This window comes from Phycisphaerales bacterium (assembly GCA_040221175.1).
Classification (GTDB): Bacteria; Planctomycetota; Phycisphaerae; order Phycisphaerales; family UBA1924; genus JAHCJI01.
In genome coordinates this window covers 288,357-346,027 of record JAVJVK010000013.1, presented here as the reverse complement: position 1 = coordinate 346,027, position 57,671 = coordinate 288,357, and the positions used below count along the sequence as shown (strand labels likewise).

33 protein-coding genes (2 of these 33 cut by a window edge) are annotated in these 57,671 nt (G+C 68.2%); 5 read left to right on the top strand and 28 right to left on the bottom strand.

From position 1 onward, the window contains the following. Window positions 1–3,262 carry the 5' end (the start) of a hypothetical protein gene (locus RIE32_11355; protein MEQ9096848.1) on the bottom strand. Its footprint begins 6,419 nt before the window's first position, so the window shows 3,262 of its 9,681 coding nt (coding positions 1–3,262); its start codon is at window positions 3,260–3,262; its stop codon lies beyond the left edge, outside the window. An 805-nt stretch (window positions 3,263–4,067) separates the two neighbouring features. On the opposite strand from RIE32_11355, the gene RIE32_11350 reads away from it, so the two are divergent. After that, window positions 4,068–4,922, top strand: coding sequence for a hypothetical protein (locus RIE32_11350; GenBank protein MEQ9096847.1), 855 nt, complete (start codon window positions 4,068–4,070; stop codon window positions 4,920–4,922). Between the two features lie 11 nt (window positions 4,923–4,933). Here the strand turns inward: RIE32_11350 and RIE32_11345 are convergent, their stop codons facing one another. The 5 genes from RIE32_11345 to RIE32_11325 are packed head-to-tail and all read right to left on the bottom strand — an operon-like array spanning window position 4,934 to window position 11,794. Beyond that, window positions 4,934–6,550 carry an NADH-quinone oxidoreductase subunit N gene (locus RIE32_11345; protein ID MEQ9096846.1) on the bottom strand — a complete coding sequence of 539 codons (1,617 nt, stop codon included), beginning with the start codon at window positions 6,548–6,550 and terminating at the stop codon, window positions 4,934–4,936. Window positions 6,551–6,556: 6 nt separating this feature from the next. Continuing rightward, window positions 6,557–8,206 (bottom strand): NADH-quinone oxidoreductase subunit M, encoded by a 1,650-nt coding sequence (locus RIE32_11340; GenBank protein ID MEQ9096845.1) that lies wholly within the window; start codon window positions 8,204–8,206, stop codon window positions 6,557–6,559. Between the two features lie 18 nt (window positions 8,207–8,224). Next, complete coding sequence (locus RIE32_11335) at window positions 8,225–10,507, bottom strand: NADH-quinone oxidoreductase subunit L (GenBank protein ID MEQ9096844.1); 2,283 nt, start codon at window positions 10,505–10,507, stop codon at window positions 8,225–8,227. Continuing rightward, window positions 10,504–10,851 carry an NADH-quinone oxidoreductase subunit NuoK gene (nuoK, locus tag RIE32_11330; GenBank protein MEQ9096843.1) on the bottom strand — a complete coding sequence of 116 codons (348 nt, stop codon included), beginning with the start codon at window positions 10,849–10,851 and terminating at the stop codon, window positions 10,504–10,506. Before nuoK ends, RIE32_11335 begins: the two co-directional genes overlap by 4 nt. Then, a complete protein-coding gene (locus RIE32_11325; protein MEQ9096842.1) occupies window positions 10,844–11,794 on the bottom strand; it encodes an NADH-quinone oxidoreductase subunit J in 951 nt (316 codons plus the stop codon). Before RIE32_11325 ends, nuoK begins: the two co-directional genes overlap by 8 nt. A gap of 193 nt (window positions 11,795–11,987) precedes the next feature. Between RIE32_11325 and pgsA the strand changes: the two genes are divergently transcribed. Then, a complete protein-coding gene (pgsA, locus tag RIE32_11320; protein MEQ9096841.1) occupies window positions 11,988–12,641 on the top strand; it encodes a CDP-diacylglycerol--glycerol-3-phosphate 3-phosphatidyltransferase in 654 nt (217 codons plus the stop codon). Further along, entirely contained in the window at window positions 12,638–13,144 is a 507-nt protein-coding gene (locus RIE32_11315) for a phosphatidylglycerophosphatase A (GenBank protein ID MEQ9096840.1), read from the top strand. Before pgsA ends, RIE32_11315 begins: the two co-directional genes overlap by 4 nt. 77 nt (window positions 13,145–13,221) lie before the next feature. Here RIE32_11315 and odhB read toward each other — a convergent pair whose 3' ends face one another. From odhB to RIE32_11225, 18 genes are all read right to left on the bottom strand, one after another. After that, window positions 13,222–14,661 (bottom strand): 2-oxoglutarate dehydrogenase complex dihydrolipoyllysine-residue succinyltransferase, encoded by a 1,440-nt coding sequence (odhB, locus tag RIE32_11310; GenBank protein MEQ9096839.1) that lies wholly within the window; start codon window positions 14,659–14,661, stop codon window positions 13,222–13,224. Window positions 14,662–14,704: 43 nt separating this feature from the next. Further along, complete coding sequence (locus tag RIE32_11305) at window positions 14,705–17,626, bottom strand: 2-oxoglutarate dehydrogenase E1 component (protein ID MEQ9096838.1); 2,922 nt, start codon at window positions 17,624–17,626, stop codon at window positions 14,705–14,707. Between the two features lie 249 nt (window positions 17,627–17,875). Next, on the bottom strand, window positions 17,876–19,282 hold the full coding sequence (locus RIE32_11300; GenBank protein ID MEQ9096837.1) for a GC-type dockerin domain-anchored protein: 1,407 nt from the start codon (window positions 19,280–19,282) through the stop codon (window positions 17,876–17,878). 586 nt (window positions 19,283–19,868) lie between these two features. Beyond that, window positions 19,869–20,633, bottom strand: coding sequence for a phosphate ABC transporter ATP-binding protein PstB (pstB, locus tag RIE32_11295; GenBank protein ID MEQ9096836.1), 765 nt, complete (start codon window positions 20,631–20,633; stop codon window positions 19,869–19,871). A 188-nt stretch (window positions 20,634–20,821) separates the two neighbouring features. Beyond that, the gene (locus RIE32_11290; protein ID MEQ9096835.1) at window positions 20,822–23,053 is read right to left on the bottom strand and encodes an ABC transporter permease subunit; all 2,232 of its coding nucleotides are present in this window, start codon (window positions 23,051–23,053) and stop codon (window positions 20,822–20,824) included. Continuing rightward, a complete protein-coding gene (locus tag RIE32_11285; GenBank protein MEQ9096834.1) occupies window positions 23,050–25,653 on the bottom strand; it encodes an ABC transporter permease subunit in 2,604 nt (867 codons plus the stop codon). Before RIE32_11285 ends, RIE32_11290 begins: the two co-directional genes overlap by 4 nt. 120 nt (window positions 25,654–25,773) lie before the next feature. Next, complete coding sequence (locus tag RIE32_11280) at window positions 25,774–26,751, bottom strand: PstS family phosphate ABC transporter substrate-binding protein (protein MEQ9096833.1); 978 nt, start codon at window positions 26,749–26,751, stop codon at window positions 25,774–25,776. A 146-nt stretch (window positions 26,752–26,897) separates the two neighbouring features. After that, on the bottom strand, window positions 26,898–27,371 hold the full coding sequence (locus RIE32_11275; GenBank protein MEQ9096832.1) for a hypothetical protein: 474 nt from the start codon (window positions 27,369–27,371) through the stop codon (window positions 26,898–26,900). A 56-nt stretch (window positions 27,372–27,427) separates the two neighbouring features. After that, window positions 27,428–41,221, bottom strand: a complete 13,794-nt coding sequence (locus tag RIE32_11270; protein ID MEQ9096831.1) for a secretin N-terminal domain-containing protein — start codon at window positions 41,219–41,221, stop codon at window positions 27,428–27,430. A 77-nt stretch (window positions 41,222–41,298) separates the two neighbouring features. Next, window positions 41,299–42,306 carry a hypothetical protein gene (locus tag RIE32_11265; GenBank protein ID MEQ9096830.1) on the bottom strand — a complete coding sequence of 336 codons (1,008 nt, stop codon included), beginning with the start codon at window positions 42,304–42,306 and terminating at the stop codon, window positions 41,299–41,301. Next, window positions 42,303–43,841, bottom strand: a complete 1,539-nt coding sequence (locus tag RIE32_11260; GenBank protein MEQ9096829.1) for a hypothetical protein — start codon at window positions 43,839–43,841, stop codon at window positions 42,303–42,305. Before RIE32_11260 ends, RIE32_11265 begins: the two co-directional genes overlap by 4 nt. Next, the gene (locus tag RIE32_11255; protein MEQ9096828.1) at window positions 43,838–45,178 is read right to left on the bottom strand and encodes a type II secretion system protein GspK; all 1,341 of its coding nucleotides are present in this window, start codon (window positions 45,176–45,178) and stop codon (window positions 43,838–43,840) included. Before RIE32_11255 ends, RIE32_11260 begins: the two co-directional genes overlap by 4 nt. After that, complete coding sequence (locus RIE32_11250; GenBank protein ID MEQ9096827.1) at window positions 45,175–45,861, bottom strand: type II secretion system protein; 687 nt, start codon at window positions 45,859–45,861, stop codon at window positions 45,175–45,177. Before RIE32_11250 ends, RIE32_11255 begins: the two co-directional genes overlap by 4 nt. Then, window positions 45,858–46,346, bottom strand: a complete 489-nt coding sequence (locus RIE32_11245) for a hypothetical protein (GenBank protein MEQ9096826.1) — start codon at window positions 46,344–46,346, stop codon at window positions 45,858–45,860. Before RIE32_11245 ends, RIE32_11250 begins: the two co-directional genes overlap by 4 nt. Further along, entirely contained in the window at window positions 46,347–47,426 is a 1,080-nt protein-coding gene (locus RIE32_11240; GenBank protein MEQ9096825.1) for a prepilin-type N-terminal cleavage/methylation domain-containing protein, read from the bottom strand. 72 nt (window positions 47,427–47,498) lie between these two features. Next, window positions 47,499–48,026, bottom strand: coding sequence for a type II secretion system major pseudopilin GspG (gene gspG / locus RIE32_11235; protein ID MEQ9096824.1), 528 nt, complete (start codon window positions 48,024–48,026; stop codon window positions 47,499–47,501). Window positions 48,027–48,188: 162 nt separating this feature from the next. After that, a complete protein-coding gene (locus tag RIE32_11230) occupies window positions 48,189–49,379 on the bottom strand; it encodes a type II secretion system F family protein (GenBank protein MEQ9096823.1) in 1,191 nt (396 codons plus the stop codon). Window positions 49,380–49,507: 128 nt separating this feature from the next. Beyond that, entirely contained in the window at window positions 49,508–50,209 is a 702-nt protein-coding gene (locus tag RIE32_11225) for a hypothetical protein (GenBank protein ID MEQ9096822.1), read from the bottom strand. 323 nt (window positions 50,210–50,532) lie between these two features. Between RIE32_11225 and RIE32_11220 the strand changes: the two genes are divergently transcribed. Beyond that, on the top strand, window positions 50,533–51,240 hold the full coding sequence (locus tag RIE32_11220; protein MEQ9096821.1) for a hypothetical protein: 708 nt from the start codon (window positions 50,533–50,535) through the stop codon (window positions 51,238–51,240). A gap of 4 nt (window positions 51,241–51,244) precedes the next feature. Here RIE32_11220 and RIE32_11215 read toward each other — a convergent pair whose 3' ends face one another. Continuing rightward, on the bottom strand, window positions 51,245–53,137 hold the full coding sequence (locus tag RIE32_11215; protein MEQ9096820.1) for a GC-type dockerin domain-anchored protein: 1,893 nt from the start codon (window positions 53,135–53,137) through the stop codon (window positions 51,245–51,247). 92 nt (window positions 53,138–53,229) lie between these two features. After that, window positions 53,230–53,850 (bottom strand): glutathione peroxidase, encoded by a 621-nt coding sequence (locus RIE32_11210; protein MEQ9096819.1) that lies wholly within the window; start codon window positions 53,848–53,850, stop codon window positions 53,230–53,232. Window positions 53,851–53,922: 72 nt separating this feature from the next. Between RIE32_11210 and RIE32_11205 the strand changes: the two genes are divergently transcribed. Further along, on the top strand, window positions 53,923–54,789 hold the full coding sequence (locus RIE32_11205; protein ID MEQ9096818.1) for a 6-carboxytetrahydropterin synthase: 867 nt from the start codon (window positions 53,923–53,925) through the stop codon (window positions 54,787–54,789). Here RIE32_11205 and RIE32_11200 read toward each other — a convergent pair. Both RIE32_11200 and carB read right to left on the bottom strand, forming a co-directional pair. After that, window positions 54,774–55,844, bottom strand: coding sequence for an AraC family transcriptional regulator (locus RIE32_11200; protein MEQ9096817.1), 1,071 nt, complete (start codon window positions 55,842–55,844; stop codon window positions 54,774–54,776). The two genes, RIE32_11205 and RIE32_11200, sit on opposite strands and share 16 nt — an antisense overlap. Window positions 55,845–56,237: 393 nt before the next feature. After that, window positions 56,238–57,671, bottom strand: the end of a protein-coding gene (gene carB, locus RIE32_11195; GenBank protein ID MEQ9096816.1) for a carbamoyl-phosphate synthase large subunit. The gene runs 2,118 nt beyond the window's last position; the window shows 1,434 of its 3,552 coding nt (coding positions 2,119–3,552); the start codon falls outside the window, past its right edge; the stop codon is at window positions 56,238–56,240.

Here is a 57,671-nt window from a genome sequence, read left to right as displayed (position 1 = left end):
CCTGGAGCGTGTTGATGTTCAGCGTGCGGCCGCCGGTCAGGTCAGCCTCGATGCGTGCCAGGGCCACGCCCTGCGAGCGATCGACGCCGATGAAGCGCAGGGCCCCCACCACCGTACCGATGGCGCCGGTGCCATTGACCTCGACGGTGAAGCGGCCACCCGCGTCGTCGACCAGTTCCACCGACTCGCCGATGATCAGGTCGATCTGCGAGTCGACGCCCAGGATGTTGGTGATGTTCGGCGTGTCGAAGAATCGCAGGTCGCTGCCCGCGCCCAGGTTGAAGTTGATGCCCTGGCCGCTGGTGCGGACCAGCGAGTCGATGCCCTCGTACGGACCGATGGGGCCCGCGGCGTCCTGAGAGACGACGAAGCCGCCCACGGTCGACCCGGGCGTGGTGATGACGTTGATCGAGTCGCTGGCGATGTGCGAGCCAAACCGGAGGAAGCCGATATCGCCCGCGCCGCCGGCTGTGCCCGTGCGGAACGTAATGCTTCCAAGGGCGCTGGACTCGGGGAGCCCATCGACGTCCTGGTTGAAGCCGCCGGCACCCGAGACGTCGACGTAGCCGATCGTCCCGCCAACGTTGAAGGTGATGGGCGAGCGAGCGAACAGGTCGCCCTCGACCGAGCCGTTGCCGATGATGGGCGACTGGCCGGTGACGACGTAGCCCAGGTCGCCGCCGATCTGGAAGATCAGGGGCGACAGTTGCGTCTCAATGTCCGAGCCGGCATAGATCTCGAAGAGGTTGCCGCTGATCGTGAAGCTGCCGCCAGCCAGATCTGCTCGGCGATCGTCCGGCTGCGGGAAGGGCGAGCCGTCGTCGGTGAAGTTGATGTTGGCGTCGGCCGAGGTCTCGCCGTTGGCCCCCGCCACCAGATGCGTGCCCGCACGCACCGAACCGGTCGATCCGGACAGCACGTTGAGCGAAACCGTGGTGCTGGAGGGGTCGATCCCCGGGGCCACACCGCCCGCGGGGAAGCCCATGCCCGAAGCCGTGCGATACGCGCCCAGGGTAACGGGCGCCATGCCGCTGACGTTCAGGGCGTAGAAGGAGCCGTTGGTCACCGAGCCATCGGACGACACGGCCACCACGATGTAATACACGCCCGCGTACTCGGGGTCATACTCGAAGAAGTATCGACCGGTATTGATGAACTGCTCGCCGGCATCGGCGGCAGCCACCTGGCGGCCGCGGGCATCGACCAGACGCAGCTCGAAGCTCGGGTCGTCGGGCACGCCTTCCACGATGAGCGGACGGCTGCCATCGAGGGCGACGGCGAATACGTCGACGTTGTCCTCGCCGGTGCTGATCGGATCGCCGAAGCCCAGGTCACCGATGATCTGCACTTGGCTGCCCGCGTTGCCGATGAACTCGGCGCTGCCGATGGCGTCGTTGCGGAACGGCTCGGTGCCGAAGAACGCGTTGGCGCGCGTCGGTGCGAACAGCGGCAGGCTGTCGGTGTTGGCAAGGGCGGAAGTCTGGAATGTACCGCCGACGAGCATCGAACGCAGCACGTCGAGCGGTTCGGCATCGAGGTTGATGCGTTGCGGGCTCTCGATCTCGAAGTACCGCGTCACGTCCCGAGGCGTCCGCAGGGTGGCCGAGCTCAGCTCACCCACCACCGTGACGTCCAGCAGCGAGTTACCGCCAATGTGCACCTGGCCCAGCGTGCGCTCGACGATGAGCTGGCCGCCGGTCTTGGTGGTGGTGTTCGTCTCGTCGGCGGTCCAGTAGCCCGCGTCGCCGCCGACGACCAGGCGTCCGAGGTCGCCCTTGACCGTGACCGAGCCATACAGCGAGCCAAAGCTGAGCTGGTCGACGGCGCCGTTGAAGACCGACGATCCGAAGATCAGGCCGTGGATGTTCACCGAACCGACGTTCTGCGTGCCCAGGGCGAAGATGCCCTGGTCGGGGTTGATGAACGACACCGGAAGCGACGCACCCGCCGGGTCATACGCGGTCAGGGGCCGCACGATGGGCGAGCCGATGATGACTGAGCCGCCCGCGGGGGCCAGGCCGTCGACGGCGCCGTCCTCGCCGGGCGTCTGGCGGAACCCGAAGCCCGCATCCTCGAAGTCGTCGCCGCCGAACAGCGGGTCGGCCGCGACCGTGAAGTTGAAGCCGCCCTGCGAGAAGTCCGACTCGGGCGTGGGGTCACCGGCTTCGATGATGCCACCGAACATGGTCAGCGTGGTGGCGGCGTCGGCGTTGGTGAACACGATCCGACCGATGCCGTCGTTGAAGTCCGGGATGCCGTCGTCGTTGATGTCGACGATGGGCAGCGTGCCCTCTTCGGGCGTACCGAGCGCGATGGTCTGCACGAGCGGGCGGCCGTACAAGTCAAAGAACTCTGCCGTGGTGCCAGCCGTGCCCGCCAGGGTGACGGTGGCGCCGAAGATGCGCTGCTCGATAACGCCGGCGAAGTTGCCGGGTGGCAACAGGGTCGAGATGTTGTCAAACTGGAAGCGATCGCTCGGTCCGCCGATCGACTCGAATCGAATGGTGTCGAAGGCCGGACGCGGCTCGCCCGACATCAGCGGCGGCGCCTGGAACACGAAGGTGCCGATGCCATCGGCCGGACCGCCACCACCGGTGCGGAAGTTCACCAGTTCGTCGCGACCCTCGAAGGATGCGACCACTTCGCCGCGCAGCAGCAGCGTGACGCGGGTGTTCTCCAGGTCGAGGCCCTGCGTGGAGCCCGGCGAGGCGAAGAAGTCGATCGAGAAGGACCGCATCGCCCGCCGAAGGTCGGTCTGGCCCAGCGCGTTGAGGAAGGAGAAGCTGAACTGCTCGCCCGTTTGCAGCAGTGCCTCCACCCGGCGCTCGTCGCTCTCCGGATCGGCGCCGGGAGGGGCGACCAGACGGAAGTCCGACGTGGGCGAGATGTTGTGACGCACGAAGAGCAGCGACTCCTCGAACGTCCGCTGCGAGGTGACGGGCGAGTTGATCTCGCCGGCCTCGTCGAAGTTCTCCTCGACGAGTTCGTCTTCCTCGATGTCGATCTCTTCGCCGAACTGGAGATAGGGGACCGTGTAGCCAAAGTAGGCCTGCGCAAAGCCCACGCCCGTGGCGGGGTCCACGCTCGAAGGATCGATCGTCAGTGCAAACAGGAGCTGGCGTGGCTCGAGCGGCTCAACGTCCGGTCGACTGGCGCGACCCGCAAGGCCCGCCAGGCGCGCTGCCGCGCCGTGCGCGGCCTCCTGCACCTGCGAGCGACGACGGACGTACGGGCGGGTCTTTGCACGGCGGTTGGGCTTCATGACCGCTCCTCGCTAGCTGTTGCGACACCGCGACACGCGGTGATTTCGTCGGGGCTTCCTGGCCGGCCTGGGTGGGCTGGTGGCCGGCGTTGTTCGAACGCTCCGGGGTGGAACGCCCGAGTGCCGCGCACGCCCGGAGGCGATGCGGCGGGCCGCTCCCAGGGCCGGGAGGGCCGGACAAGGCCTGGCACCGTGCCGGGAGCCTTGCCAATTCGGATGCGGTGGGGTCCATCCCAGACTCGGCCGCGTCGCATCCTACCGCGAGCCGGAGCCGACAAGCATATCAGACGACTCCGGGCGAGACTAGGCAGCCTCCGAGCCATCCGGCCACCAGCCCGGCACTCTGCCTCCGCCCACGCTGCTTCGATTCGATGCCCGGCATCACTGGCCTCCGGACACCCGACGACTCTCGCACGACGGTGTCCATGCACAATCCGAACAAGTTGATCGCCCGCCATCCGGTCAGGCGACGACCCGTGGGTCCGACGCCCGGACGCTACCGAAGGGCCTGGGGCCGACAAGCGGGGGTCGGTGGCCCGGTTCGGCGGGTCGGCTCGTGCCAACCCAGGCGAATCCGTCATCTTTCTACGTCGCGCCGCCCCGTCCGGTTGCACCCGACCGATATCCGCGGCCAGACTGCGGACAATCCGACGAGTCGCGCCAGCCGACAGGGTCCCACGAGCCGGCCGGCAATCTCTCGGTGACAAATCGTTCACCCACCGATCTACCCCTGCAGAGGACGCGTATCCTGAGGGGACCCGCACACCTCCCTTATGGGACGTGCAAGGGAGAGGGAGGCACCCCGTTGCTCTCCGGAGTTCGACATGCCGACGGCTTGGCCGAACGCCTGATCCAGGCGAGCGGTTCTGGTGATGCCACGCTGCTGGCGGGCATCGCGGTCGTCGTGGGCATCATGCTCTGGGCCGCTGGCGCGAGGGCCGTGAGCCTCGCCTTCGCGGCTGCCGGCGGGACGGCTGGCCTCTTCGCGGGCTTCACGCTGGCGGGCAACGTCAACGTGCCGGACGTAGCGGGCCTGCCCGGGTCGTTGATCGCCGGCGCCGGCGGCGCCGCCGTGGGCGTCGTGATCGCGCTGGTCGCCATGCGGCTGGTGGTCTCTGCCGCCGCGGGGGTCACCGCGGCCGCGGCCGCGGCCTGCATCGCCGTTCTTGCCACGCCCCACTTGCCAGCACAACTCGGTACGCCGCAGGCAGGCGCCACGCAGCCGGTTCCGGTGGTTCAGCCCGTCGGACTGATGCAGTTCGAAGCGCAGTCAGAAGGAGCTTCGATCGACCAGTCCTCACCGATGACAACCGCCGACGCCTCGGACGTCAGCGCTCGGGCCGTCGTCGATCATGCAGAGGCTGCGTGGGACCGGGTACCCGCTGGGTACCAGGGCCAGGCGGCCATCGCCGTGCTCGCGGCGGGCTTGTTGGGGGCCGTGCTCGGGGCAGTGTGGCCTGCCAGGGTGGCCAGCGCAACCACCGCGTTCATGGGCGCTGCGATCTGGCCGCTCGGTGCCATTCAAGTGCAAGCCGCGATGGGCACGCCGCTTCCGATCGAAGAAACGCCCACGCAAGCCTGGTTGGTCGCCTGGCTCGTCCTGGGCGTCGTGGGCCTGGGCATCCAGCGACTCGTCGTCCGTAAGGTCGCCGAGAGCTGAATCCCGCCAATTCAGACGCTGGGCGACGCGATCGCCGGCTGGTCCTGCACGGTGATCGGGCCGTCGATGTCGTCGGCCGTCACCGGCTCGGCGTAGAACGAGGCATTCGTGGCTCCGCCGGCGAGCTGGCCTGCGAGGATCGCCAGGCCAATGACCCCCACCGCCGAGATCGCACCGGTGGCGAAACGCAAGCCATACGCCGGGTGATGGTTCGGACGGTCGACGGCGTCGGCCGCACCCTTGGCATCATCGATCATGGCGGCCTTGACCAGGCGCAGGTAGTAGAAGGCGGCGATAGCCGAGTTCACGCCAAGCACGACGACCAGCGCGATCTCGCCCGCGGCGATGCCGGCGGTAAAGAGCGGTAGCTTGGCCATGAAGCCCAGCAGGGGCGGGAAGCCCAGGAGGCTGAGCGACACGATCGCCAGCACGACGCCCAACGCCGGCTCGCGACGCCAGAGGCCGCGCAGGTCGTCAAAGTCCTCGACTTCCATGGGCTCGCCCCGGTCGGCCGCTCGCTTCTCGAGGCATGCGATGACGGCGAAGGCGCCGGTGTTGGTGACGCCGTAGGCCGCCAGATAGAACAGCACCGCCGACACTCCGCTGGCGGCAAACGTACCGTCGCCCGGCCCGGCGAGCACGCCCACCAGCATGTAGCCCGAGTGCGCGATCGACGAGTAGGCCAGCATCCGCTTGACGGAATTCTGGAGCAGGGCCAGCACGTTGCCCACGGTCATAGTGACGGCGGCCATGACCCACAGCATGATGCGCAGGGCCTCCGGCAACGCATCTCCGCCCGGGCCCGACGTCCAGCCGGCAACCGAGCACACGAGCAGGATGGCCACGAAGCCGGCCGTCTTGGGCACGAACGCCAGGAAGGCCGTCACGGGCGAAGCGGCGCCCTGGTACACGTCGGCCGTGTAGAAGTGCATGGGCACGGCGGCGATCTTGAACGCCAGGCCGGCGATCGAGAGCAGCAGGCCGATCAGGGTGATGTTGTTGATGCCCTCGCTGGCGATGATCTGCGCCATGGGCCCCAGCTTCAGGGTGCCCGTTCCGCCGTAGAGCATCACGAAGCCGTAGAGGAACGTCGCCGCCCCCAGCGCCCCGAGATAGAAGTACTTGACGCCCGCCTCCTGCGCCCGGCCGCGCGAGCTGCTCATGGCCACCATGACGTACGTCGGGAGGCTGGTAAGCTCCAGCGCCAGAAACAGCCAGATGAGGTCGCCGGCCGAGGCGCACAGCATGAGCCCGGTCAGCGAGAACAGCACCAGCGAGAAGTACTCGGCGCGATTGGTCCGCAGGGGGCTGAACGCGCGGCCCGAGGCCACCAGGGCCTCTTCGCGGCGATCGATCAGCCCGCTTTGCAGCAGGATGAGCATGAGGCCAACGACCGCAACCGTGACCTTGACGAATCCGGGCAGGAACGGAAGCACCGTGTCGCTCTGCGGCGCGTCACCTGCCATGCCAAGGGCCGCGAGCACGCCCGCGACGGCGAGCCCGGCCATCGAGGCCGGCAAGCACAGCGAGCGCCACTGCTTGCTGGGCGACAGTCCGAGGATCATGACCACGCACGTGGTCACGAACAACGCAATCTCGGGCCAGATGAGGGCGATCTTCTCGGCCATGGCGGGTCAGTGCCCCCCTTCTTGCGTATCGGCGGGCGACCCGGCGGGCTCCAGGATCAGGGCGGCGTCTTCCTCGCCGGTCTTGCCAAGCTCGACCGCGCGATCGTGCAGCAGGTCCTGGTACGGCGCCAGCGTCCGCTCGACCGAGGGCTCGATCGCCTCGATCACCGGCGTGGGATACACGCCCAGACCCAGGCAGCCGACGGCCAGCACCGTGAGCAGGCTGATCTCGCGTGCGTTGAGGTCCTTGGGCAGTTCCGAGTGGTCGTCGTCGTGGCCCGCCGGCTGCCTGGGCGTACCCCAGACCACGCGACCGGTCATGTAGAGCAGGTACATCGCCGCGACGATCACGCCGAAGCCCGCCGCGAAGGCAAACCACGGCCCCAGCGAACCGCCGGCGGCGCCGGCCCGGCCCTCGAGAACCCACGCCGGCGAGCTCTGGAACGTGCCGATGATGCACATGAACTCGCTGACGAAGCCGTTGAGCCCGGGCAGGCCCACCGACGCCATCACGAAGAACACCATGAACGACGACCAGATGGGCATCGTGCTGGCCAGGCCACCCAGTTCGTCCATCGAGCGAGTATGGAACCGCTCGTAGACCATGCCGATGCACAGGAACAGCGCCCCGGTCGACAGACCGTGGTTGATCATGTAGAGCACCGAGCCGGTGAGCCCGACATTGTTGAGCGCCACGAGCCCCAGCACGCAGAAGCCAAGGTGGCTCACCGACGAGTAGGCCACCAGCTTCTTGACGTCCTTCTGCACCCAGCAGATCAGGCCGGCATAAATGATGCCGATGATGCTCAGCACCGCGATAAGCGGGGCGTATGCGATGACCGCCTCGGGCACGAAGCCCAGTGCGAAACGGTAGATGCCGTAGGTGCCCAGCTTCAGCAGCACGCCGGCCAGGATGACCGACCCGGCGGTGGGCGCCTCGGTGTGCGCCAGCGGCAGCCAGGTGTGCACCGGGAACAGCGGCACCTTCACCGCGAAGCCGAGCATGAGCGCCAGCAGCACCAGGGCCTGCGCCCCCACCGGCATCTGCATCGCCGTCGTCGCGAGGGTGGGGATGTCGAAGGTCCACACGCCCTCGAGACTGCGGTGGTGGAACACCACGTACACCAAGCCCGCCAGCGCGATGATCGAGCCGGTGAAGGTGTACAGGAAGAACTTGGTGGCCGCCCGCTTGCGGTTACTCGAGCCGTAAAGGTTGATCAGCACGTACAGCGGCAGCAGCGTGAACTCGAAGCACACGTAGAAGACGAGCAGGTCGGTGGCGGCGAACACCCCCACCATCGCGGCTTGCAGGCCGGTCAGCCAGCCGTAGAAGACCTTGGGATTGTCCTTGATGGCCGAGAAGCTGCCGAAGACGCAGATTGGCCCCAGCAGCACGGTCAGGGCAATGAGCAGAAGCGACACGCTGTCGACGCCCACGCCGATGCGCAGGCCCATGTCGGCGATCCAGTCGTAGCTGCCCGCGAACTGCAGGTCGCCGCCGCGCGTCCAGTCGAACTTCCACAGGGCCACCAGCATCGGGCCGATGGGCACGAGCGAGCCGATCGCCGCGATCGGGCGGGCCTGCTTCGATGGCGCCAGCGCGATGAGCACCGCAAAGAGCAGGGGCATCAGGATGAGCAGGTAGAGCAGGCTCACGTCAGACCATCCCCTTCATCAAAGCAACGCGACCAGGACGACCAACGCCAACAACACGGCCGAGCCGGCCACCATGCCCGTGGCATACCCATGCATTACGCCGTCCTGGGACGGCCGCAGCAGCGAGCCGAGCCAGCGAGGCAGGGCCCCCAGCAGATCCACCAGGCCGTCGATCACGAGCTTGTCGAACGCGTGGAACACGTGGCTGAAAACAAGCAGCGGTTTCACGATGATCGTGTCGTAGAGCTCGTCGACCATGAACTTCCGCTCGGCGAACCGGGGCAACGGACCGAAGCCACGGGCCACCGAGTCCATCCGAGGGCTGGTCGTGTCGGTGCGGTTACCGAGAAACAGGCCGCCCAGCCCCTTCGGCCCATGGAAGAACGCCGCCAGCGCGATGCCCAGCACGCCGATGACGCCCGAGACGAAGTACATCGCCTTGTGCGGGTTGATGACCAGGCCCAGGTTGTCGCCGTGGTAGCCGTCCTCGCCCTCGGGCGCGGCGCCAATCGCCACGGGCACCACCTCGGCGCCCAGCATCGCGTGCGGCTCGCCTTGGTCGTCGTGGTGCGCCTCGGGGGCTGCAAAGGCCGCCGAAGACTCGTGCACCATCGAGCCCGCCCAGCCATGATCCTCGGCATTGACGAAGTACAGCGGGATGGCCGCGATGCTGCCGATGGCCAGCAGCGCGATGGCCGCGTTCATGGCAAACCGCGGCGCGTGGGGATGGAAGCCGTGGTCGTCGTGACCATGGTCGTGCGCCTCTTCCGCTGCGTGCTCTTCCTCGGCGTCGCCGTGATGATCGTCGCCGGCTTCGTACTTCACGGGCCCGACGAACACGCGGAAGAACACGCGGAAGGTGTAGTACGCCGTCATGAAGGCCGTCAGCAGCATCAGCAGGCCAACCGCCCAGGGCGCGAAGATCAGTTCGCCCGAGGTCACGAACGCCTCGGCCAGGATCATGTCCTTGCTGAAGTAGCCCGCCGTGCCCGCCAAGCCTGCCAGGTTCAAGCAGCCGATGAGCATGGCGATGGCGGTGATCTTGAAGCCGGGGATCGAGCCCACGCCGCTGAGCTTGCGCATGTCGAGTTGACCCGCGAAGCCGTGCATGACGGCGCCGCAGCACAGGAAGAGCGTGGCCTTGAAGAACGCATGGGTCAGCACGTGGAAGACCGCGCCGGTCGTCGTCATGACGCCCAGGCCGGCGAACATGTAGCCGAGTTGGCTGATCGTGCTGTAGCCCATGATTCGCTTGATGTCGTACTGGGCGAACGCGATCGCCGCGGCCCAGAATGCCGTGATGGCGCCCGACCAGGCGATGACGCTCAGCGCGATATGGGCATCGTCGGCCGCGTACAGCGGGTACATGCGGGCCACCAGGTACACGCCCGCCGTGACCATCGTCGCCGCGTGGATCAGGGCCGAGACCGGGGTCGGGCCCTCCATGGCGTCGGGCAACCAGGTGTACAGGAAGATCTGGGCACTCTTGCCAAACGCGCCGGCGGTGAACAGCAGCGGAATGACCACGACCACCCAGCTGTGGGCGATTGCATCGCCATTGGCGTCCACGCCCTGGCTGATCATCTCGAACAGCGGGCGGAACTCGAGCGTGCCAAAGACGACGAACGTCGCGCCGATGGCCATCAGCAACCCGAGGTCGCCGATGCGGTTCATGATGAAGGCTTTCTTGGCCGCCGCCACCGCCTCGGGCTTCTTGTAGAAGTACCCGATGAGCAGGTAACTGCACAGACCCACGCCTTCCCAGCCCAGGAACAGCAGCAGCAGGTTGTCGGCCATCACCAGGCTCGACATGCTGAATACGAACAAGTTGAACGCGAAGAAGAACCGGCAGTAGCCCAGGCCCTTGTCGTGCTCGACGTACTCGGTCGAGTACAGGCCGATGACCGTCGCCAGCCCGGTTACGAACAGCATCCACAGCATGGACAGGCCGTCCATGTAGTACGCGATGTTGGCGACGATGCTGGTTTCGCTGCGGGCCCCGATGCTGGCATGGATCCAGCGGAAGATCGTCGCGACGCCGTAGCTGTCGCCGTCGTCGCCGCCGAAGTAGGCAAACAAGGCCGTCACGAAGCCGCCGGCCAGCAGAGCCACGGTCGCATACCCAGGCAACTTGCTCTTGACGTTCAGGCACGCAAACAGCACGCAAAGGGCGGCGCCCAGCAGCGGGAGTCCGGCCATGAGACCAACCCATTGTGGGGCCGACCCACCGGGGATGAACGGCCCATCGGCAGCAGCCAGCATCGACGAAATCGCGGGCATCAAACCGGAAGTCATGGTCATCCCTTAAGCTCCGACCACGCCTCGGCGCTCAGCGAGTCTCGCTTGCGGAAGAGGAACACCACCAGGGCCAGTGCGAGGGCCGCCTCGGCCGCCGCCACCGTGAGCACGAAGATCACGAAGGTCTGCCCGTCGTAATTCAGGTGGAACCGGCTGAAGGCAATCAGCGCAATGCCCGCGGCCTGGAACATCATCTCCGTGCACAGGAACATGATGATCAGGTTCCGGCGGGTCAGGAAGCCCACCAGCCCGAGCGTGAACATCGCCCCGGACACGAACAGATAGTGCGCCAGGACGCCCTGCCCCATCGCCTGCGGAAAGGCCGACTGCGCGAGCAGTTCAAGCATGGCCCTGGCCCTCCTGCGTTCTGCCTTCGGACAGCGCCGCAGCCGCGGCCGCCTTGGCCTCTTCGTCGATCTGCGCGAACTTGCGCGCTAGCACGACGGCGCCCAGCATGGCCATCAACAGGATGACGCCGGCAATCTCGATCGTGCCGGGATACTCACCCAGCAGGTTGAAGGCCAGGCCCTCGGTGTTCGTGGGCGCGACCGTATCGGGGAGGGCGACCTGCCGCGTTCCCCCGCCGGCAGTCTCCACGATCGCACTCGAACCACGCTCGTCCAAGCCGATCACCCGATCGCCACGCTCGATGAGGTCATCACGAGCGAGTTCCTTCTCGATCTTGCCGGGAAGTTGTTCGAGGATCGCCACTTGGTTCGCCGCGGCCTGTTCCGGGCTGGGCGGCTCGATCTGGTTCACGCCGGTAAACAGCATCGCCGTCAGCGTGGCGAGCAGGGCGAAGCTGGCGATGGTCGCCGTGATCGGGCCGCGGCCGACCGCGTCGTAGTCGGCCATGCCCTCTTCCTGCCCCTCCATCTGGCTCTGGCTGGCCAGCATGATGACGAAGAGGTAGGTAATCAGGATCGCACCGGCGTAGATGATGACCAGCGCGAAGGCCATGAACTCGGCCGCCAGCAGGATGTACAACCCCGCCGTCGACAAGATGCTCAGGATGAAGTAGAGCGCCGCGTACACCGGTCGGCGATGCGTAATGACCTGCAGGCACGCGCCCAGCGCAATGATGGCCAGAACGTGAAAGAACGGATTGGGCAGCGCGCCGCCCTCGGCCAGCGACGCGGCGCCCAGGGCCACGATCAGCACGCCCACGCCCGTCGCGGCGATGATCCCGCCGATCAGGCTCGCCTGGAACCTGCGCCGGGGGACCGACAACGCCACGCCCACGCCACCGATAGCCAGCGCCAGGAACAGCAGCACGGGATGCACGATCATGTCCATAAGCTGAGCCACGCCCTCGACACGTGCCCCGCGGCAATACGCGGAGCGGGCAGCCGGGGGCACGTCCCCGGCCAGCAAAGAAGGACGCACAGTAGATCCACGCCCATCGACCTTCCACCAGAAGGGCCCTGACGCCACCACCTTGCGCACCGTCCGGGGGCCTTCCCCATGGCCCTACCCTCGCTGCGTGTCCGTGCAGCCGTGGAAACGACAGGTCCCCAATGGCTTGACCATCGCCCGCCTGGCGATGGCCGCCGCGTTGGTGGCCCTGATCGCGCTCGCGCCGCCACTGGAAGGCCGAAGTGGTCCCCAACCGGCCATCCTGGCGGCAATGGCGCTGTTTATCGTGGCGGCCATCACCGACGCCCTGGACGGCTACCTGGCGCGTAAGTGGAACGCCATCAGCGTCTTCGGTCGCATCATGGACCCGTTTGCCGACAAGATCCTCGTGCTCGGGGCCGTCGTCATGCTGGTGACCCCGCAGTTCCGCGTGCTCACAGACCAGGCGTCGGCCATGGCCGGGGGCTTCGTGGGCTGGATGGCGGTCGTCATCCTCGGACGCGAGTTGCTGGTCACGTCGATCCGGGGCGTCTTCGAGTCTCGCGGCGTCGACTTCTCCGCATCGGGATGGGGCAAGGCCAAGATGATCGCCCAGAGCGTGGCCATCCCGGTCTGCCTGCTCATCGCCGGTCTCTGGGCGAGCGAACGTCCGCAATGGGCGGCATGGGTCGCCACCCTGGCCGCCTGGGGCACTACCCTCGTCACCGCGGCGTCGGCCGTGCCCTACATCACCCGGGCCCTGCGAGCGAACGGGCCCAGCAGGATACAGGATAACCCGTGATCACGAAACCAGACGGCAACCTGCGATGGGTCACCTTCTTCGGCCTGGGCCACATGCGTCCGTTCCCGGGAACCTGGGGCTCGCTGCCGCCGCTGGTGCTCGCGATGCTGCTGTTGCTGGTGCTTTCCGATGCCGCCTACGCGCCGGTGCTGCGGCTCGCGATGTTGCTCGTTGCCATCGCCTTCACGCTGGCGTGCGTGCTGCTGGGCGACAAGGCCGAGCCCAGGTTTGGTCGCAAGGACCCAAGCCAGGTCGTGGCCGACGAGGTGGCGGGAATGGCGCTGTGCCTGACGCTCATGCCCGTGGTCGACGCTGGCTGGGGCCGCTTCGGCACGCTCATCCTCGCGTTCGTCTTCTTCCGCGCCATGGACGTCGTCAAGCCGTGGCCCGCCTACGCGCTGCAGGCCAAGCCCGGCGGGTGGGGCGTGGTGCTGGATGACCTGGCGGCGGGCGTGCAGGCCGCGATACTGCTGTGGTTCTCGTTCATCGTGGCGAACATCTAGCCTGATCTGATCGCCTTGATCAGCCAAACGAAAAGCCCGGGCTCTCGCCCGGGCTTCATTGATTTCTCAGACGTTCATCAGACGTCCATCAACATCCGCTCGGGGTTCTCGATGCAGTTCTTGATGGTCACCAGGAACTGCACCGCCTCGGCCCCGTCGATGATGCGGTGGTCGTAGCTGACCGCCAGGTACATCATGGGCCGCAGCGCGATGCCGCCGGGGTTCTCGGGATCCTCGACCGCCCGCTTCTTGATGGTGTGCATGCCCAGGATGGCCGACTGGGGCGGGTTGAGGATGGGCGTGCTCATGAGGCTGCCGAACACGCCGCCGTTGGTGATGGTGAAGGTGCCGCCGGTCATCTCGTCAATCGTGAGCTTGCCATCGCGGGCCTTGGTGGCCAGTTCCTTGATGCCGCTCTCGATCTGGGCGAAGGACAGTTGCTCGGCGTTGCGCAGCACCGGCACCACCAGCCCCTTGGGGCTGGCCACCGCGATCGCCACGTCGCAGTAGTCGTGCGTCTGGATGACGGGCTTGCCGTTGTCGTCCTCGGCGATGAAGCCGTTGACCAGCGGGAAGGCCTTGAGCCCCTGCACCACGGCCTTGACGAAGAACGACATGAAGCCCAGCCCCACGCCGTGCTTCTTCTCGAAGTCTTCCTTGTACTGCTTGCGCAGGTCCATGACGGCGGTCATATCGACCTCGTTGAAGGTCGTGAGCATCGCCGCGGTGTGCTGGGCCTCCACCAGACGATTGGCCACGCGCTGCCGCAGCGGCGTCATCTTCTCGCGGTGCACGCCCCGGCTGCTCGTCGCGCCGCCGCCCGATGACCCGTTGCTCGTCGCGCCGTTGCTGCGAGGCGCCGACTGGATGTACGCAAGCACGTCCTGCTCGCGGATGCGCCCGCCCGCCCCGGTGCCGGTGATCGAGCCGAGGTCGACCCCGTGCTCGCCGGCGACCTTCTCGGCCAGCGGCGTGGCATGCCCGGGCTGGGCGCGATCGACGCGCGGATGCGGCACGCGATCGGTCTCGGCGGCCTTGGCCTGCGTCGCGGTGGGTGCGCCGCCCGACTTGCCCGAACCGTTGGACGCCTCCCGCTTCTCGCCCTTGCCGCTGCTTGCCTTTGTCTCGGCCTCTGCTTCGGACTTGGCTTCGGACTTGGCTTCGGACTTCGACGACCCCTTGGAGGCCTGCGTCGATTCGGACGCTTGCTTTGAATCGGACGACTGCTCCGCCTGAGCTTGCGTTGCCTCGGACTGGTCCGAACCGCCGCCGGGCTTCTCGGCCGACTCGTCGATCTCGCCAACCGACGAACCAACCTCGACCTCGTCGCCCTCGGCCGCACCGTGCTTGACGACGCCGGCCGCGGGCGCGGGCACTTCCATGGTGATCTTGTCGGTCTCGAGTTCGAGCACCGTCTGGTCACGCTCCACGTATTCGCCGTCGGCCACGCTCCACGCGGCGATGACGCCGCTGGTGATGGACTCACCGACCTCTGGAATCACGATCTTGGTTGCCATCGATGGCGCTCCTGCGACCCGGCTGGGTCGATCCGTAGAGAGGCTAGGCCGACGCGCGGACCAGCTTGGGGCCCTGCTTGTTGGCCTGGCCCTCGTCGTCCTTGTCCAGCGGGCCGATTGCCTCGGCGATCAGTTGCTCCTGCTCGGCCTTGTGGCGCCGCTTGCTGCCCGTTGCGGGGCTGGCGCTGGCCTTGCGACCGATGTACCGCACGTCGCCATCGGGCAGCAGATCGCCCAGGTTCTGGCGCAGCTTGTCGGCGATGAAGTGGTACGCGCCCATGTTCCGAGGCTCTTCCTGGACCCAGGTGACACGCTCGGCCTTGGCGTACCGGCCCAGCACGCTGCGGAGCAGGTCGTTGTGCAGCGGATACAACTGCTCGACGCGGACGATCGCCACGTCCTCGCGACCGATGGCCTCGCGCCGCTCGGCGAGCTCCCAGTAGATCTTGCCGCTGCACAACAACACCTCGCGCACCGCGGCGGGATCGGGCTTCCTGGCCTTCTTGCCGTTGTCCTTGGCGTTGTCGCTGGCCGCATCACCGGCAAACCGTGGATCGTCCAGGATCTCCATGAACCGGCCGCGGGTGAGCTCGTCGATCTTGCTGGTCGGCGTCCGGATCAGGCTCTTGGGCGTCATCACGACCAGTGGCTTGCGGAACGGCCGGCGCACCTGCCGACGCAGCATGTGGAACGTCTGGGCCGCCGTGGTGGGATAGCACACCTCGATGTTGTCGTCGGCGCAGGCCTTGAGGAAGCGCTCCAGGCGTGCCGAGGAGTGCTCGGGGCCCTGGCCCTCGTAGCCATGGGGCAGCAGCAGCACCAGCCCGCTCCAGCGATCCCACTTGAGCTCGGCGCTGGTCAGGAACTGATCGATGATGACCTGGGCACCGTTGACGAAGTCGCCGAACTGGGCCTCCCACACCACCAGCATGTTGGGGTCGCTCAGGGCGTAGCCATACTCGAAGCCCATCACGCTGAACTCGCTCAGCGGGCTGTCGTACACGCAGAACTTCGCCTGCGCCAGCCGGCCGTCGGGTCCGGGCTGCAGGGGCTCCAGGCCCGTGCCCGGCTCGCCGACGGCGCGGATGTGGTTCAGCGGCATGTAGCTCTGGGCCGTCTCGCTGTCGACCAGCACGGCGTGGCGGTGGCTGAACGTGCCGCGGCGGCTGTCCTGCCCGCTCAGGCGGACCGGCACGCCCTCCAGCAGCAGCGTGCCATACGCCAGGCTCTCGGCGTCGGCGTAGCTGATGTCGCCGCTCTCGGGCAGGTTCTTGCGCTCGGACAGCAGCTTCTTGAGCTTGCGGTGGACGCTGAAGTCCTCGGGCACGGTGCCCAGCGCGTCGCAGACTTCCTTCAGCGTGTCCATCGCGACGGCCGTGGACTTCTCCTCGAAGCTGTACTTGTGGGTCATGCCCACCCACCGGGCGCTGCCGGGGTCGATCGTCGGGTCGTAGGGCGACTGCCTGGCCGCCTCCTGGGCCTGCTCGAGCGCCGCGTCGAGCTGCTGGCGGATCTGCTCCATGTCCTTGTCGGTGATCACCCCGTCGTCCAGCAGACGTTGGGCGTAGGCGCTCAGCACGCTCTTCTTCTTCTTGATCAGGCCGTACAGCACCGGCTGGGTGAAGCTGGCCTCGTCCTGCTCGTTGTGGCCGAAGCGCCGGTAGCACTGCATGTCGATGAAGATGTCCTTCTTGAACGTCTGGCGGTACTCGACGGCCAGCAGGGCCGCCATCACGCAGGCGTCCGGATCCTCACCGTTCACGTGCAGCACGGGCGCGCCGACGATCTTGCCCACGTCGGTGCAGTAGCGGCTCGAGCGGCCATCGCGAGGTGAAGTCGTAAAGCCGATCAGGTTGTTCACCACGACGTGGATCGTGCCGCCCGTGGCGTAGCCCTCCAGCTGCGAGAAGTTCAGCGTCTCGGCCACCACGCCCTGGCCGATCACCGCCGCGTCGCCGTGGATCACCACGGGCGCCACGCGCACGCGGTCCTTGTCCCCGCGGTGGCGCTGCTTGGCCCGCGTGCGGCCCTGCACCACCGGGCCCACGGCCTCGAGGTGGCTGGGGTTGCTGCTGAGCGCCACGTGCAGGGCGCGACCGTTGGGGAAGCGTCGCTCGCTCGAGTAGCCGCGGTGGTACTTCACGTCGCCGCCGCCCTGGGTGTAGTCCTCTTCCCAGGTGTCCTCGAACTCGGTGAAGATCTGCTCGTAGCTCTTGCCCAGCACGTTGTTGAGCACGTTCAGCCGGCCGCGGTGGGCCATGCCGATGACCACCTCCTCAACCGCGTGCTCGCTGTAGTGCTCCAGCACGCCGTTGACCAGCGGGATCAGCGTCTCGCTTCCCTCCAGGCTGAAGCGCTTGTCGCCGGGATAGCGCCGGCCCAGGAACTTCTCGAACATCTCGCTCTGCAGCAGCTGCCGCAGGATGTGCACGCGCCGGCCGGCGTCGAAGGCGATCGACCCGCCGTGCCGCTCGCACCGCTCGATGAGCCAGGCACGCTCGGCCCGGCTGGGCACGTGCATGATCTCGGCGCCGATCGACGAGCAATAGGTCTTCTCGAGCCGCTCGATGGCCTCGCCCAGCGTCAGCGGGCCCTCCATCCCCAGCCGGTCGGCGTTGATCTGTTTGCCGAGATCGGACTCGCTCAGCCCGTGCTCGGCCAGGTCCAGGCACGCCACCGGTTCGTTCGGCCGGCCGAAGGGGTCCAGCTTCGCGGCCAGGTGGCCCATGTCTCGATAAGCAAAGACGAGGTCGTCGACCTTGGCGTGGAAGTCGCTGTCGCCGCCGGCCCCGGCGCCGCTGGTGGGCGCGCCGCTGCCGCCGCCGAGCTCGAAGCCCTGGAAGAAGGCCCGCACGTCGGGGGCGACCGACTCGGGGTTCTCGAGGTAGCTCGCGTAGGCCTGATCGAGGAACTTCGCGTTCCAGCCGTTCACCGAGGCGGGGACGGCACGGGGTCCATCGGACATAGGGTGTACCCTCAAAGTCCAAGCTCTTCCGGGGCCCCCACCCCGCGCCAAACACCGCGAGGCCGAGCCCCGGCTCCAATCGTTCAAGTCTATCCAATCGGCCCAACCGGATTCGTTCTTTGGACCTTCTGGCCGACATCGACCAGGTTCCAACCGGAAGGCGAACGCGGGTATTCGGGGGGCGAAGGCACGAAGGTACAAAGGCACGAAGGGCCGGATGTCTGACCCTTCGTGCCTCCGTGCCTCTCTTCAGCACCCCGCCTGGAACGCGTCCTGGAACGCCAGGAAGTCGAAGATCGTCAGCTCCCCGTCGCCGTCGAAGTCGGCCAGCGCGTCGCCGTCCTGGAAGAGGTTGAGGTAGGTCAGGAAGTCGAAGTTTGTGAGGGCGCCGTCGGCATCGAGGTCAGCCGGGCAGTCGGTGCAGGCAAGGTCGAAGAAGTAGGCGGCGCCGATAAGCGAGCCGGAGGCGTCGATCTCCTCGGGCGCGCCGGCGAGGACCCTGCCGTCATGCATGACAACCGGCTCGCCGAAGTCCCGTGCGTACACGGGCGGGGCGGCTACGAGGTCCCCCACCTCCTGCCAGCCAACGCCCGGCCGCCGCTCGAAGCGAACGACGCGGCCCTGGACCGTACCGGTCCGAGTGGCGGTTTCAGTCGCAAGCAGCGTGTCGCCCTTAACGCTCACAGAGATGCCAAACACCGAAGGCTCGATCGGGTCGTCGTGGGTCATCTCCTGCTCGAGAACCCATTGCGTGCCGTCGAATAGATAGGTTTGGACGACGCCTTGGTACAGAACGTCTCGGTGCGTGTACATGGCCCCGATGGCGAGCGTCTGGCCGTCGTAGTCGATGCCGTGGCCAAAGCCGCCAGTACCGGCCGACTCGATCTTCTGGATGAACTCAAGCGTATTGTCGGGTCGCTTGCGGTAGGCGTACACCGAACCGGCGCCGTCGCTCACCGTGCCATCGAGAAACGTCGCGATAAAGAACCACTCGTCAAACGCCATCCCGGTGCAGCCGAAGCACTCTCGTTGCCCATGCGGGTCGGGCGGCGAAAGCGTTTCCTGCTGGATCCACTGGCCATCCACGAGCTCGTAGCGATAGACGCTCCGGGGACGTCGTGAGGCAACCAAGGCGACGTCGCCAGACAGGTACACGTCTCTGCCGAAGGCTTCGCTTACCTCGGCCGGTGGTCGCAGTCTGCCGGTCTCGACCCACAGGCCACCTTGGAGTTCATATATGTACGAGATGCCCTGCCGAACGCCCGTGCCCGGCCACTCGGCACCCATACTGCCCACGATGAGGCGGTCACCATCGACGTCCATGCCAACGCCGAAATTGTCGTAGAGCCGCACGTCGGGGGGCACGATTGTCTGCACATGTTCGAGCGATCCATCGATCTCTTGGTACACAAACACGGCACCGGTGCCGCATTCAAGCGGTGGGCCGCTGCACACCGTGCCCGCGCTGCGGTCTGCAACGAACCAGTAGTCGCCGTTCGTGACAATCTCGCTGCCAAACGAGAAGGGGGTGACGGTCGTGGGTGCGACCAGCCGCTGCGGCTCGCATGGCTCGGGGACCTGGGCGTGGGCGGCCGTCCAACCTCCGCACGCGAGTATGGATATGCCAGTGGCACGACGAGCAAATGACCTGTTCATAGGAGGTTGTACCGTTTACGGACCCCGTGTGTTGCGGATCTCCGTGGGCACCCTCTCGCATCGTCCGAGAGCCACGGTCACCCGACCACGATCCAATCAATCACCAACCAACCCCCGCTCCAAACAAAGCCGAGACTTTTTTTCTGGTCAATGTTCGAGTTAGCCCCCCTGGCGCCCGCGCCAGAGACCCCAAGGTCCGGATCCATGGGCGCGGATTGCCAGGACTCGCGCGAGTATTGGCAATCCGCGCGCGAGGGCTGGCGGTTCTCGCGCGAGTTCCGCCAGCCCTCGCGCGAGTTCTCCCGGCCCTCGCGCGAGTATTGCCGGCCCGCGCGCGAGTGCCGGGAGTCCGCGCGATGGGGGAGCCAGCCCTCGCGCGAGCCCCGGCAGGCCGCACGCGGGGGCTGCCAGCCCCGTCGCGCGCCCCGGCTCCCCGGGGGCCCGGGCTCGCGATCCGAAAGGGGGGACCGACGATCCGTACGAGCGTCTCTGGCCGAGACACTCGCCCAAGCCGTCCGCGGCGCAGGGCGCGGCCCGGAAGGGCCCGGCCGTCAGGCCGTCAAGCGAGTCCGCGAGCGCCTCAAGATCAGCCGAACCGGCCGGTGACGTACTCCTCGGTCTCGGTCAATATCGGCCGGCGGAAGATGCCGCTGGTGGGGCCGTACTCGACCAGGCGGCCCAGGTACATGAACGCCGTGTAGTCGCTCACGCGCATGGCCTGCTGCATGTTGTGCGTCACGATGAGCACCGTGTAGCGCTCGGCGATCTCCTGGATCAGCTCCTCGATGCGCAGCGTGGCGATGGGGTCCAAAGCACTACACGGCTCGTCGAGCAGCAGGACTTCCGGGTCGGCCACCACGGCGCGGGCGATGCACAGGCGCTGCTGCTGGCCGCCCGACATGCCCAAGGCGCTTTGCTTGAGGCGGTCCTTGGCCTCGTCCCAGATGGCCGCCGAGCGGAGGGCGCGTTCGCAGGCCTCGTCGAGCACCGCCTTGCGGTTCTCGCCGTCGATGCGCAGGGGGTAGACCACGTTCTCGTAGATGGACATGGGGAAGGGGTTGGGCTTCTGGAAGACCATGCCCAGGCGCTTGCGCAGGCCGATGACGTCCACGTGGGGCGCGTAGATGGGCGAGCCGCTGAGGGTCATGTTGCCCTCGACGCGAACCCCGGCGATCAGGTCGTTCATGCGGTTGATGGAGCGCAGCAGCGTGCTCTTGCCGCAGCCCGAGGGGCCGATGAGGGCCGTGACCTTGCCCTTGGGGATGGCCATCGAGACGTCGAAGAGGGCGCGCGTCTGGCCGTAATAGAGGTTGAAGGCGTCGATGTCGATGACGCCCTCGAGGTCCTCCATCTCCGGGTGCAGCGCGGGGTCGACCGAGTCGCCCCGCCGGATCGCTTCGATCACGCGGTAGGCGCCCGAGGCGGCGGGTTGGTTCTGGTCTTGATCAGCCATGGAGGGCATGCCCTGGCTCCTGGCCGGGGCCTTCTGCGTGGATTCGGCGGCGGGCGTGGATATCGAGGCGTTAGCGTAGGGCATGGTTACACCGTGGATCCGCTCAGGCGAGCCCGCAGGCGGGCCCGGATGATGATGGCGACGAGGTTCAGGCTGACGACGATGGTGAGCAGCAGCAGCGTGGTGGTCCACACCAGGGGCCGGGCGGCCTGGGAGTCGGGGCTCTGGAAGCCCAGGTCGTAGATGTGGAAGCCCAGGTGCATGAAGCTGCGGTCCAGGTGCAGGAACGGGGCGTTGGTGCTGATGGGCAGGTCCTCGTTGAGCTTGACCGCGCCCACGAGCATGAGCGGCGCCACCTCGCCCGCCCCGCGCGCCATGGCCAGGATGGCCCCGGTCAGGATGCCGGGCATTGCCCCGGGCAGCACGATGCGGCGCATGGTCTGCCACTTGCTGGCGCCGCACCCGTAGCTGCCCTCGCGCATCGAGTTGGGCACCGAGGCGATGGCCTCTTCGGTCGAGACGATGACCACCGGCAGGGTCAGCAGCGCGAGCGTCAGGGCCGCCCACAGCATGCCGCGGGCGCCAAAGGTCGGCGATCCGTCGGCGGCTCGCGCCTCGAAGAAGCCCGTGAAGTAGGGCGTGCGGACGACCAGAACGGCCGCCGAGATGAAGACCGACAGCCACAGGATCCGCGAGGTCCACTTCAACGCCTTGTTGCGCGGCGATTCTTCCTTGCCCGGGATGGGCTTTGACCACACCGCCGCGGCGTAGGCCGCGACCAGCGCGACGACGGTGCCGCCCAGCACCACCCACCACCACGGCGCGGGCAGGCGCAGCGAGGGATCGCTGCCCACGTCGACGTACTTGCCCACGGTATAGCAGAAGAAGCCCAGGCCGAACACGCCGTACACGATGCTCGGCACGCCGGCGAGGTTGTTCACCGCGATGCGGATGGTGCTGGTAACCACGCCCTGCGGTGCGTACTCCCGCAGGTACAGCGCCGCGATGACGCCCAGCGGCGTGACGGTGATGGTCAGCAGCAGCGTGAGCATGACGGTGCCCACGATGACCGGGAACACGCCCCCCTCGGTGTTGGCCTCGCGCGGCGGGTGGGCCAGGAACTCCCACCAGCGCGACAGGAACACGCCGAACTTGTCGCCCAGGTCCATGTCGTTGGTGTTCACCACGCGCACGATCTGCGAAAGGCGCATCGGGTTGTCCGGCTCGATCTGGCGGGCGGGCGCGAACCGGCCCGAGAGCGGGTCGACCACTTCCAGGCGCAGCCGCTCGTCCTGGGCTTCGAGTTCACCGATGCGCGCCAGCACCTGGTCGTAGCGGGCCTGGAGATCGGCTTCTCGCTCGGCGGCCGCCGCCCGGATCTCCCCCAGGCGCTCGTCGGAGATCGCCCGGTTCTGCCAGGGCGCATGCAGCCACGAGGCCAGCAGCAGCGACAGCCCGAGCACCACCGCCGACATCCGCACGAGCCGCACGGGCTTGCTCGGTCCGCCCAGTCGCGGCGCGTCATCGCTACTGCGATCCCTGGCCACCCACCAGGCAAACACGAGGGCCCCCACGCCCAGGGCCGACACCCCGGCAAACAAGGCAATGCCCCACGACTGGCCGGGGCGAACTTCGCGAGCCGCGGCGATCTCGGCTTCGCGCACGTTCAGGCGGAGCGCCTCGATTCGCTTGTTGATGCCCCCAAGACCGTGCTTCTTCAGTTCTTCGATCTCGTGGTAGCGGGCCCGCGCCTGGTCGTGATTCTCCTCGATGAAGGCCCTGACGGCCTCGGGCCCTTCGGCCACCACCTCGGGCTGGCCGTCTTCGTTGACCATGATGGCCTTTTCGGGCACGCCCAGCCACACGCTCCACGCCTCGCGCTCCAGCATGATGGCGTGCGGCGGCCGCTCGGTGGCGGCGATGTTGCTCTCTGGCACCCAGCGGAAGGGCTCGCTGCCGATGTCCCGGTTGCCGGTTCGGTACAGCGTCGAGGGCGGATCGCCCTGGGTATCGGTGGGCACGCCGAGGAAGACGCTGCCGTCGCTCAGCGTGACGCGCTCGATCGGCCGCGGCCAGAACGTGGTCAGGCCCTGCGTGACGATCATCGCCACGAGCCCGACGATCATGACCAGCGAGACCACCAGGGCGGCGCCGGTGAGCCAGATCATCGGCTCGCCCAGCGCGCTGGGGGGCGTGGCGCGCCGGCCCATGGGCGCGGGCTTGTTCGTGGGAACCGCCCCACCGCCGGGCATGGGCCGGGCGGGGACGCCGCCGAAGTCCTGCGGCTGGCCCGTCGTATCAGTGCGCTGGTCGCTCATAGCCCGGCGGTCCTTGCACGCACGATCTGGCGGACGACCTCGGCCGCCGTGTTGATGGCAAACGTCATCAGGAACAGCACGAGCCCGCAGAGGAACAGCACGCGATAGTGCGTGCCGCCCATCGGGGCTTCGGGCAACTCAACGGCAATGTTGGCCGACAGCGTTCGGAAGCCGCCGAAGATGTTCCAACTCATCTCGGGCGTGTTGCCGGTGGCCATGAGCACGATCATGGTCTCGCCCGCCGCCCGGCCGAAGCCGATCATGCAGGCCGAGAAGATGCCCGACCCTGCCACGGGAATGACGATGCGCAGGGCCGTCTGCCAGGGGGTAGCGCCCGCGCCGAGCGACGCGGTGCGCAGCGAATCTGGAACCGCCCTGAGCGAGTCTTCCGAGATCGTGTAGATGATCGGAATGACGGCAAAGCCCATGATCATCGAGACGACCAGCGTGTTCCTGGGCGAGAAGGGCCCGAAGATGCTGTTTCGCGGATCGAAGCCCAGGGCCTGGAGCACCAACGCGAAGGCGTACGCGAGCAGCAGCGTCAGCCCCAGCATGACGAAGAACCGCGCGAGCATCACGCCCGCGATGGAAAGGTCGGTCTTGTGCGCCAGGGCGCGGTCGAGCCGCCGACCGACGAACATGGACTGGATCACCGCCAGCACCACCGCCACCGGCCCGATCAGGACGACGAACCAGCCGGGCCAGGCCTGCCCATACTCGCTGGACAGCCACCGGCGGATGTCGACGGGCACGCCCGGAGCGGCGCCTTCGGACGGCGCGAACAGCAGCCGTTCGGCGGGAGGGCCGATCGCCAGCGCCACAAGGACGCCGATGACGCACGTTGCCAACACGAGCACCATGTGCTGCCACGGGTTGGCCCGCTTGCGCCAATGCGAGGGCAGCATCTGCCAGAGATGGGCCATCAGCAGCACCGCGACGGGCAGGGTCAGGAAGCCAACCAGCACGCTGGGCAGCACGTCGCGGACATAGGGCGCCACGACGATCGCCGCGATGAAGCCAAGCACCACCGAAGGCAGCGATGCCATCATCTCGACGCCCGGCTTGACGACCTTGCGAACGTTCGGGCTGAGGAACTCGCTCGTATAGACGGCGGCCAGGACGCCCATCGGAACCGCGAACAACATCGCGAAGATCGTGGCCTTGAGCGAACCGAAGATCAGCGGCACGATGCTCAGCTTGATCTCGGCCGCATCGTCGCCCGAAGAAGATTGATACACGTACTCAGGCTCGAACTGGCCCTCGTAGTGCACCTTGCCGAACAGCGCCTTGAACGAAAACTCGGGGTAGCCGGGCTCGAGGGCCCGCATGACGCCAAGCCCAGACGCATCGAGCACGAAGACGCCGTCGTTCTTCGGCGCCAGGCGGGCGTGGATGGGTTCGTCCAAACCGGTGTCGAAGTCGGCGACGACCTTCTCGCTCGTCACGTGACGCACCCGGACGTTGCCGCTCTGGCCGAGAATGACGATCGACCGATCTCGCTGGCTGGGCGAAATGTCCACGATTGGCGAGTCCGAACCGGCAAACTCGTGGGCCTTGACCAGTTGTTGCACGCCGGCCACGCCATCGACTTCGCCGGTGGCGACGTGCCACGCGTAGACCGTGCCCTCGTCATCACCCAGCAGCAGCGTCCGGCCACCGAGGATCATGGTCACCGCCGTCACGGCCGCGCCCTCGTTGACCGCGTCGATAGTCTCGGCGAGTTCGAAGGCGTCATCCGTACGGGTGAATCGTCGGACTCGGCCGTCTTCGCCCACGGCGAGCACGTGATCGCTGTCCGAAGTCACGAACAGCCACCGCTCCAGCGAATCGGGATCGATCTCGAACGACGTCGAACTGAGTCGGGTTCGCGGTGGTCCGCCGCCCAGGGGGCGGATGGTCCTGACGGTGTTCACCAGCACGGTGCCGTCTTCGCGGGTGGCCAGGAGCACGGTACGGCCCGTGGGATCGACGTTGTAGTCGATCCGCTCGACGCCGCCTTCGCCCTCGCTCAGTTCGACGGGCTCGCCCAGTTCGATCTCGATCTGCGATCGCCGCGCTCGTTCGGGCGTCACCATTTCGTACAGCCCGCCGTCGGCGGCCCAGAACGTCTGGTCGGGGCTGGGCGGCTGGGTGACGAGGATCTGCTCGTCGAACGAGATGCTGCCAAGTCGCACCGTGCCATCGGCGTATCCCGCCGCAACGAGTTCGCCGTTTCGCACGACCGAGATCGCTGAAGGCGCCGCGTCGGGAGACAGTGGAATGGCTTTGGCCAAGGGCTCTCCCGAGGCCAGTGCAAAGGGCTGGATGCCACCTTCCTTCGACACGAACGCCGCGCCACGGCCGTACGGATCGAGGACGGGCAACCCGGCCTTCATGGGCGTCTGGCTGCTCAACCGCTCGCCGACCTCGCCACGCGAGAACAGCGGAACGACGACGTAGGCGAGATAGACGCAGATGCCCAGCACGGCAACGAGCACGAGGGCGCCGCCGGTCTGGATGACGTAGGTCGACAGTTGATCCATGAGGACCACGCGTCGGCGGACCGGGCGATTGCCAACGTGCTTGCCGGGCTTGGAAGTTGGGCGTTGCTTCGCTGCCATGGAGTGCTCGACGAATTGGCCGTTGGGACGACGCCTCTTGGGAAACGAAAGACGCCACACAAGCCCGCGAAGGCTTGGGGCGGCAGGATCAGAGTTCAAGCCATTGGGCTCAAGATCTGATTAGAACTTGGGATCGAGCTTGCAGGCCTTGAGGTCCTCGCGGGCCACGCCGGCCGACACGGGGAAGTAGCCATCCTTCAGGACGACTTCCTGGCCCTGCTTGCTGAAGATCAGCTTGATGAACTCGGCGCGAATCGGGTCGTCGATGCCCTTCACCGGGTCGGCGTTCACGTACAGGTACAGGAAGCGGGCCAGCGGGTACTCGCCCGAGTTGGCATACTCGGCCGAAGGCGGGAAGGACTGGCCGCCGTCGAGCGACACCTGGAGCATCTTCACGCCAGCAGTGGCGTAGCCCACGCCCGAATAGCCCATGGCGTAGCGATCGGTGGCGATGCCCTGCACCACGGCCGACGAGCCGGGCTGCTCCTTGACGGTGTTCTTGTAGTCGTTGCCCTGCAGGGCCACGGTCTTGAAGTAGCCATAGGTGCCCGATGCCGAGTTGCGGCCGTACAGGCTGATCGGGCGGTTGGCCCAGGCCCGATCGCTGACGCCCAGGTCACCCCAGGTCATGTTGTCGCCGGCCACCGAGAACACGTCGGTGAGCTGCTGGATCGAGATCTCGTCGAGGGGGCAGTCCTTGTGGACGAAGACGGCCAGGGCGTCGATGCCCGTGCGGAGCGCCGTGGGCTTGTAGCCAAAACGCTTCTCAAACTCGTCGATTTCCGAGGACTTCATCGGGCGGCTCATCGGGCCGAACTGGGCCTGACCCTGCATGAGAGCGGGCGGCGCGGTGGACGAGCCCTTGCCCTCGACCTCGATCTGGACGGCCGGATAGAACGCCTTGAACTCCTCGCCCCAGAGGGTCATGAGGTTGTTCATGGTGTCCGAGCCAATGCTCTTGATGTTGCCCGACACGCCGCTCGTGGGGCGGTAGGTGGGCAGCTTGCTGTCGATCTCGGGGCCGGCGGCCATGAGCGCCGAGGCGCCGACCACGGTGGCGGCCAGACCAACAGTCCAATTGCGAATCGTCGTTGCCATGCCGGAATCTCCTTCGCCCTCGGCTTCTGGGGCGGCTTGTGTATTCGCAGCAATGGAAGCGCGGCCCGCGATTCGGGGAATTTGGGCACCCCAAAGAAGGCGTTAAGATTGCGCTAAGCGACCGGTCAGGGCCATCCGCTGCCCCACTAGAACATCGGGCCCAGGCGGACCTGCGTCGAGCCGAATGCTTTTTGTTCGGGTGCGGCCGTGGGCGTGAATTCGAAGTCCATCCGAGCTGCCATCCGGTCCCGCACGTCCTCATAGCCCCGCGGCCCGAACATGATCTGAAGGGCATAGCCCGGCCCGATGAATGCCGTTGACTCGGACTTGGCCATGATCGCTGGCGTGAACTCGCCCTCGCAGAAGAGTTCGCCTTCTGGTCCGAACAGCTTGAACGCCAGCGTGCCGTCGCGGTGGAATGGCTGATCGGCTCCTTCGTCCGTCCGATCGTTGTTGATCAGGTACGCCTCGATCAGCACACCATCAATGTAACTGTTCAGGTCCTGATCGAATTCACCACGCTTCATGACGATGATCCGACGCGGCATCACGTCGTCGGGCGGGGGCGGAAACTTCTTGATCAGCGGATCGCCACCGGCACATCCGGACGCGACCGGCATGCTGAGCATCAAAACGGACATCGCGCAACACGCGGCGACCTTTCGGACGACTTCGATCACTCCCGTTCCTCCAGACCCTGTGGATCCAGAGGGTACGTCGGATAGGGCTCGATGTGCGGCCCCATCGTGTTCTCTTCGATCATGATCTCTTCGGGGAAGTACCTTGGGTCGAACTGCTCGATCGACAGCCCCGATACGTCGCTCCGCTCGATCATCTTGCTCGACGCGCCGGTGTGGCGGAACATCTCGCTGCCCGTCACGCGGCGGGCCTCGGCCACGCCCACGCGACCGCCGGGGATGATCCGCGGCGTGAGCACCACCAGCAGTTCCGTCCGACGGTTGGTCTTTTCCCGCGTGCGGAAGAGCCAGCCCACGCCCGGCAAGTCGCCAAAGAGCGGCACACTGGTGTTGCGATTGTCGTTGAAAGCCTGGATCAGCCCGCCGATGACCACGGTCTCGCCGTTGCGCACCGTCACGGTGGTCTGCACCTCGCGCTTGTTGATGACCGGGGCGGCGAAGTTCTCGCTGATCTGGGTCTGCTGGCTCGAAAGACTCGAGATCTCCGGAGCGATCTCGAGCCGCACGAACCCGTCCGAGCTGATCGAAGGCCGCACGAGCATCGAGATACCGACGTCGCGCCGGGTCACGTTGGCCTGGGTCCGGCCACTCTCGAACGTATCGACGCTTTCGATGATGGCGATGTCGTCACCCACCAGAATGTTGCCCGACTCATTGTTGTTGATCTGGATCACCGGTCGGCTGAGAACTTCCAGGCGCCCCTGGCCTTCGAGCGCCCGTACCGCCAGCCCAAAATCGGCCGAGGTCAACGAAAGATTGGGAAGCCCAACCGCCGTCGCCACGCCCGTACCCGCGGCGCTCATGCCGAAGTCGTACATGTCGCCGCCGAAATCAAACAGGTCGAAGTCCAAGCCCCAACTCGCGTTTTCGTCGAGGGTGACTTCGGCGATAAGCGCCTGCACCAGCACCTGGGGCGGGGCCGCATCGAGTTCGCCGACGATGTCGTTGACCGTGCTGATGTATCGCGGCGAGGCCGACACGATCACCTTGTTGCTGGTCGGGTCGCCCACCACGATGACCTCGCGGTCGAGCACGCGGCTGAGCGATTCGCTACCCTCGTCGCTGATGAGCGAACGCAGCCGGTCGGCCTGTGTCTGGAAGTAGCCCTGCAGCACCTGCTCGACCTCGTCGGCCTGGGCGTTCTGGAGCGAGTAGACCACCTCTTCTCGCTCGGTTGCCTGGATGGAGTCCAGCCGGTTGATCACGTCGGAGACGAGGTCGACGTACTCCTTGGTCGCCGAGACGATGAGCGTGTTGGTGCGGTAATCGATCGTGATGGCTAGGCGCTCGCGCTCGGTCGACACCGGCGTGAGTTGGGGCTCGAAGGCCTGCTCCGGATCGACTTCCCGCCGCCGCGACGGCACCAGGATCAACTGATCCCCCTGGCGCTGGAGGCTGAACAACTCCTGGAGCACCACGGCCATCTGCTCGGCATCGGCGTTCTCGAGCTGGAAGTACTTCAGGATGCGATCATCGACCTCGCTGCGATCGACCTCGTCGATGAAGCCCAGGATGAGGTCCATCACCTCGGGCGGGCTGATGATGGTCACCGCGTTGGTGCGTTCATCGGCCTCGATCGTGATCTGTCGCCGCACCGCGTCATCGATCGTCGCGCGGGTGATGGCGAACTCGCCCTGGCCGTTGCCCATCTCGTCGCGGATCTGCCGACGGAACTCGATGATCGAGGCCGAATCGCCGGGCTGTCCACCGACGCTGCGTCCCGACAGCAGGTTCTCGAGCAATTGCACCACTTCGCGAGCGTCGGCGCTGTCCAACTCAACACGCTGAAGCAGACGCTGGCGGAACACCTCGGCCACGTCCAGACGCTTCACCAGGTCACGCACCTTCGCGATGTCGTTGGCCGTGCCGCTGACGACGATCGAATTTGTCCGATCCTCAGCGACGACGCTGACGGCATTCTCGCCGCGCTTGTCGTTCTCGGGGCCGACGTACAGCGTCTGGATCGATTGCACGATGGCCGATGCCGTGCCCCGCTCTAGCCCGATGAGGGCGATCTCGGCCGCGTCGGAGAGTCGTTGCTCTTCCTTCGAGAGGCTCTCGACCAGCCCGCGCACGACCTCCAGGTTCTCTTCGCTGGACACCACCAGCAACTGGTTGGTCGAGCGGCTGGGCTCGATGGAGAAGACGTCCTGGGCCGATTCCGATCGGCCGCCACGCGTCGCCGCCTCGATACGATCACGCATCAGCCGCTCGATCCGCGGGGCAAGTTGGACCGCGTCGGCGCCCACGACGTCGACGGTGTGCAGCCCGACGGTCACCCGACCCTCGTCGCGATCAAGCCGACCGACCAGGTCCTCGAGCACCGAGAAGCTGCGCTGGCTGGTGGACACCACCAGCGTGTTGGTGCGCAGGTCGGGCTGGATGATGACTGCGTCTTCTTCGCGGTCGATGCCCGCACGCCGACGATCATCGAAGATCTCTTCAACGAGGTCGGCCACCCGACCCGCCGAGGCACGCTCCAGCGCGAAGAAGCGCACTTGGTTGCTCGCCGCCGCCGACTCGACATCGAGCATCTTCACCAATTCCTGTACGATGCGCAGGTTCGCCGGGCTGGCCACCACGATGAGTCGGTTGCCATTGGGCTCGGGCAGGATCGTCAACCCGCTCAGCGTGCCAAACAGGTCGCTGTCGATCCGGGCGCCCGCTTCCAGCGGGTCCTTGCCCTGCTGTACGAGGCGCAACCGGCCAACCTGCTCTCGCAGCCCGGCCGCCTGGGGCGCGTCGGCCACGCCGTTGACCAGCGTCTCGGAGATCAGGCTGGCGATATCGCCCGCGTCGGCATGCTCGAGCGTGATGATGGTCGGCTCGATCCAGCCGACCGACTCTTCGCTGTCCAGGTCGGCCAGCAGCACCTCGACGAATGCCACGCCGTCCTCGCGGCCCACGACGATCAGCGAATTGGTGCGAGCGTCGACCTCGATGGCCACGTCGCCCGCCAGGGCCTGGCCCGTCGCCGTCGTCGGCACGCCCTGACGCTGCGTGCCGGGCACGCGTCGGATCGCCTCGCCCTCACGGAACAGCCCATCGATAATCGTCCGAATGCGACCCGCATCAGCGTTGCTAAGCGCGAAGATTCGCGCCACCACCGCCTCGCCCACCGGCAGCGTGTCCAGCGTCGACACCAGGTGCTGCACCGCCGCCACGTTGGCCGGCGAGGACGCGATGAGCAGCGAGTTCGATCCCGCATCCACGCCCAACTGCACGGGCACGGTCAGATCGAACTCCGGTCCGGTTTCGCCCGAGCCCATCCGGCGTCGACGAACTTGCTCGGCCAGCGCCTGTGCCGTTGCCGACTGGCCCTGCTCGGCTCGGGGGGACAGCATCTCGCGCACCACGCGCGCGACCTGGTCGGCCGAAGCCGTCTTCAACCGAACCATCGCGACCGACTGCGCGTCGGTCACGCCGCCCTGATCGATAGCGCGAACCAATTGCTCAACCCGATCGGCGTCGGCTGCGCCAGCAACGACCGCCACCGCGTTGCGCGTCGGCAGCGGCACGATGCTGATGGGCTCGCTCACCACGCCCGGCCGGTCGGCCTGCGTCGGCCGGGTCAATCCCAGCTGGTTTGCGAGTTGCACCATCTGCGCAGGCGTCTGCGAAGCAAGCTCGATAATGCGGATCGACTGGCCCAGGCCCATCGGTCCGGCAGGTTCCAGGCCATCGCCGCCCTCTTGATCGCCGGCCAATTCGCCCTGGAGCGTATCGACGACTTCCTTCATCTCCTCGAACAAGCGCTCGCTGGCCGCGATGACCAGGGCATTGCTGTCGCGGTCGACTTCGATGCCCAGGCCCTCGTTCAGTTGCTGTGCCCGCACGCGGAAGGCGTTGAGCAGTGTCTCACGCATCCGGACGGCGGGGATGCCCTCGATCACGAGCGTGCGGACGCGCACGTCGGCCGATGAGCCCTCGGTCTCGAGCGTCTGCACCAGCGCGCGAACCTGCGTGAACTCGGCCTCCGACCCGCGAAACACGATCATGTTGCTCGCGTCGTCGCCATAGACCACCGGCGTGCGCGGGCCACGACGCCCCAGCGGATCGATGAAGATCCGCTGCACGGCCTGGGCGATGCGCGTGGCCCGGCCCGACTCGAGCGCGATCACCCGCGCGTCGGGCAGCCGGCCCGCTCCCTCGCCATCGAGCGACTTGGCGATCGTCTCGATACGCTCCAGGTCCTGTACGTTGGCGAACACGATGAGCGAGTTGGTCTCCACCTCGGCCGATACCACGGGTGTTTCACCCGGATCGATCAGCACGGTCGGCAGATCGGGCGAAACCTGGCGGCGATCGCCCTGCTGGTTTCCCTGCCGGCGCGCCTGCTCACGCTGGATCTGCTGCTCGAGCGGGGCCCGGAAGCCCTCGTTCAGCGCATCGGCCACGTTGCGTGCATCGGCGTTGCTCAGCGGAATGACCTTGAGCTGACGCCCGGTCGAGTACGCCTCGGTGTCGAACTGGTCGAGCAGGTTTCGGATGCCCTCCCACTGCTCCTCGCCCGCGGCGATGATGAGCGTATTGGTCACGGCATCGCTCAGGATGCTCACGTCGCGTGCAGCCTGGTTCTTCGCCTCGATCGCGCGCGGGCCGTAGAAGAGCTTGAGCGCTTCGGCCACCAGGTTCGCCTCGGCGAATCGCAGCTTGACGAACTGCGTCTGCCGTTCGCCGCCGGTCTCTACGTCCAGCTCGTCGATGATCTGCAGAAGCTGCTTCATCTCGTCGGGCTCGGCGGTCAGCGTCACCACGTTCTGGCTGTCGACGTAATCGACGCCGGGCGCTGGCGAGCCCTGCTGCCGCGGCTGGGCCCGAATGACCTCACGCAGCGTCAGCCAGACGTCTACCGCACGGGCATGGTCGAGTTGCACGCGCCGGAACTCCGTCGCCGGCGGGGCGCTGGCTACGTCGAACTGGGCGATCTGCTCGCGCACCCAGGCAACCGACTCCTCGTTACCGCCCGAGATGATGACCGTATTCGTGCGGTCAACGGCCGTGAGCTCGACGTTCATGCCGTCGGGCAAGGCATTGCGAAGGTCCTGGGCAACCTGCGTTGCACGAGCCTCGCTCAGCTGAACGCTCACGAATGGCAGCGCCGCGTCCGTGTCGATCTTCTCAAGCAACGCCTTGATCAGCGGGAACTGCTCGTCCTGGGCCGAGACGATGATCGCGTTCCGACTGGGCTGGGGCGTCACGCGGATGGCATCCTCGCGACCGCTGCTGGGAATCATGCTGCGGATGGCCTCGCTCGCCTCCCGCGGATCCATCGACCGCAGTGAGAACACCTCGATGCTCCGGCCCTGCGGCAGGTCGGGCTGGTCGATCTGGGCGACCATGTCCTGCAAGAGCGACATGTCGTCTTCGCCCGCCGTGGTGATGAGCACGTTGCCATCGGTCGAACCGATGATGGTGACATCACTGTCTCGCTGGCCCCGAGAGCGCGCCCGTTGCGCGAAGAACTGCTGCAGCGTCCGCTGCACCCGGTCGGCATTGGCGTGCCGAAGCTCGATGACCTCGATGGGCCTGTCCTCGATGCCCGGGGTGGCGGCAAGGGTCTGAGCATACTCGACGGCCTGATCGACCTTGGCCTTCTCGCCCACCATGATGAGCAGGCCGCGCGTGCGGTCGACGGTGACGCTCACCGTCGATTGGGAGGTCATCCACCATCGCCCGCGATCGGTCTCCTGGAACGCCTGGCGGATGATCTGCGCGATCGCGTCGGGGTCGGCGTCCTTGATCGGCACCGTCTGCACGATCTTGCGCGTCACGTCGCTGCGCTCCTGATCGAGATCATCGAGCAATCCCAGCATCAGGTCCATCGTGTCACCCTGGCCGACCACGATGATGCTGTTGCTCGCCTCGTGCACGCTGGTGTACAGCTTGTCCTCGGGCGGCGCATCGCCGCGACGGTTGCCCCATACACGCTCGTCGTAGAGTTGCACCTGCAGATCACTCACGGCTTCGTTCAGATCCTGGGCCCGTCCGTTTTCGACGCGCACGATCTCCACGCGCAGGTCGCGAGCCGCCGCGGGCATGTCCAGGGCGCTGGCCAACTCCTCGACCTGCGCGAAGTCTTCGTCCGACGCTGCCACGATCAAGGTGCCACTGCGACGCTCGCCGACCACGTTAACCCGCGTCTGACCACGCCGCCCGCGACCGGCAGCCTGCGCACGATCGCGCATAAAGCTCTGGATGGCCTGGGCCACCGTGGGCGCGTCGGCCGTCTCGAGCTTGATGGTGCGGATCGGCGCGCCTTCAACGCTCGCTGAGTCGAGATCCTCGGCCAGCACACGCACTTCCGCCAGTAGCTCCGGCTCGGCCCGAACCACCAGCATCCCCGCGTCATCGTCGGCAGAAACGTTCAGCTTGCCACGTCGTCCGGGGTCGTTTCCGATGAGCACCTGGTTGATCACCTGTGCCACCGTGCGCGGCGCCGCGTTCTGCAAAGGCAGGATGGCCAGCTCCAGCCCCTCGTCGCGCGAAGGCGCATCGGCATCGACGAGCAGCCGCTCGATCTCCAGGTGCTGATCGCTCGACGCCGTGATCAACAGAGCATTGGTGCGATCATCGGCCACGAAGCTTGGCTCTGGAATCGAACTCCCACCCGGACCGCGACGCTGCGCGCGAAAGAGGTCCGCAAACGCCCGAGAAAGCTGCTGTGCCTCGGCGTTATCAAGTTCGTACCGGCGGATCGACAGCCGATCGGCTAAGGGGCTCTGGTCGATCAGGCTCACGAACGAGTCGATCAAGGGCAGCACGTCGCGCGGCGCCGTCACGACCAGCCGCGTCCCACTGGGATCGGCAAGCACCCGGACGGTATCGGGATCGATCGATGCCTCCACCCGCTGGCCATCGGGGCCGAGCAGCGTCAACTCGCTCGCGCGCGCCGGCGTCTGCTGCCGCCGGAACCGGCGCGCCTGCTGACCCGTGGGCTGTGCACTCACGAGATCGTTGATCGAATCGGCCGCATCGTCGGCGTCGATGTTCACAAGGGGATAGATCTTCAGCGTCAGGGACTCGGTGGCCTCCAGACGCGAGACCGCGGCGATCAACTCGCCCAGCACCTCGAAGTCGGTGTCGTTGGCCCAGACGATGAGCGACGAGCCTATCGGGTCGGGAACAACGTCAGGGCGCCCGGTAAAACCCGACGGGTTCTCCGTGCTCGCGCGGCCCACACGCTGCACCGTCTGGCGAACGATCTGCGCGATCGCGTTCGCGTCGGCCGAGCTGGGCAGCCGGATCACGCGCGTCCGCGTCGCCTCTTGCGGGAACTGCTGCTGGATCTGCTCGGCCAAGGACGCCAGCCGATCCGTCAGGCGAGGCGAACCGACGACCACGAGCGTGTTCGTCGCCGGATCCACGGCGATCGTCACCGTCGGACCCGCTTCTGCCTGATCATCAACGGCTTCAGACGCCGGCTCAGGCTCGGCATCGGTCGCCGGCTGAGAGTCTTCGGCTTGCGCATCCTGGATTCCGGCCAGCACCGCCGCGGCAACCGACTCGTGCAATGGGTCTCGACGCTGCGGGAGCGCACTTCCGGGGCCCACGGGCTTCTTGGCATCCTTCATCAACTCATCGACGCCGATGACCTGCACACGCACCCCGCCCTGCTGCTCGAGCAGTTGACGCAGGGTCTGGGCCACCATCGCCGCATCGCCGCGAGAGCGATCGATGGGAATCAGCCGCATCTGCCGGCTGCTGCTCAGCGTGGCAGAGTCGATCTGCTGGGCCAGGCTTTCGATCTCCTCCATCTGAGACTGCGTAGCCCGAACGATCAGCGTGTTGCTGCCACGATCGACTCGGATCGTCGGAGGCTCGACCCCGCCCTCATCGCTCAGCACGCCCGAGAGGTTCTGCGAGACCTCCGTCGCATCGGCATTGCGCAGGGGAATCAACCGGACCATCCGGCGGTCACCATCGCCCGCGCTCTCGGCCGTGTCGAGTTCGGCCACCACCTGCTGGGCCAGTTCGAGCATCGGACGCGGAGCCGCCACCACCACGGTGTTGCTGCCCGGCTCGGGAATCACGCGGATCGCCGGCTTCACCGCCTGGTCTGGGTTGCGAGCGGCAAAGTCGCTGACCGCCCACCAGGGGAGCAGATCCACGACCGATTCCTGCTGCAGGATGGTTTCGAGGATGGGCGCCACCGTCTCGGCCCGGGTGTGCTTCAGGCGCAGCGTGAGCACGCCCACCGCCTCGGGCTCGACCTGCACGTCCATCTGGTTGATCAACTCGACGGCTTCTTCGATCTGCGACTGTGAAGCCGAGATGACGATGCTGTTGCTTCGCGTTTCGGCACGCACCGTCGGCTGGGGCTGCCCGGGACGCACCCCAGCGCGTAACGCATCCTGCACGGCGTTGGCGACCGAGTCCGCATCGCCCTGCGTCAGGCGCACGAGCCGAACCCCGCGCTCGCCCTGGCCATCGGGCGCTGCGTCCATCGCCTCGATCAGCTTGCCGGCCATAGGCATCATCGCGCTGGGCACGCTCATGACAATGCGATTAGCGGTCGCATCGGCGCGTACCGTCGGACGCGGCACGTCCAAGCCCGCCCGCTCGGCGCGCACCAGTTCGGCCGGCCAACGACCTCGATCGTTCAACAACGATTCCACGGTCTGGGCTACGTTGGTTGCCGACGCATTGCGCAGCGACACCACGGTCACGTCGGCGACCGGCGCCGCGGGCGCGCGATCATCGAAACGCTGAAGAAGCTCGACGGCCTTGACCGCCGCCGCTTCACCACCGACCACCAGCACCGTCCCGGTGTTCGGATCGGCGGTGATCTCCAGGCCCTGTCGATCGCGTTCGATCGTCTGCTCGGCAACGCCCGACACCGCATCGACCAGCGCCTGTGGCTGGGCCCGCGAGGGCGTGTAGGTCAGCAGCGTCCGCCCGGCCTCGGCCGACGGTCGATCCAAACGCTCGATAAGCTCCCGGGCCAGCTCGACCATCTTCGACGGCCCGCTCACCAGCAGCGCGTTCGTGCCGCTATCGACCTCGACACGTACCGGCGTCACTTGGACGGCCGTGGGGTCGCGCCGCATCAACTCTCGCAAGATGAAAGGATTGCTCTCGCGCTGCTGCTCGAGCAAGCGCTCGATGACCGGGCCTACGCGTTCGGCATCGGCGTGCTGGAGCTCGAACGTCTGCACCCCCACCGATTCGGGATCGAACGGCGGCGTATCCAGATCATCAATCAGCGTGCCGACGAGTTCCAGGTCGTTCTGCGACCCGGTCAGGATCAGGGCGTTGGCGCCGCCCACCGAACTCACGCGAACGTCGCCGACGCTTGGCAGTACCAGTCCGTCGATCGCCCGCTCAAGCTGAGGCGCAATCTGATCAGAACGGCCGTAGCTCAGCGGAACGACGCGCACCACCGGAGCCGCGGCTCCAACCTCGTCGGTGTCCAACGCATCGACCAGGCTCTGCGCCAGCTCCTGCGCCACGGGCGGCGCCGAGATAATCAGCGTGTTCGTCGCCGGCTCGGCGCTCACCGTCAGCAGCGACGCGACATCGGCCACGCCCAGGCCGCCCTCGACCTGCTGCTGCTCGCGCAACCGCGTAGTCAGCAAATCACGCAGCAGGGGCTCCAGCCGATCGGCCCGGGCGTGCTTCAGCTTGTAGAGCTTGACCGTCGATTCCGGACGAGCCGGCGAGCCGTCCAGATCAGCCAACAGCGACTCGACCTGCACGAATGCCTCGGCCGGGCCGCTGACGATCAGCGTGCGCGTGGCCGGCTCGACCGAAACGCTCAGCGGCGTCCGCGGACTGCCACCCAAAGCGCCACTGCCTGCCAACTCCCGAATCGCGTTGGCGATCGCCTGGGGCTCGGCCCGTTGAGGGCGGTACGTCCGGACGACGACGTCGCTGTCCAGTTCCGACCGATCCAGCGAGTTGACGATCTGCTCGAATCCCGAAAGACGCCGCGACGGCGCATCCACGATGAGCGCGTTGGTGCTGCGGTTGGCCCGCACGACCACTTCCTTGGGCTGCTGCAGGTCCGGACGCGGCCGACCGCGCGAGTCCCGCGGCATCGGGGGCTCGGGGTACATCTCGTCGATGGTCCGCGCGAGTTCCTCGGCCCGGGCGTGCTGCAAAGGGAAGATGCGGATCTCGCGATCCTCGTCGTCGATCGTCCGCGCCTCATTCAGCTGCGAGACCACCGACTCGATCTCGGGCATCATCTCCGGATGCGCCGACACCAGCAGCGTGTTGGTCGCTGCGTCGGCGCGGATGTCCACCGGCTGCCGCGCCCGCTCCTCGGGCGTACGGCGCTGGTAGCTCTCTTGCAGCATCTCGGCGATGTTGCCCGCCTCGGTCGTACGGAGACGCAAGATCCGCAACGGCTGACGGCCCGCCGATTGCTGGCGGTCGAGATCCGCAACCAACTGCTCAATGATGCCGAACTGCGACGGCACCGCCGCAGCCAGGATCGAGTTCGTGCTCTCGATGGCCTCGAACACCGGCTCGGGTCCGCCCTGCTGGCGCAGCGAGTTGCTCGAACCAACGAGGTCGCGCAGGAACACGATCACGTCCGAAGCCTTGGCCTGCTGAAGCTGGATCAACCGAGCCTCGCGTGGCGGGCCGGCCTGATCCTGCAGCAGATCGATCACGCCCAGGAAGCGCTCCATCGCCTGCGCATCGGCCACGATCTCGAGTGCGTTGGTCGTCTCATTGATCGACAACTCAACCTCGCCCGCCCCCGGCACGCCAGCAACCTGCGCCTGGTAGATCGACAGCGCCCGATCGCCCACTTCCTTTGCATCGGCGTTGGCGATCGGCACGATTGCCGTCTCACGCTCCACCGGCACCGCCGACAGGTCTTCCAGCATCGCTTCGACCCGCTCGAACGTGACCGTGTCACCCGCCACGATCAGCGTTCCGCTGCGCGGCTCGGCCTCGATCGTCACCCGTACGCTCTGACGCCCCGCCTGGGCCGGCGCACTCAGGTTGCCCTGGCGGTCCATGCCCTCCAGCACGCGCTTGATCGTCGTCACGTCCGCGTTCACCACGCGATAGGTTCGCAGCTCGGCGCTGGGCGGCACCTCCACCTGGTCGAGCTGCGACGCCAGTTCGCGTAGCGACTCGTGCATTTCCACCGGCGCATCGATAATCAGCGAGTTGCTCGATTCATCGGCCGACACCACCACCTCTCGCGGCTGCTGCAGCCACGGCATGGGCTGGCCACGCCGATCACGCGGGATCGCCGGCTCGGGATACAACCGATTCATCGCGTCGGCCACGTCGGTCGCCTTGGCCACCGACAGGCGGAAGAGCAGCGGCGCACGCTCGGGCCCCTGCTGGCTCTCTTCGTTGATCTCGTCCACGAACGACTTGATATCCGCCAGCAGGTCCTCGTGCGCCGACACGATCAGCGTGTTGGTTGCCTCGTCGGCACGCACGTCCACCGGCCGCGCGATGCGGTCGGCCTGCGGACGCTGGCGGTACTGATCATTCAACATCCGCGCGATGTTGCCGGCGTTGGCCGTGCGCAATTGCAGCAGCTTCAGCGGCGGCAGGTCCATCGGCTCGGGCGTGTCGAGTCGCGCCACCAGTTCGGCCACCATCGCATGCTGCGCGGGCTCGGCCTTCACCACCAGCGTGTTGGTTCGCTCCAGCACGCTGATCTCCGGTGCAGGCGCCTCGCGCGAAGGATCCACCGGCTCACGGCCCTCGATCAGTCCCTGCAGCGTCGGCAGCACCTGATCGGCGCTGGCAAACTCCAAGTCCAGCATCTTCGTGGTCCGTGCCGGCGGCACGAGTTGTTGAACCTGCTGCAGCACCTCCTGGAACAAGGCAACGGCCGAAGCAGATCCCTGTGCGATGATCGCGCCGGCCGCCGCATCGGGCGTCAGCGAGATGTCGTTGAGCGACGGATCTTCCCGCCGTGCAGCCTCGGCCTCGTATACCGGTTGCACGCGATCGAGCAACTGCTGCGGCGTGGCGTTGCGTACAGGCACCGTCACGAACCGCGATTGTCCGGCGGGCTTGTCGAGCTGCGCGATGACCGCTTCGATCACCGAGAACTGGCCCTCGCCCGCCCGCACGATGAGCTGATTCACCTCGTCGATGGCCTCGAACTGTGGCGCCTCGTACGCGGAGCCATCCGCCGGCCGCAGCATCGCCTCGACCACGCGCTGCGCACGCTGGGCCACCTGGCTGGGTTTGGTCGACGCCATGGTGTACGTGCGCGACTCGCGCTGCACCACGACTCCTGCCTCGCTCTGACGCATGAACTCGACGAACTTGTCAAGCCCCTCACGCTGGCCCACCACCGTCACCGTCCGCCGGGCCGCGTCGACGTCGACGACCAGCGGCTCACGCTCTTCCATCCCGCTCAGCTCGTAGAGCTCCAACGCGCGATCGACCACGGCCTCGGGATCTCCCCGGTTCACCGAGAGCGTGCGCACGTCTCTCGCGATGGCCTGGCCGCTGTCGAGCGTTCGCGCCAACTCTTCGAACGCTTCGACGTCCGCCGCCGGCCCCGTCACCATGAGGGATCGGCCACCCGCAAGCGGGGCGAATCGCAGTACCTGCTGCTGGCGAGGCGAGAGCAACCGGCCCACCATCCGCTCCATCGACATGGCATCGGTCTTCGTCAGTTCGACGACCGTTGTGCGGTTGGCCTCGTCCTTGCGATCATCCAGCCCGGGATCGAGTTCGCCCAGCAGCGCCTCGGCCTGCATGACCAGCGACGCGCTGCCGACGACCGTGATCTTGCCCTGGGTCTCCATGGGGATGACCGTCGGCCGGCGATCATTGGGCACGCTGGAGAACAAACGATCCAGTTGACGCGCCGCATCCTGGGGCGTCACGCTCTCGAGCACGAAGCTCGCCATCCGCCGCCCGTCGACGCCGCCGTCGTCGGCTTGATCGAGCATCTCGATGAGCTGCGCCGCCGTCTCCAGCCGCCGCGTCGGACCGATCGCGATGATCGAGTTCGAGCGGTCATTGGCCTGGAAACGCACCGGCGGCTTGGTCACGTCGTCGACGACTTCCTGGCGGTTGCCGTTCTTGACGATCGTCTTCTCGTACTCGGGCACCAGCGTCCGCAGCGTCGCGATGACGTCGTTCACCTGCGCATTGCGCAGCGGATACACCCGATAGTCCGAATCGCTGGGCGGCTGGCTGTCGACCAGGCGCACGACCTCGCGAATCCGGCGGATCTGCTCGCCCGTCTCGGTCACCACCAGCAGGTTCTGCGAGGTCACCGGCACCAGCGAGCCGTACGCCGCCACCATGCCCTTGAGTTGCTCGGCCACGGCCGCCGCGTCCACGTTGGTCAGCGGAATCGCGAGCGTCACGATCGCGCCGTCGCGAACCTGGCCTGGCAACTCGCCCTGGAAGATGTCGCCCGGCTGGCGGGCAGCGTCCGCGATCGACCGGTAATACAGGTACTCGCCCTGCTGGCTCAGCCACGTCTTGTGCGGAAGCAGGAACCGGTTCAGGATGTCCAGCGCCGTCTCGAACGAGTACGACTCCCCGCTGATGAACGTCATCCCCTGCTCGGGAACCGGCGCCTGATAGATGATCGGCACGCCCGCCTCACGCGAAAAGAAGCCCAGCACCTCCGAATACGGTGCGTTCTCGAAGCTGAAGCTGATCGGTGTGTTCGCGCGCTCTTCGGCAGCCGCGGGCGGGTCGGCCGGCGGCGCTTCGGCCAACGCCGCGCCCGATGCCTGCTCCTGGGCAGCCTGCACGCTCATCGCCAGACCGCACGACAGCACCATGGCCGCCGCCACGTGTCCCTTGACCATTGCGCCCATGCGAGCGTCTCCCTTCGCCTTCGAGTTGGTGCGCCGCGGCGCGTCCGAGTTCTCGGGTACCTGTAGTGCGTGTACGGTCATCGCCGTTCCCTTCCGCGCGCGGCTGCCAGAAGCTCGCCGTTGCGCACCTCGAATCGCTCTTCGTTGGCCTCGAACGTGGCCACCTCTCCCAGCACGTCGGCAAGCCGAAGCCCGCCCACTTCTTCCCCCAGCGCGAGCGTCCGTCGACGGCCACTCTCGTGCACGACGATGGCGTACTGCCCGGTCTGCCCGCGCAGCACGCCCGCAAGACGCCAGCCCGCCCCCGGCGGCGGAGGCGGCGGAGCCGTTTGCTCCTGCTTGGGCGGCGGGGGCGGGGGCGGCGCCTGCGCCACAACCGGTTCGGGCTTGACCGCCGTGCGGAACGGGTCGGTCTCCACCGTCGACATCAGCTGTGCCAGCACCCGATCGTCCAGCGGATCGACCGGAATCTCACCCGCAAGCGATCCCTCGTCGTCGACGACGAGCGCCGTCAGCGTCATCGAGAGCGAGAACACGGCCGGCTTGCCCTCTTCGATGCGCGCGGGCTTGATCGTCCAACTGTCTACGCCCAGCGTCCAACGCTGTGCATCGGCCAGGGCCAGGGCTCGCAACACCGCCTCCAGCGTGCCCTCGCCCGAGATCACCACGCGCGACTCGCTCGCGTCGACGCGATCGCGCAGCGTCCGCTGGAACGACCGCTCCTTGATGCCCCGCGCCTGCCCCGCCGGGTTGCCCAGAGCCCGTGGCGGCAGCGAATTGACCTCCAGCCGGGTCAGCCCGGCCTCGAAGGCCAGCGTCGCACTTGCCGTTCGCAAGCGATGTTCAAGCGACTCGCGATTGCCCTGCACCGCGCCCGCGATGATCTCGTCGAGTTCGCGTCGCACGCGGCTCTCCTGGAGCAACGCCGTCTCGTACGCACTCTTCTCGGCGATCAATGCGTCGATGTCGTCTCGCAGCGCCGCGGCCGGCGCTTCGTAGAGCGAGGCATACGCCCACCAGCCACCACCAGCCAGCACAACTGCGCCGCCGCACGCCGCAAGCAATCGGGTCAGGCGGGGGTTCATGCGCCACCCCCTTCACCTGCATCGGATTGATCGCCCTGGGCGGACTGGCCGGCATCTGCATCGCCCTCGGGCACCACGCGCGTGCTCGTATCGACCTCGAGCTTGAAGCTCAGGCCCGCGTCGGGCCCCTGGGTCTGCACCAGATACAGCGGATCGTCGACCAGACGCCCTCGCACAATGCCGGCCATCTCGCGATGCTCGCCCACGCCCTGGAGGCTCAACTCGCCACGCACGGCCGGGCGATACTCCGCTGCCGTAAACGAATAGCTCCGCGAGCCCTTGGGGTCGCCGAACCACACGCCGCCACGAGAGGCGCCCGACAACTGCTCGATGCGAACACCCGACGCCGCCGCGTGCTGCATCACGCGCTCCAGGTGCCCGGGCCACTGCGGCCTGGTCTCGCGCAGCGCCTGCAGGTGCTGCAGCCGCGTTCGGTCCAGCACCAGCGCCGTGTAATCATCGCGCAGCTTGGAGACTTGCCCGCTCAGGCGAGACTTCTCTCGCTCCAGATCCCCCAGCCGGATGTAGCCATACACGCCAAGGCCACCGGCGACGGCGATCGCCGCCATCGCGCCCAGCAACGCCCGCTCCCGCGTCCGCGATCGCTCAGCCTTGGCGCGCGTGGGGTTCAGCAGGTCGATCCGGTCGCAGGCCGACACCGCGATGCCGCAGAGCGCCAGCCAGCGCGTTGGATCGACGCCGTCCGGGTCGCCGCGGACCGCGAACGAGTCGACGGGCGCCGTCGTCGCCTCGACCTCGATCGCTTCGCCCACCGCCTCAGCGATCGACGCGCACAACGCGCTGCCACCGATGACCACCGCATCCTGCACCGGCAGAGAATTCTGGGCAGCGCGATAGCCCATCCACGTCCGCTTCACTTCCACCGAGATCCGGCGGACGAAGCCCTCCTGCTCGCCCGCGGGCCACGTCGCATCCACGCCGCGGCTGGTCACCACCCCGCCCGGCTCGACCACCGCGATCTCCACCGACGAGGCGCCCGGAGACACCACGATCCGCGCGTGCCCCGCATCGGGCAGCCCGGCAATGCACGCCGAGCATTGCGCCCGCAGCACGACCGAGCCGAGCTTCAGCTTGGCGCCCGACAGCATCGTCCGCATCCAGGAAAGCCGCTCGGCGGGCACCGATGCGCCCAGCAGGTCCAGGTGGCCGTCCTCGTCGCGCAACACCACGAAGTCGGTGCAGGCATCCGAGCCCTGGACCGGCATCGCCCGGCTCATCTGCAGCTTCACCATCGCCGGAATCTGTCCGGCGTTGGGCGGCTTGGGCAGGCTCAACCGCTTCAGCAGCAAGTCGCCGCGGCCGGCAACCCACGCCACCTGCTTGCCCTTCAGGCCAGCCTGCGAGAGTTGCTCGCCCACCCAGGCGCCAACGGCCTCGGCGTCGCCGCTGGGCACGCTCTCGGGCAGCTTCGCGCACAGGCCCGTCCCCAGCCTCGGTCGCCCCTTCTCGGTGCCCACCAGCACCGCGGTCAGCCAACCCGCGTGCCACTCCATTGCCAGCCGCGCGCCGCTCATGGGCCTTCTCCCGCGTCCCGTGCCGCCCCGGGAAGCTCCGCCCATCCATCCGCCTCGGCCAGCGTGCGCGCCACCGCCGCAAGTTCGCCGGCGATGCTGACCTCTCCCAACGGAACAACAACCGGACGCCCGGACGAGAAGTCGACCAACAGGTCCATCGCCACACGCTCACGCAGGCGATCTTCCTCGGCCGAGGCCATCCCCGCCCGTACCCGCTGGGCGTCTTCCAGCGAATCGATGCCTACCGACCGCTCGCGCACGACCGCCACGCCCGCCTCGGCACGCAACACCCACCGCACGCTCCTGGTCGTGACCCGGTCGAGGACCTCCAGCATGGAACCCTCATCGACCACCCCCTCGCGCAGAGGCCACAGGGGATCACGCAACGCTTCCTCATCGAGGCTGCGGCGGGCGTCCACGATCCGTTGGGCCTTCTCCTGATCGAGCCCGGGCAGGGCCGCCAGCACCTCCACCGGCGCGCGATTGATGTCCACGCGGCCCCGGGCGGGCGCTTCACCGATGCACACCGCGTCCAGCACCTGTCCGGACGTGGCAAGGGTCATCTGCCCACGCAACGCCCTTGCAACCTCGGCCAGCGAAGCCGGCGGCGCATCGCGCCGCTCCAGCACGGCGATCAACTGGGACGCCCCCTGCTGCTCGCCCAGCGCCTCACGCAGGCGGTCGCCCATCGCTTCCTCGTAGGCCCTGGAGACGTCCACGCGCTCGGCCAGCGGGGTCGCGCCGCCCACGCCGATGGCCACCGCCGGATCGGCCGAACCCACCGTCAACAGGCTGGCCAAAGGAGGCACGTCCGAGACCAGCCGCCCGTCCTGGTCGTATTCCCCGTAGACCTGCTCCACCGTCAGGCCCTCGACGTCCAGCAAAGCCCGCAGCGATGAAACCGGCAGGGCCGCCGCGACGGCGGCCCCGAGCGTCTCGTCCATGCCCGGCAGCCTGGCGAGCATCGCGGCGGTGCAGGTGTTGATGTCCAGCAGCGCATCCAGCGACACCGGGTCGGGCGTGATCGTCGCATCGAGGCGGAAGAGCCCCGTCTGGTTGCCCCGCTCGAACAACTCGATGGGGTCCTCCACGTCGAGGTCCGCCCCGCCCAGCACGTCCTGCCGCTGCTCGATGGCCATCTGCTCGACGGCCAGCACGCCCGAACGCATCGTCAGCCGGGACTGCAACCGACCGGCCGACGCCGACGCCGCCTCCCCCGCGCTTCGCGCCGCCAGCAGCGCCACCGTGCCCGCCAGGGCACCGATGGCGATGACCACCAGCACCACCAGCACCGCAACCCCACGCTCGTGCGCACCACGCTTCATGCGACGCTTCATGGGGTCGCCCCCATCGGATCATCCTCGTCAGGACCGCTCTGCCCGATCCCGGCCATCGGCCCGGCCACGACGAACGCCACGTCCGCGGGCCGCTCGGGCAGCAATGCCTCGTCCAGCCCGGGCATTTCCATCTCGGGCTGGGGCGCCGGCATCTCGCTCGATTCGCGATCGGCCGGGGCCCGGGCGACGCCGACCGGCGCGAGCCAGAGGCACACGCGCAGCGGCGGCTGGCGGTCCGACGCGGTCACCAGGTCGTCGAAGTGATCGACCAGCACGGCCTGCACGTCGGTCACCACGAGTTCCACCGACTCGCCCCGGCTATTCGTCTCGGTCCACGTCAGCTCGCCGGCGTCCTCAGAAAACGCCAGCCGGCCCGTGAAGTCCATGGGCCCGGCCGGCACGCCCGCGCGCCCGACCGCGGGCCACACGCCGCGGCCCCGCAGCTCCAGCCAGTCGTCGCCGTGGCGGGCATGGTCGGGCGCGGTCGCGGCGATGCGCTCGACCCGATCAAGCACGCGCGCCAGCATCGCGGCACGCTCGCCCTCGCGGACCAGCCGGTCCCGCCGACCGGCAAGCCCGAACGTGAACGTGATCAGGGCCGCGCTCAGGACCACCAGGATCCCGATTGCGACCATCACCTCCAGCATCGTGAAGCCACCGCGATGCGCCCGCAGACCGGTCATGGGCCACCCCCCACCGGCTCGGTCGGCACCAGCTGGTGCAGCGTGGCCAGCACCGGCCCCTCGCCCGCCCCGGCGCCGACGACGGCCCGGCGCACGCGCACGGTCGCCAGCGAAAGCCCCGGCCACTCGCTGGGCTCGATGTCCACCTCGCACATCCATTCGGCCATCGCGTCGTCGCCGACGGCGGCGCCCTCGGGCGTGGCCCACGCGCTGGCGGGCCCGGTCAGCTCGCGGTCGCTCATGGCCCCGCTCTCGAGCAGGCCCAGGGCCGTGCGCGCCACCCCGGTGGCGCCCATGCGCTGCTCGGCGTCGATGATCCGCCGGGCCCCGAAGTCCAGCTGGCTGAGCACGGCAAGCCCGCCCACCACGAACATGGCCAGCGCCAGCACGAGGTCGAGCAGCACGAACCCCGCGCGCCGGTGCGGGCGTGGACGTCCCTGTCGCTCGATTGGCCTGCGGCTCCGCCGCGTGCTCGGTCGCATCATCTATCTCGGTTGGGGCGGCTCCGGGTTCGTGCGCGTGGCGCCGTCCTTCTCTTGCGGCTGCCCGGAGGCATCCTCGCCCTCCCGGCGGTCGTCGGGTTCCAGCGAATCGAATTCGAGCCGATCGAACGCCAAGGGGTCGAACTCGAGCGGATCAAACTCGGGCCGATTGAACTCGGGCCGATCGAACTCCAGCGGGTCGAAGGCACGCTCGTCGAATTCCGGTCGATCGAAGGCGCGCTGCTCGAACTGCGGCCCGTCGAACTCCAGCGGATCGAAGCCGGGCGCGGGCCTGCCCTCCGGGCTGCCCGCATCGTCCATGGGCGGCCCGTCGACAGGGTCCGACTCGCCCGCGGGGGCCCGGTTCGGATCGGCCGGGTCCTCATCGGTCGGGTCCTGCGCTTGCGCGCTCTCTTCCAGTTCGGGCGCCCTGGTAAACAGCAGCCGGCCCACCAGCGGCTCGATCCGCGCCCGAACGACGCGCCCGTCGGCCAGCCGCACCACCGTGGCGTCACCGGCCACGGCCGACCCATCGCTGAGGTACCACGCCAGCGTCACCGCATCGGGACGATCGTCCAGCGCGCCCGCGGGGGCCATGGGCGCAGCGGGCTCGGCAAAGGCCCGATCGAGCATGGCGTCGCCGCCGTCGCTCCCGGCGTCGGCGGCCGCGTCCAGCTGGCGGCGCGCTTCGAAGGCCTCCAGTTCGTCCATGTCGCCCCGCCACAGCCGCGTGCCCTCGGGCAGCTGCCTGGGCTGGTCGACCGCCGGCCAGGTCGTCACGTCCTGCGGGTCGGCGGCCTGATCGGCGGCGTCGTCCGAGCCGGCCTGCGGCTCGCGGACCACGAGCAGTCGCAGGCCCTGCCCGTCCTCGGTCGGCGCCAGCACCAGCGCCACGGGCACGCCCCGGCGCTGGGCCTCGCCCCGCGCCACGGCGGGCGAGAGCGTCAGCACGCGCTCGGCCGTGCGGGCCCGGGCGGCCTGGGTGTTGGTCAGCGCCACCGGCAGGGCCAGCGACGTGATCACCACGAGCAGCCCGAGGGCCACCAGCACCTCGATGAGCGTGAAGCCGCGACGGCGGTGCATGGACCGGACACCTCCCCTTGCAGACCCTCCTGTCGGACCCTGGCGTTCCTCCGGGAACGCGAACCGGACGCCTCAGCCGGCCGGCGGCGGGGGCGCTAGGCCCTCGCTGCCGCCCATGCCGTCCTCGTCCTCGTCCCAGGCGTAGATGTCGTCCTCGGTCTCCGGCTCGCCGTCGGGGCCGTTGCTCGAGAGGTCGTAGTACCCCTCGCGACGCAGGCCCTCGGGGTTGTACTCCCACGGGTTGCCCCAGGGGTCGTTGGGCATGGCCTCGCTGACCGACTCGGACCACTGGTCTTCCAGCTCCGGGTCGACCGTCGAACTGCTCCACAGCACGGCCAGACCCTCGTCCTCGGTCGGGTAGCGGCCGTAGCGGCGGTTGAAGTCCAGCAGGGCGCCCTTGAGGGTGTTGATCTTGATCTCCGCCTCGTTCACCTTGGCCTCGTCGCGGCGGCTGAGCAGGGCGAAGCCCACCAGCCCGCTGATCATGACGATGATCGCCAGGACGATCATGATCTCGATCAGCGAGAAGGCCCGCCGCTGCAACCGCTTGCGAGCCATGGACTTCCGATTTTCTTCGCGGCGCTCCGTCGTCGTGTGCATCGTTCCGTCACCCCTTCGGCCCGGGCCAGGGGCCCGCCCCAGTTCCTTGATCAATCCATCGCACCGGGCCGAATGGCCCTGTGGATTAGTTTACGCTAGCTTACCGACCGGCGTAACGCCCGCCGGTGCGAAAAGCCGCCGCGCGCGACCGCCGCCGGGCGATCAGCCCACGTCGCTGAGCTCCAGCATCGGCAAGATCAGTCCGATAGCCACAAAGGCCACCACCACCGCCAGCCCCAGCAGCATCATGGGCCCCACCAGCGCCACCGCGGTCGACAGCAGCCGCTCGACCCGCGTCTCGATCGTCTCGGCGATCGTTTCCAGCACATCGGCCAGGTTGTTGGCGCTCTCGCCCACCGAGATCATCTCGATCACGTCCTCGTCGAACAGCCCGCTCACGCCCAGCGGCCCGGCGAGGGGCTCGCCCGCCTTCACCGCCTCGCTCGCCCGGGCCACGGCTTCCTTCAGGAGCACGTTGCCCGCGGCGTCCTCGGCGATGCGCATGGCGGCCAGGACCGGCACGCCGTTGGCCAGCATCGTCCCGAATGTCCGGCAGAACCGCGCCACCGCGATCGACCGCACCAGCGGCCCCAGCACCGGGGCCCGCGTCTTGGCCACGGCGATGGCCCGGCTCACGTCCGGCCGCTTGCTCAGCCGCCAGGCGATGAACCCCAGCACGCCCAGCACGATGGCGGTGATCGGCCCCTTGCTGGTCACCGCCGCGCTGATGGCGAACAGGGCCACGGTGATGGGCGGCATGGGGTCGACCTGCTCGAGCACGTCGCCGAACATGGGCAGGAACAAACCAAAGATCAGCCCCAGCACGCCCACACCCACGAACACCAGCACCGCCGGGTACGCCAGGGCCCCGAACAGCTTGGCCCGCATCTCGGCCTGGGCCTTGACCATGCCCGCCAGGCGCACCAAGACCGGCTCCAGGCTCCCGCCCTTCTCCCCGGCCCGCACCATGGCGATGTGGGTCTGCGGAAACACCCCCTCCTGGGCGGCCATGGCGTCGGCGAGTTCTTCGCCCCGGCTGACCCCCTCGGCCAGCTGGCGGAAGATCTCGGCCCTTCGCGGCTTGCTCTTGCCGCGGGCCAGCAGCGTGATGGCCCGCATCAGCGGCACGCCCGCGCGCAAGAGGTCGGCCACCTGCTGGTAGGCCGTGGCGAGCTGCCGCGGGCCCAGGCCCTTGCGTCGGAACGACGCCTTGGGCTTCTGGGCGGTGACCTCGACGGGCACCAGGCTCCGCTCGGCCAGCTCGCCCAGGATCGCCGCCTCGCTGGCGCCCGCGAGCGTGCCAACAACGGCCTGCCCGTTCGCGTCGACGGCCTGGTAGCGGAAGGTGGGCATGGGGAAGGTTACGCGTGGGGGAAGGGATTCGGCTTCAGGCAGCGGGCAGTGGGCAGTGGGCCGCGAGCATCGGACACTGGGCGTCCGAGAAGAGGAGGCTCTCCTTCTCTGGCCCCGTGGCCCATCGCCTATCGCCCATGGCCCGCTTCCTGCGCCAGCCCGCACTCGGGGCACCGCTCCACGCCCGCGCCGAGCTCGTACCCGCACGCCAGGCACCGGCCCGCGGCGCGGCGGCGGCGCATCGTGCGCGCCCGCAGCCACGCGAGGATGGCCAGCACGAGGCCCGCGTAGAACAGCGTGTTGGCCAGCAGGCCCGGCCACCGCGGGGCGTAGGGCACCACCCAGGTCCGCCCCAGCGCGGCCACCTCCCACAGGCCGGCCTTCCGCGTCATGCCGCCGGTCGTCGATCGCTCGACGCCGAAGGCCGCCGCAAACGGCCAGCCCGCCGAGCGCATCTCGCTCCAGCGATCGCGGCCGTCCAGCGGTTCTCGGAGCGGGCCGGGCCGGGCGTCGCGCTCGACCAACCCGGCATTGGGGATGCCCGCCGCCATCGCCAGCACCCACGACGCCCCGTCGGGGGCGCTCATGGCGCGATGGATCGTGCCGGTCGGAAAGTCCCGCCGCGTCACCAGCACGATGTGGCCATCGCGCTTGGAGTACTCGGCCAGGGCGAAGACGGGCGGGCCGGCGACCGCCGTCGGCATGGCGCTCGCCCGCCGCTGCATGGCGATCGCCCCCGCCGGCACGCTGAGCGCCGCCAGCAGCACCCCGGCCGCCAGCGCCACCGCGACCAGTCGCGGCGTCAGGATGCGTGGCCGCGCCGCCCCCATCGCCGACGGTAGCCCCGCCACGGGGTGCGCCCGCGCCCCACCACCCCGCCCCGCCGGTTCGAGCGCACGAATCGTCGATCCGTGCGCTCGAACCGTCGCGGCGAGGCCTCTTGATGCCGCGACGAGGCCCCAGCGTGGCAGATCGAGCGCATTCTCGGACGTTGCGGGCGCTCGCGGTGCCGGGCCGAGCGCCCCCGTTGGCCCGGCCGGCGCACTTTGGCTCAAGCCCGGTTGGTGTGGGATCGATGACACACCGGACGGGCCGCCGCGGCCCGCGCACGGAGCCGACCTCGCAGGACCAACTACCAGGGAGCCAGAAGACCATGCCACGACCACCCACCATCCCCGAGCAGGCAGGCAAGGCCATCGCCTGGTGCCAGGCGATGGCCACGCGATGGAGCGAGCACAAGGCCATCCTCCGGCTCACGGACGAGGAGGTCCAGGAGCTGGCCGCTCTGGCCGAGACCGCGGCCCAGGCACGGCGGGAGCTCCAGCAGGCCCGCAATCAGTACCGCGCGGCCGCGGGCATGAGCCGCGTGGCGACCGCGGCCATGCGGGCCCACGCGGGCGGGCTGCTGGCGCGCATCCGCGCGGTCGCCCGCACGAGCGCGAGCCCGCAAACGATCTACTCGGCCGCCCGCGTGCCCGCCCCGGACACGCGCAGCCCCCTGCCCGCCCCGGGCCGGGCCGAGCGCTTCGACGTGCAGCTCGTCGGCCCCACGGGCACGCTGAAGATCGACTTTGCCTGCAAGCACCCGCGCGGCGTGCGCGGGGTGACCTACCGCGTGGATCGGTCGCTGTGGTCGGGCCAGTCGAGCGGCAGGGGCACGCCCTTCGAGTTCTTCACCACCGCCCGCAAGCGCTCGTTCACCGACGCGTCGATCCCCCCCGGCACGGTGGTGGTCATCTATAAGGTCACCGCCCAGACCTCCACCAAGGACGGCCCGGTAGCCATCCACATGGTGCGCCTGGCGGGCGAGGACGTGGTGCTGGCCAGCGCGTTGCCCGCCCAGCGCGGCCGCGCGGCGTAGGGCCTCAGCCGCAGCCGGCGGCGAAGCGGTTCTGGAAGACGAGAAAATCAAAGATCGTCAGCGCGCCGTCGGCGTCCAGGTCGGCCTGCGCATCGCCCGCGTCGAACTGGTTCTGAAACTCCAGAAAGTCGAAGATCGTGAGTTCGCCATCGCCATCGCGATCGGCGGCGCAGACGACGACGGTGATGGCGTCCCCCGAGTAGACGACGTGGGCCGGGCCGACGGCTGCAACCGGATCGATCTCGACGGCGGCGAACTCGCCCTCGATGGTGCCGACGCTCACGATCTCGAAGCGGTCGCCCGCCGCGGGCTCGAAGCCATCGGCGAAGCGGACCCCCAGCGTGCCGCCCAGCCGCAGCTCGGGCGTCGGGCCGGCGCCGACGATCCGGTCGAACTCGGACTCGTCGGCGCCCGCGATCGACATCTCCACGCGCCCGGTCGCCTCGACGCTGAGGATGGTGTCCACCCACAGCCGGATGAGCCCAGCCTGGCTTCCCTCACGCGGCGCCAGCGTGCCGTCGAGGAACCAGCGGCCTTGCAACTGGCCGCGACCGGAGACCACCCCGCCGGTGCCGATGCGGGCCCGGCGGCTGGGGAGCGTCCTGAGAACGCTCCGTGTGCCGGCGATCCCGCCGTCAAGGATGACCGGCGCGTTGATCGCCGTCTCGGGCAGCACAGAGAGCTCGGCGATCGCGATCACGGACGAATCGCCGACCACGATGCCGTCGTCGGCCACGACGCCCTCGCCCAGCGTGAGCTGGTTGTCCGGCCGCACGCGGAACTGGCCAAGGATGGTGGTTTCGGTAAACGACGTCGCGGTATTGGTTTGGAAGAGCCCACCGTCGCCGACCTCGATCGTGGCCCCGGTCAGCCTCGCGCCTTCGAGATCGAGCGTGCCGCCGTTGCTCGCCCGGAACGTGCCGCCGGTGCACTCGCCACCGAACCCGAGCGTGCCGGGCTCGTCGATGGCGATCGTGCCGTCGCCGGCCCACGCGGCCGAGACGCTGCCCGTGCCGGTAATGAGGCCGCCGGATTCCAGGAGCGCCACGCCGCCGATCGGGCCGACCAGGCTGCCCGCATCGAGCCGCACCGTCGAATCGAATGCCTGGCCGTCCCACACCCGCACCTGCCCGCCGTCGACGTGCAGCCCGTCCTCGAAGACGTTCCCGCCGCCGAGGTTGATCGTGTTGCCGGGTTGGACCCGGTACAGGCCCGTGAACACGCAGCGCTCGACCACGGTCGACTCGCCGCTCACGTACGCGCCGTCGGCCGTCGACTCGATGGTGGCATCGGTCACGACCGCGCGATTGATGTTGAGCGTGCCGCCGCCCGAGCTGTGCAGCGTGACGCCCTCGAACCTGACGTCGAGGTCGAGCAACCCGGGCCCGTCGATGCGCAGCGTGCCCGGGCCCGACCACGTGCCCTCGACCATGCCTCTCCCACTGATGACGGCCGATGGCCCAAGCCGGGCATCACCGCTATACAAAACAGCACGGCCCGGGAGCACGACGGTGGCGTCCAGAAGGCCGCGAAGGTTCATACGGGCAGACTCGCCAAAGACTCCTGTCCCGATCTGGAGCACGCCCGACCCCATGACATCGCCGACGGCAAAGGTGGGCGATCCCGATGGCCCCGGCACGATCTGGAGCGTCGCGTCGGGGTTCGCCAGATCGATCACGCCCACATCGCCAACAGCGGCGAAGACCGTGTACGCCCCCACACCCCCCAACACCGCCGTATCCGTCGCCCCCGGCACCACCGCGGGCAGCCAATTGGCCGCGACTTCGAAGTCGCCATCCACCGGGCTGGCCCATCGAAAAGTGCTCTGGGCAAGGCCGGCACTCGCAACAAGGCCGAGCGCCGAAATGGCATAGACGGACGGGCGGGTCTTCGACATCGGCCTCTCCCTCACTCCAGCCACGACGGGCGGCGGTGCGAGGCCAATATACCCGAAGATCCGCGCCATCACAAGGCTAGTTCGGGCCTGTCTCAGCCCCGCAGCGCCGCGTCGATCGCCGACTGGACCTCCGCGCTCGTCGGGCTGGTGCGCGGGGCGAAGCGGGCGATGACGCGGCCGTCCTTTCCCACCAGGTACTTGGTGTAGTTCCAGTCCGGCTCGCCGCCCTGCTTGCTGAGCGTGGCGAACAGCGGGTGGGCGCTCTGGCCCTTCACGTCGACCTTGGCGGCCACGGGATACGTCGCGCCCTGGGCCTGGCAGAAGTCGGCGGCGCCTTCGGCATCCAGCGGCTCTTGATTGAAGCTCGCGCTGGGGAAGGCGATGACGGTGAAGCCCTTGGCCTTGTTCTTCTCGTAGAGCGTCTCGAGCTCGGCCACCTGCGGGCGCAGGCCGCACGCGCTGGCGACGTTGACCACCAGCACGACCTGGCCCTGGTAGTCGTCCATGCTGGCTTGCGTGCCGTCGGCCATCTGGAAGCTCGCGCCGCGAACGCTGGGCGCCGTGGAGTCGGTCTGGGTCATGCTGCTCTCCTGCTGGGTCGCGCTCGAATCAGTCGCGCTCGATCCATCGGCCTCGCCGTTGCCCGAGCAGGCCGAGAGGGCGGCGATCGCCAGCGAGCCGGCGGCCAGGGTGATGATGCTCTTCGTACGCATGGGGGAACCTCCGTCTGCAAGGATGGAACGAACGGGGCGGGCCGGGGAATGGTACTACCCTGACGGGCAAGCATGGCCCGGACCGCCGCCACAACCATCGAACTCACGCGCACCACGCGCTTCTGCGTGAACGATCCGTCGTTCGGGGATGTCGCCAGCCAGATCGCCGGCGACCCCAACGGCTTCAACGCCAAGCCCGCCATGCGCGGGCTGGGGCGGTACTACAGCGTCGACGTCACCGCCCGCGGCGAGCCGGACGCCACCACCGGCTACCTCATCGACATCAAGGGCATCGACCGGGCGGTGCGCGCGAGCGTCATCCCGATGATCGCCACCGCCTGTCACGAGGACCCCACGCGCGAGCCGGCGACGCTGCTGCCCGAGCTGCTCGACGCCCTGCGCGAGGCCCTGCCCGTCGAGCTGGCGAGCCTGCGCTGGAACCTGACCCCCGTCACGAGCATCACCATGACGACCGACACACGAACATCTCCGACCCCCACGACCGTCATCCTCCGCACGCGCGTGGACTTCGCCGCCGCCCATCGGCTGCACGTGGCGAGCCTCAGCGACGAGGAGAACCAGCGCCTCTTCGGCAAGTGCAACAACCCCAGCGGCCACGGGCACAACTACCAGGTCGAGCCGGCCGTCGAAGCGCCCATTCCCGACACCTACGAGGGCGGGGGCGCGATGCCCTTTACGATGCACGACCTCGAACGGCTGACCGACGAGGCCATCGTGCAGGCCTTCGACCACACCAACCTGAACACCGACCCGCCCGACTTCAGCCAGGCGGGCGTCAACCCCAGCGTCGAGCACATCGCCCGCGTGTGCTATGAACGATTGAGCAAGGCCATCGACGCCACGGGCTCGGGGGCGCGCCTGCGCGAGATCACCGTGTGGGAGACCGACCGCACGCGCTGCACCTATCCGGCGTCATGAAGCCCGGAATCGGGGAGCCCGGAATCATGAAGTTCAGAGTCATCAAGCCCGGAATCATGAACATCGCGTGAGGCCGGGCGCAGCGGCTCGCGGCGCTCGCCGCCCGTGGCAGCACACGAGGATCGGGCGGGCCTCCGGGCCGGGGCGGGCGAAGTGATCTTGCGACGCCAGGCCGAGGGGCTCTCACCCAGCAGGCAGCCGAAGGTCTGCGTGAAGTGGCTGTGGCTGGAAAAGCCCGTGCTGGCGGCGACCTGGTTGAGCGGCATGCCCTGGGCAATGAAGTCCAGCGCGGCGGCGATGCGCAGGGCCGTGAGGTACTTGTGCACGGTCTGGCCCGTCCAGTGGCGGAACGTCCGAGCGAGGTGGAAGGGCGAGACCTCGAGTTCGTCCGACAGCTCGTCGAGCGTCAGGCGCTCGGCGTAGCGCTGGGCCAGCACGGCCTTGGCGTTCTCGGCCAGGTCGCGGTGGGCCCGGCGCGTGGGCTCGGTGGTGGCCGCCGATCGCCGGCGGCGCAGGCCCGCGCCGCCCACGCCGGGTTCGAGCGCGCGGCGGAAGACGTCCAGCACCGCCTCGCCCAGGCCCAGCGGGTCGGACTGGGCGGCCGCCAGGTCCAGGCTCAGGCGCCGCTGGTCGCGATAGAGCTCGGGCGGGCACGTCGCGTGCGTGAAGGGCGCGAGCGACTCGGGCGCGTCGGCCTTGAGCCCCAGGCTGCGGGCGATCTCCATCGCCAGGTGCGGCGCGACGCTGAACCACTCGCAGCGATCGCCGCGCTCGGTGAGCGCTTCGCGCGTATAGGGGCGCATGGCGTTGTAGACCATCGTCGTGTTGGGGTCGGCGACGACCGGCTCGGCGCCCTCTTGCGTGATGATGACCGGATCGCGCGCGAAGACGACCGTGGGCCAGAAGATCGGGCCGGTGTTGGCGAAGTTGGGCGCATCGATCGACAGGCGGAAGCGCCCATGCAGCCAGTCGCGGTCGGCCACGACCAGCTCGTTGGGGCCCTGCCCCGGCCTGCCGCGCAGGCGATGGAACCGCGACGCGCCTCGCTCACTCATCCGCATACAAAGAGTCCTTTCCCCCGGCGTGCCGTCCGGTCGTGGCCCTGGGTAAGCAGCTATCCAACAGGTCGGAGCGGTCGGCGTCCCCGGCTGGGGGCGAACTCGCAGGGCCCGGTCGGGCCCGGTGTGCTCCGGCGGTCGTGCGTTCCAACGCCTCAAGGTCGTTGGGAATCGACCGTGCCGCGTTTTGTACCAGTGGACGACCGGCCGGTTGCAACCCGTCGCCGCCGAGCGAGCGGCGGGCGGATCGAGCAAGAATCTGGGAACGCGCATCCGGCTCCGGGCACCCGGGGGCACGCTGGAGGCGGCAGCCGCCGCGTTCTCGGCCCCGTGCGGACGCACCGGGCCCAACGAAAAGCGGGCGGAAGACCGACCGGAGATGGTCGGAAGTCAGCGGGCGGCGACGGGCTGGCGGTTGGCCTCGATGCTGCGGGCGGCCTGGGCGTATTCCTGGAGCGGCCGGACCGACCAGTCGCCGGCGCGCAGGGCGGCGATGGCGTCGACCGCCGCGCGCGCGGCCGTGGCGGTGGTGATCATCGGGATCGACAGGCGCACGGCGGTGGAGCGGATGCGGCCCTCGTCGGTCTCGCTGCCGCTGGCGGTGGGCGTGTTGATGACCAGCTGGATGTCGCCGCTGGTCATCATGTCGATGACGTTGGGGCGTGCGCCCGTGGCGATCTTCTGGACCAGGTTCGTGCGCACGCTGTAGCGCGCCAGGAACTCGGCGGTGCCGCCGGTGCTGTAGATCACGAAGCCCATGGCCGCCAGCCCGCGCACGACGGGGAGGATGCCCTGCTTGTCGGCGTCGCGCACGGAGACGAACACGGCGCCGGCGGTGGGCAGCGTGTTGCCCGCGGCCATCGCGGCCTTGGCCAGCGCCAGCGGGGGCGAGGCGTCCATGCCCATGACCTCGCCCGTGCTGCGCATCTCCGGGCCCAGCACGAAGTCGACGCGCGGGAACTTCTGGTGGGGGAACACGGGCGCCTTGACGGCGAACGCGCCGGGGTCGACCACCTCCTGCACGCCCAGTTCGTCGAGCGTGGCGCCCATCATGACGCGGGCGGCAAGGTTGGGCCAGGGCACGTGCGTGGCCTTGCTGACGTACGGGGCCGTCCGGCTGGCGCGGGGGTTGACCTCCAGCACGTAGACCACGTCGTCCTTGATCGCAAGCTGCACGTTCATCAGGCCGCAGACCTTCAGGGCCGAGGCGAGCTGCTGGGCGGCCTGGCGGACCTTGCCGATGGTGCGCGGCGAGAGCTCGTTGGGCGGCAGGAAGCACGTACTGTCGCCGCTGTGCACGCCCGCGTGCTCGATGTGCTCCATGATGCCGCAGATGACGGCGCGGCCGCCCTCGCGCTCGCCCGTGGGATCAAAATCGGCGATGACGTCCACGTCGACCTCGGTCGCGCCGTCGAGGAACTTGTCGATGAGGATCGGCGCGTCTTCGAGCCCGCCGTCGAGCCCTGCGCTGTGCACGGCGCTGTCGACGAAGCGGCGCAGGGCCGACTTGTCCTGGCAGATCTCCATGCCCCGCCCGCCCAGCACGTAGCTGGGCCGCACGAGCACGGGGTAGCCAAGCTCGGCGGCGATGGCCTCGGCCTGCTGGCGCGAGCGCGCGATGCCGCTGGCCGGGCGGGCCAGGCCGACCTCCTCGAGCAGGTGGTCGAACTGGTCGCGGTCCTCGGCCAGGTCGATCGAGTCGAGGCTGGTGCCGATGATGGGCGTGCCGGCCATGGCCAGGCCGTGGGCGAGGTTCAGCGGGGTCTGCCCGCCGTACTGGACGATCGCGCCGGTGAGCTGCCCGGCGGGGTTGATCGCTTCGGT

What these genes read in the sequence shown, in the direction of transcription:
- RIE32_11230 (MEQ9096823.1), bottom strand. Translation starts at nt 49,379, where the DNA reads ATGCCCACCTTCCGCTACCAGGCCGTCGACGCGAACGGGCAGGCCGTT.
- RIE32_11325 (MEQ9096842.1), bottom strand. Translation starts at nt 11,794, where the DNA reads ATGATCGTGCATCCCGTGCTGCTGTTCCTGGCGCTGGCTATCGGTGGC.
- RIE32_11290 (MEQ9096835.1), bottom strand. Translation starts at nt 23,053, where the DNA reads ATGAGCGACCAGCGCACTGATACGACGGGCCAGCCGCAGGACTTCGGC.
- RIE32_11275 (MEQ9096832.1), bottom strand. Translation starts at nt 27,371, where the DNA reads ATGCCGGTCGCGTCCGGATGTGCCGGTGGCGATCCGCTGATCAAGAAG.
- RIE32_11220 (MEQ9096821.1), top strand. Translation starts at nt 50,533, where the DNA reads ATGCCACGACCACCCACCATCCCCGAGCAGGCAGGCAAGGCCATCGCC.
- RIE32_11265 (MEQ9096830.1), bottom strand. Translation starts at nt 42,306, where the DNA reads ATGAACCCCCGCCTGACCCGATTGCTTGCGGCGTGCGGCGGCGCAGTT.
- RIE32_11210 (MEQ9096819.1), bottom strand. Translation starts at nt 53,850, where the DNA reads ATGCGTACGAAGAGCATCATCACCCTGGCCGCCGGCTCGCTGGCGATC.
- RIE32_11285 (MEQ9096834.1), bottom strand. Translation starts at nt 25,653, where the DNA reads ATGGCAGCGAAGCAACGCCCAACTTCCAAGCCCGGCAAGCACGTTGGC.
- RIE32_11225 (MEQ9096822.1), bottom strand. Translation starts at nt 50,209, where the DNA reads ATGGGGGCGGCGCGGCCACGCATCCTGACGCCGCGACTGGTCGCGGTG.
- nuoK (MEQ9096843.1), bottom strand. Translation starts at nt 10,851, where the DNA reads ATGCTTGAACTGCTCGCGCAGTCGGCCTTTCCGCAGGCGATGGGGCAG.
- RIE32_11255 (MEQ9096828.1), bottom strand. Translation starts at nt 45,178, where the DNA reads ATGAAGCGTCGCATGAAGCGTGGTGCGCACGAGCGTGGGGTTGCGGTG.
- RIE32_11300 (MEQ9096837.1), bottom strand. Translation starts at nt 19,282, where the DNA reads ATGAACAGGTCATTTGCTCGTCGTGCCACTGGCATATCCATACTCGCG.
- RIE32_11345 (MEQ9096846.1), bottom strand. Translation starts at nt 6,550, where the DNA reads ATGGCCGAGAAGATCGCCCTCATCTGGCCCGAGATTGCGTTGTTCGTG.
- gspG (MEQ9096824.1), bottom strand. Translation starts at nt 48,026, where the DNA reads ATGCACACGACGACGGAGCGCCGCGAAGAAAATCGGAAGTCCATGGCT.
- RIE32_11305 (MEQ9096838.1), bottom strand. Translation starts at nt 17,626, where the DNA reads ATGTCCGATGGACCCCGTGCCGTCCCCGCCTCGGTGAACGGCTGGAAC.
- RIE32_11280 (MEQ9096833.1), bottom strand. Translation starts at nt 26,751, where the DNA reads ATGGCAACGACGATTCGCAATTGGACTGTTGGTCTGGCCGCCACCGTG.
- odhB (MEQ9096839.1), bottom strand. Translation starts at nt 14,661, where the DNA reads ATGGCAACCAAGATCGTGATTCCAGAGGTCGGTGAGTCCATCACCAGC.
- RIE32_11250 (MEQ9096827.1), bottom strand. Translation starts at nt 45,861, where the DNA reads ATGACCGGTCTGCGGGCGCATCGCGGTGGCTTCACGATGCTGGAGGTG.
- RIE32_11245 (MEQ9096826.1), bottom strand. Translation starts at nt 46,346, where the DNA reads ATGATGCGACCGAGCACGCGGCGGAGCCGCAGGCCAATCGAGCGACAG.
- RIE32_11335 (MEQ9096844.1), bottom strand. Translation starts at nt 10,507, where the DNA reads ATGACCATGACTTCCGGTTTGATGCCCGCGATTTCGTCGATGCTGGCT.
- RIE32_11205 (MEQ9096818.1), top strand. Translation starts at nt 53,923, where the DNA reads ATGGCCCGGACCGCCGCCACAACCATCGAACTCACGCGCACCACGCGC.
- RIE32_11260 (MEQ9096829.1), bottom strand. Translation starts at nt 43,841, where the DNA reads ATGAGCGGCGCGCGGCTGGCAATGGAGTGGCACGCGGGTTGGCTGACC.
- RIE32_11240 (MEQ9096825.1), bottom strand. Translation starts at nt 47,426, where the DNA reads ATGCACCGCCGTCGCGGCTTCACGCTCATCGAGGTGCTGGTGGCCCTC.
- pstB (MEQ9096836.1), bottom strand. Translation starts at nt 20,633, where the DNA reads ATGGAGGACCTCGAGGGCGTCATCGACATCGACGCCTTCAACCTCTAT.
- RIE32_11200 (MEQ9096817.1), bottom strand. Translation starts at nt 55,844, where the DNA reads ATGAGTGAGCGAGGCGCGTCGCGGTTCCATCGCCTGCGCGGCAGGCCG.
- RIE32_11215 (MEQ9096820.1), bottom strand. Translation starts at nt 53,137, where the DNA reads ATGTCGAAGACCCGCCCGTCCGTCTATGCCATTTCGGCGCTCGGCCTT.
- RIE32_11270 (MEQ9096831.1), bottom strand. Translation starts at nt 41,221, where the DNA reads ATGGGCGCAATGGTCAAGGGACACGTGGCGGCGGCCATGGTGCTGTCG.